Here is a 47,968-nt window from a genome sequence, read left to right on the forward strand (position 1 = left end):
CTTTCCGGTTCCCGCTCCTGCCTTTCGGCTTTCGCGTTTCCCTTTCCGGCGGCTCCGACTTTATCAGAGATTCTGAGTCGGAATTCCCCGCCCCGTTCGGGTTGCTCCGGGCACGTGAGTGCCGGGTGCTTCCCTCTGCGGCGGAGACGTAAACGTACTGGAGCGGGGCGCCCCGATGCAAATCGAGGCGCCCCGCTCCGGAGTTCACGCGGTGTCAGGTCAGACCTCGACGACCACCGGGAGGATCATCGGGCGTCGGCGGTAGTTGTCCGAGACCCACTTGCCCAGCGTGCGGCGGATGAGTTGCTGCAGCTGGTGGGGTTCCACGACGCCGTCCTGGGCCGACTTCTCGAGGACCTCCTGGACCCTCGGCATGACCGCGGAGAACGCCGAGTCGTCGATGCCGGAGCCGCGGGCCTGGATGTGCGGGCCCCCGGTGATCTTGCCGGTGCTGGAGTCCACCACCACGAAGACCGAGATGATGCCCTCGTCCCCGAGGATCCTGCGGTCCTTGAGGGACGACTCGGTGACGTCGCCGACCGAGAGGCCGTCCACGTACACGTATCCCGCCTGGACCTTGCCGACGATCTTCGCCTTGCCCTCGACGAGGTCGACGACGACGCCGTCCTCGGCGATCACGATGCGGTCGTGCGGGACGCCGGTGAGGGCGCCCAGCTCGGCGTTGGCGCGCAGGTGGCGCCATTCGCCGTGCACCGGCATCAGGTTCTTGGGCTTGCAGATGTTGTAGAAGTACAGGAGCTCGCCCGCCGACGCGTGGCCGGAGACGTGCACCTTCGCGTTGCCCTTGTGGACGACGTTCGCTCCCCAGCGGGTCAGGCCGTTGATCACGCGGTAGACCGCGTTCTCGTTGCCGGGGATGAGCGACGACGCCAGGATCACCGTGTCGCCCTGGACGATGCGGATCTGGTGGTCGCGGTTGGCCATCCGGGACAGGGCCGCCATGGGCTCGCCCTGGGAACCCGTACAGACGAGCACCACCTGGCTGTCGGGCAGGTCGTCCAGGGTCTTGACGTCCACCACGAGGCCCGGCGGGACCTTGAGGTAGCCGAGGTCCCGGGCGATGCCCATGTTGCGGACCATGGAGCGGCCGACGAAGGCGACCCTGCGGCCGTACTCGTGGGCGGCGTCCAGGATCTGCTGGATGCGGTGGACGTGGCTGGCGAAGCTCGCGACGATGATCCGCTTCTGGGCGCCGGCGAAGACGCCCCGGATCACGTTCGAGATGTCGCGCTCCGGCGGGACGAAGCCCGGGACCTCGGCGTTCGTCGAGTCGGAGAGAAGGAGGTCGATGCCCTCCTCGCTCAGCCGCGCGAACGCGTGCAGGTCCGTGAGGCGGCCGTCCATCGGCAGCTGGTCCATCTTGAAGTCGCCGGTGGCGACGACCATGCCCGCGGGGGTGCGGACGGCGACGGCCAGGGCGTCGGGGATGGAGTGGTTGACCGCGATGAACTCGCAGTCGAACGGGCCGAGCCGCTCGCGGTCGCCCTCGACGACCTCGAGCGTGTACGGACGGATCCGGTGCTCCTGGAGCTTCGCCTCGATGAGCGCGAGGGTCAGCTTGGAGCCGATCAGCGGGATGTCCGCCTTCTCGCGGAGGAGATAGGGGACACCGCCGATGTGGTCCTCGTGGCCGTGCGTGAGCACGATGCCGTCGATGTCGTCGAGACGGTCCCTGATGGACGTGAAGTCCGGCAGGATCAGGTCGATTCCGGGCTGCTCCTCCTCGGGGAAGAGCACTCCGCAGTCGACGATCAGCAGGCGACCGTTGTACTCGAAGACGGTCATGTTGCGACCGATCTCGCCGAGGCCGCCGAGCGGGGTGACCCGCAGGCCGCCCTTCGGGAGCTTCGGCGGGGCGCCGAGTTCAGGATGCGGATGACTCAAAAGACTCTCCTCACCACACGCGCCACGTACCTCTAGGGCACGTGGCGCGCATGACGTTCGTGCAGTAGCAGTTGTTTGGTGTAGGTGCAGGACCCTGTCCTGCGGTGTTTCGCGTATTCAGTTGTGAAGTCAGTGGTCAGAGCTGTACCCCGCCCGCGGCGAGATCGATCTTGAGCTGGGCCGTCTCGTCGGGCGACAGTTCGACGAGGGGCAGCCGCAGCGGTCCCGCGGGGCGGCCCTGCAGGGTGAGCGCCGCCTTCGTGGTGATCACACCCTGCGTACGGAACATGCCCGTGAAGACCGGGAGCAGCTTCTGGTGGATCTCGGTGGCCTTGCGCACGTCACCCGTGGCGTACGAGTCGATCATCGCGCGCAGCTCCGGGGTGACCACGTGGCTGACGACGGAGACGAAGCCGCAGGCGCCGACGGAGAGCAGCGGGAGGTTCAGCATGTCGTCGCCGGAGTACCAGGCGAGGCCGGAGCGGGCGATGGCCCAGCTGGCGCGGCCGAGGTCACCCTTGGCGTCCTTGTTGGCGACGATCCGGGGGTGCTCCGCGAGGCGGACGATCGTCTCCGTGTTGATCGGTACGCCACTGCGTCCGGGGATGTCGTAGAGCATGACCGGCAGCTCGGTGCTGTCGGCGATCGCGGTGAAGTGCCGGAGCAGGCCCTCTTGCGGGGGCTTGTTGTAGTACGGCGTGACCGTCAGGAGGCCGTGGGCACCGACGCGCTCGGCGTCGCGCGCGAGCTCGATGCTGTGGCGGGTGTCGTTCGTGCCGACGCCCGCGACGACGTGGGCGCGGTCTCCGACTGCTTCCACTACGGCTCGTACGAGCTCGGCTTTCTCCGCGTTGCTGGTGGTCGGGGACTCGCCGGTGGTCCCGTTGATGACGAGGCCGTCATTGCCTGCGTCCACCAGGTGGACGGCGAGTCGCTGCGCGCCGTCGAGGTCGAGTGCGCCGTCCGCCGTAAAGGGCGTGACCATAGCGGTGAGGACCCTGCCGAAGGGGGTCTGCGGAGTGGAGGTCGGAGCCATGGGTAACACGCTACTCGCTGCTCAGCGCGTGGTCCCCCCTCGGGGGATGTGTGCGGACCTGACAAGTGAGGAGCCCGGCACTGCCTGCTCGGGGGTTCAAGCAGTGCCGGGTCCGTTTGATCAGGCTAGATGAACTTCTCGAAATGCCGCAATACGGACACCTCGCTCAGCCCACCCGTACATCAGTGCCTTACGGAGCCACACGTCCGTTGCCGTTGAACGCGGCGTGCGTGAGAGGCATGAGCTTGGCCCACTGCTCCTCCATCTTTTCGCCGACCATCTCGATCTCCCGCTGCGGGAAGGACGGGACCTTGGCGAGCTCGTGCTGCGTACGCAGGCCGAGGAAGTGCATCAGCGAACGGGCGTTGCACGTCGCGTACATGGACGAGAAGAGGCCGACGGGCAGGACCGCGCGGGCGACTTCGCGGGCGACGCCGGCGGCGAGCATCTCCTGATAGGCCTCGTACGCCTGGCGGTACGAGTCCTCCATGACGCGGCCCGTGAGCTCCTGCTGCGCCTGGGTGCCTTCCACGAAGACGTACTTCCCGGGGCGGCCTTCCTGGACCAGCTTGCGGGACTCGTCAGGGACGTAGAACGTCGGCTGGAGCTCCCTGTAGCGGCCCGACTCTTCGTTGTACGACCAGCCCACGCGGTGCCGCATGAACTCGCGGAAGACGAAGATCGGGGCGCTGATGAAGAACGTCATCGAGTTGTGCTCGAAGGGGCTGCCGTGGCGGTCCCGCATCAGGTAGTTGATCAGGCCCTTGGAGCGCTCGGGGTCCTTCTGGAGCTCCTCCAGGGACTGCTCCCCGGCAGTGGAGACACGGGCGGCCCACAGGACGTCGGAGTCGGTCGCGGCATGCTTCACCAACTCGACGGTGACCTCGCTGCGGAAGCTGGGCTTGAGGTCTTCGGTGGGGGTCTCGCTCACTGGCGGGGTCCTTCCATGTGCATCACTCGGGCGGCGCCCACTCTATGGCCCGGCACTGACAATCGGCCGTTCGGTGGCTCGCCACGACAATCTTCGGCGAATTTGGCGAAACCGGGCACCATTTGGGCGTTTCGAGCGTCTGACTGGACAACAGAGTTTCGTTCGAGTCGCGTGAGGAGAAACGCACCCCATGTTCCGTCGGCGCGAGCCCGTTCCGTTCGCCTTCATCGCCGAAGCCGACAAGTTCCGCAGCAATGTCACTCCCCCACCCCGAGAGCGCGCTTCGGCCGCTCAGGTCGTGGGCCGCACGCTGGTCGGCCTGGTCGTGGTCGCCGGACTCGCAGGTTCCCTGCTGTTCGGCATGCCCGCCCTTTCGCCCGATCAGTCACCCGCGCAGAACCAGCAGTCCGAGGCCTCGGACGGTCGATGACGACGGTCTCGACCCCCTGACTCGTCCGGACCCCCAAGGGTGGTAGCAGGAGGCAGGGCTCGGTAGCCTCACCGGGCACAGCCCGTGCGTGGATTGAGTGAGGATTCAGTCGTGCCCCTGCCCTTCCTGACGGCGGACCGCGCCTTTGACGAGGCAGCGGACGACGCCGCGCTGCCGTTCGACGATCGCGACCACTGGCGGCGGCCCTACCGGCCGGGTCCGTGGCGGGTGGGGGCGGCCGCGCTGCTTCTGCTGCTCGCCTCGTACATCCTCGTCGCCGCCGTGATCATCGCGTTCGCGGACTCACTGGCGGGTGCCGCGATCTGCGCGGGACTCGCGGTGGTCATCATCGTGAGCGCGCTGCGGCTGCTGCGGATGGGCACCTGGGTCAGCGCGCACGGACTGCGTCGTGTCGCCTTCCTGACGACGCAGACAGTGCCGTGGGCCCAGGTCGTGACGGTGCGTACGACGCAGCAGCCCGTGCGGTGGCTCGGGCTGCCCCGCACCGTGCAGGGGCAGGCACTCGTCCTCGTACGACGGGATGATCAGCAGGCGGAGGGGCAGCGGCCGTTGCTCACCGACCGCAATGCCGACTTCATGGCCCGGCACGAGGCCTTCAACCGGGCGGCCGACTCCATCGAGGTGTGGGCCGACGAGTACCGCCGCACCGCCTGATCCCGAACGCTAGACGTTCACCGGCCTGCCGGCGTGCAGCGCGATCGCGCGCTGCATGGCCTTCCGCGCGCGCGGGGTGTCCCGGGCGTCGTGATAGGCGACGGCGAGGCGGAACCAGCAGCGCCAGTCGTCCGGTGCGTCCTCGGTCTCGGCCTTGCGCCTCGCGAAGACCTCGTCGGCCGAGTCGCGGTCGATGCGGCCGCCGGGCGTGCGCTTCAACTCGTCGACGGGCAGGCCGCCTTCGGCCTCAAGCTCGGCGGCGAGGCGGTTGGCGCGCCGGACGAACTGGGTGTTCTTCCAGAGGAACCAGACGCCGATGAACGGCAGGATCAGCACCGCGACACCGAAGGTGACGGTGAGCGCGGTGCCGTGCTGTATCAGGAGCACGCCGCGGCTGCCGACCAGGACGAAGTAGACGACCAGGACGGCAGCCGTGACGGCGTAAGTGATCTTTGCTCGCATGAGGGTCAGTCAGCCCGCGTCAGTTCAGGTCCAGGAAGTGTTCCAGGCCGAACGTCAGGCCCGGAGTGCTCACCACACGGCGTACGCCGAGCAGGATGCCCGGCATGAAGCTGCTGTGGTGCAGCGAGTCGTGCCGCACGGTGAGGGTCTCGCCCTCGCCGCCGAGCAGCACCTCCTGGTGGGCCAGGAGGCCGCGCAGCCGCACGGAGTGCACCGGCACACCGTCGACGTCCGCGCCACGGGCGCCGTCCAGGGCCGTCGACGTGGCGTCGGGCTGCGGGGCGCTGCCCGCCTCCCTGCGTGCCGCGGCGATGAGCTGGGCGGTGCGCTGAGCGGTGCCGCTGGGGGCGTCGGCCTTGTTCGGGTGGTGCAGCTCGACGACCTCGACGGACTCGAAGTACGGCGCCGCGATCTGCGCGAACTTCATGGTGAGAACCGCGCCGATGGAGAAGTTCGGGGCGATCAGGACGCCCGTCTCCGGCGATGCGGCCAGCGAGGCCTCCAGCTGCGCGATGCGCTCGTCGGTCCAGCCCGTCGTACCGACCACGGCGTGGATGCCGTGCCGTACGCAGAAGTCCAGATTGCCCATCACCGAGTCGGGGTTGGTCAGTTCGACCGCGACCTGGGCGCCGGTCTCCACCAGCGTGTCCAGCTTGTCGCCCCGGCCGAGCGCGGCGACCAGTTCCAGGTCGTCGGCGGCTTCGACGGCTCGCACGGCCTCGGAGCCGATCCGGCCCTTGGCTCCGATGACCGCCACGCGCAGCTTGCTCATGTGCCTGATTCCTTAAGGGAGTTGAGCGAGTTTAGGAGACCGCTTCGTGCAGGCGGGCGGCCTGCTTGTCCTTGAGCGGACCGATGGCCGACAGCGACGGACGGTGGCCGAGCACGTCGCGGGCGACCTCACGGACCTCGTCCGGGGTGACCGCCGCGATCTTGGCCAGCATGTCGTCGACCGACATCTGCTCGCCCCAGCACAGCTCGCTCTTGCCGATGCGGTTCATCAGCGCGCCGGTGTCCTCGAGGCCGAGGACGGTGGAGCCCGCGAGCTGGCCGATCGCACGGCCGATCTCGTCGTCGCTCAGGCCGTTCTGCGCGACGTCGTCGAGTTCGTCGCGGCAGATCTTCAGTACGTCGTGCACCTGGCTCGGGCGGCAGCCCGCGTACACGCCGAAGAGGCCGGTGTCGGCGAAGCCCGACGTGTACGAGTACACGCTGTAGGCCAGGCCGCGCTTCTCCCGGACCTCCTGGAAGAGCCGGGACGACATGCCGCCGCCGAGGGCGGTGTTCAGGACGCCCATGGCCCAGCGGCGCTCGTCCGTGCGGGACAGGCCCGGCATGCCGAGGATGACGTGGGCCTGCTCGGTCTTGCGGTTGATGACCTCGACCTGGCCCGCCGTGCGCAGGGCGCGGGAGCCCTGGCGCGGGACGACCGGCGTCGCGTCGGTGCGGTGGAGGGCGCCCGCCTTCTCGAAGGCGGCACGGACCTGACGTACGACCTTGTTGTGGTCGACGTTGCCCGCGGCCGCGACCACCAGACGGGTCGGGTCGTAGTGCTTCTTGTAGAAGCGGCGGATCCGGTCCGCGGTGAGGGCGTTGACCGTCTCCTCCGTGCCGAGGACGGGGCGGCCGAGGGGGGTGTCGCCGAGCATCGTGTGCGCGAACAGGTCGTGCACGCAGTCGCCCGGGTCGTCCTCGGTCATCGCGATCTCTTCGAGGATGACGCCGCGCTCGGCGTCCACGTCCTCCTGGAGGATCAGTGAGCCCGTCAGCATGTCGCACACGACGTCGATGGCCAGCGGCAGGTCGGTGTCGAGCACGCGTGCGTAGTAGCACGTGTACTCCTTCGCCGTGAAGGCGTTCATCTCGCCGCCGACCGCGTCGAGCGCGGCCGAGATGTCCAGGGCGCTGCGCTTCTTGGTGCCTTTGAAGAGCAGGTGTTCCAAGTAGTGCGTGGCGCCGTTCAGGGACGGGGTCTCGTCTCGGGATCCGACGTTCGCCCAGATCCCGAAGGTCGCGGAACGTACGGAGGGCAAGGTCTCGGTGACGACGCGGAGGCCGCCCGGCAGCGTCGTACGGCGGACCGTGCCGATGCCGTCCTTGCCCTTCAGGAGGGTTTGGGTACGGGCGACGGCCCGCCCCTCCGAAGAGGGGCGGGCCGTCGTCGTGGTGCTACGCGACGTCACTTGTCGGTGTCGTCCTTCGAGTCGTCGTCGCCCTCTTCGCCCTCGACCACGGGGATGAGGGAGAGCTTGCCGCGGGAGTCGATCTCGGCGATCTCGACCTGGACCTTCTGGCCCACGCCGACAACGTCCTCGACGTTCTCCACGCGCTTGCCGCCGGCGAGCTTACGGATCTGCGAGATGTGCAGCAGACCGTCCTTGCCCGGCATCAGGGACACGAACGCACCGAAGGTGGTGGTCTTGACGACCGTACCCAGGTAGCGCTCGCCGACCTCCGGCATGGTCGGGTTGGCGATGCCGTTGATCGTGGCGCGGGCGGCCTCGGCCTGCGAGCCCTGCTGGGCACCGATGTAGATGGTGCCGTCGTCCTCGATCGTGATGTCGGCGCCGGTGTCCTCCTGGATCTGGTTGATCATCTTGCCCTTCGGGCCGATGACCTCACCGATCTTGTCCACCGGGATCTTGACCGTGATGATGCGCGGCGCGTTCGGGGACATCTCGTCCGGAACGTCGATCGCCTCGTTCATGACGTCCAGGATGTGCAGACGCGCGTCACGGGCCTGCTTCAGCGCGGCGGCCAGGACCGAGGCGGGGATGCCGTCGAGCTTGGTGTCGAGCTGGAGCGCGGTCACGAACTGCTTCGTACCGGCGACCTTGAAGTCCATGTCACCGAACGCGTCCTCCGCACCGAGGATGTCGGTGAGGGCGACGTAGTGCGTCTGGCCGTCGATCTCCTGGGAGATCAGACCCATGGCGATACCGGCGACGGCGGCCTTCAGCGGCACACCGGCGTTCAGCAGCGACATCGTGGAGGCGCAGACCGAGCCCATGGACGTCGAGCCGTTGGAACCGAGGGCCTCGGAGACCTGACGGATCGCGTACGGGAAGTCCTCGCGCGACGGGAGCACCGGCACGATCGCGCGCTCGGCGAGCGCGCCGTGGCCGATCTCGCGGCGCTTGGGCGAACCGACGCGGCCGGTCTCGCCGACCGAGTACGGCGGGAAGTTGTAGTTGTGCATGTAGCGCTTGCGCGTCACCGGGGAAAGGGTGTCGAGCTGCTGCTCCATGCGGAGCATGTTGAGGGTGGTGACGCCCAGGATCTGGGTCTCGCCACGCTCGAACAGCGCCGAGCCGTGCACGCGCGGGATGGCCTCGACCTCGGCGGCGAGCGTACGGATGTCCGTGACGCCACGGCCGTCGATGCGGACCTTGTCCTTGATGACGCGCTCGCGGACCAGCTTCTTGGTCAGCGCGCGGTACGCACCGGAGATCTCCTTCTCGCGGCCCTCGAACTGCGGGAGCAGCTTCTCGGAGGCGATCTCCTTGATGCGGTCGAGCTCGGACTCGCGCTCCTGCTTGCCGGCGATGGTCAGGGCCTGGGAGAGCTCCGACTTCACGGCGGCGGTCAGGGCCTCCAGGACGTCGTCCTGGTAGTCCAGGAAGACCGGGAACTCGCCGGTGGGCTTGGCAGCCTTGGCGGCGAGGTCCGACTGGGCCTTGCAGAGCGCCTTGATGAAGGGCTTCGCGGCTTCCAGACCGGCGGCGACGATCTCCTCGGTCGGCGCCTCGGCGCCGTCCGCGACGAGCTGGATGGTCTTCTCGGTGGCCTCGGCCTCGACCATCATGATCGCGACGTCGCCGTCCTCGAGGACGCGACCGGCGACGACCATGTCGAAGACGGCGTCCTCGAGCTCGGTGTGCGTCGGGAAGGCGACCCACTGGCCCTTGATCAGCGCGACACGCGTGCCACCGATCGGGCCCGAGAAGGGCAGGCCGGCCAGCTGCGTGGAGCAGGAGGCGGCGTTGATCGCGACCACGTCGTACAGGTGGTCGGGGTTGAGCGCCATGATCGTCTCGACGATCTGGATCTCGTTACGCAGGCCCTTCTTGAAAGAAGGACGCAGCGGGCGGTCGATCAGGCGGCAGGTCAGGATCGCGTCCTCGGAGGGGCGACCCTCACGACGGAAGAACGAACCGGGGATCTTGCCGGCGGCGTACTGCCGCTCCTCGACGTCCACCGTGAGGGGGAAGAAGTCGAGCTGGTCCTTGGGCCGCTTGGAAGCGGTGGTGGCCGACAGCACCATGGTGTCGTCGTCCAGGTACGCGACGGCGGAGCCTGCGGCCTGCTTGGCCAGGCGGCCCGTCTCGAAGCGGATGGTGCGGGTACCGAAAGTGCCGTTGTCGATAACAGCCTCGGCGTAGTGGGTCTCGTTCTCCACTAGCGTATTCTCCTCGTCTTCGTCCCCTGGCCCGTGTGGCGCGGGGACGGTGGCGGAGAAGCGCTCCTACTGGTGCGGGCCGGTCTTCGATCGAAGCACCCGGGGGTCTCGCGACGTCTCTGCGACATCGCGCTGACCCCGGGGGCCACTACCGAGGACCGGCGGCGGCTTTCCTTGAGGCGCGCTTCTCCTCGTTCGGTTGACGTCGTCTCGTCGCCATGTGCGACGCCGTTACGTCTCCGAACCGTGCAGTCCGATTCTGCCCAGTCCGGTATGGGGTGTGCGTATGACGTTGTCTATGACGTTGTGCGACCAGACTACAAAGGGCCGGTGACACTTCGCACGTAGAGCATGCGTACATCACGTACGGCACGCTTGTGTACTGCGATTCCGTGCCGAGCGGTCTTGTGCCCGGCGATGCCGCCGCGCATGCCGCTGTCGGCGCGAATCGCGCGTACAGCAAAGGGAGCGGTCCCCTCTTGCGTGGGAACCGCTCCCTTCACGATGTCTTACTTCGCGCCCGCCGCACCGCGACGGATGCCCAGACGGTCCACCAGCGCACGGAAGCGCTTGATGTCCTTCTTGGCCAGGTACTGCAGCAGACGGCGACGCTGACCGACCAGGATCAGCAGACCACGACGGGAGTGGTGGTCGTGCTTGTGGGTCTTGAGGTGCTCGGTCAGGTCCGAGATGCGGCGGGAGAGCATGGCGACCTGGACCTCGGGGGAGCCGGTGTCGCCCTCCTTCTGGCCGAACTCGGTCATGATCTGCTTCTTCGTAGCGGCGTCGAGCGACACGCTTACTCCTCGTAGTCTTTTCGTGGCCACCGAGTGCCCCTGGTCTAAATCGCAGGGGAGCTTCCATAACTCGGGAGGCGAGGTCCGCTGGGCGCTGCCTCCAGGTCCTCGATGAGGGGGTCCGGGGGCGCGTACACATACGGCCGCTACACAGGGTACCAGTCGACTTGTGGAGGCTTGACCGGGGCCACAGGGCCTGGCTCGCTTCGGCCGGACCCAGCCGGGGTCAGCTGGTCATGGCCCGCGCTGCCGCGTAGACGTCGAAGACTGCCAGCGTAAGCGGAACCAGCGTCAGCAGGACGAAGCCTTCCGCGATCTCCGTGAAGCGGCCCCAGAAGGGGGTGACCCCCCGGCGCGATGTGATCAGGCCTACGGCGGTGACCAGTGCGGAGGCGGCCGCGATCGCAGCGACGAGCCACAGCGTCCGGACGTTGAGAGCCGCGCTGTCGCCGAGCAGGGCATCGCGCATCAGCGCGCGCGGCGGGTTGATACAGAGGCCGAGACCGAGCAGCACCAGCGCCCCCAGGCCCGCGGCCAGTGTCGCCGCGACCTGCGCCGTGTAGCGGAAGAGCTGGGCGCGCATCAGCATCGCGACGCCGGTGGCGAAGGCAAGCAGCTGCCCCCATACGTCGTCGGAGAAGCCGAGTACCGCCGCGGCCCCGACGGAGACAAAGGCGCAGCCGCCCACCAGGCCGACGAGCAGTTCGTGACCGCGGCGTGCCTGGGCGGCGATCCGTTCGGCGTCGATCGGTTCCTGCGGCTCGGGCTCCGCGCCGTACTCGCTGCGCGCGGCGTGCGGGGACTCGAAGCCCATGGGAAGACGGGCGAACCGCATGGAAAGACCCGGCAGGAACGCGAGGGCCCCCACGGCCAGCGGGGCGCAGAGCGCCGCGGTCTCGATCGGCTCCAGGTTCCTGAGCGTCGCGATGAACACCGTGAGCAGGCCGACGGCCGAGGCGAGGACGAAGGCGACGAACGGGCCGTCCCCGCGCGGTGACACCAGGGTGAGGATCACCGAGGCGACGAGCACGGCCGCGCAGGCGAGCAGGAACTGGAGCCTGCCGATGCCCTGGCTCTCGGTCAGGGGCAGCAGGCCGGAGCCGGCCACAGCCACGTTCGGCAGAGCGCCGAGGCCGAGTGCGATGGCCGAGGCCCGGTCGTCGTAGATCCGCGCGCGCACGCAGCCGAGAGTGAGCAGCAGCAGGCCGGCGACGGCGGCGAGGATCCCCGGGAGGCTGTGCATGTCGTGACGGGGCTCAGCGGTCCAGGCCACGAAAGCGATGAGGGCCGGCAGGACGGCGCCGCCGATGAGCCCCGCCACCCGCGTCAGGTCGCCGTTCCACAGCGTGCGGTCACGCGTCACCGCGGAGGCGATGGCCTCGGAGACGTCGTCGAAGACGGCGGGCGGCAGGGACTCCGAGAACGGACGCAGGGTGAGGAGTTCGCCGTCGAGGATGCGCTGCGCCGCGAAGGAGCGGGCACTGTCGAGCACGGCGCCGTCACGGCGTACGAGGTGGTAGCCGACGGGGGCGCCTTCGGCGGGGCTCTGCCGGGAGAGGCGCAGGATCTCCGGGTAGATGTCGGCGACCGGGATGTCGTCGGGCAGCGCCACGTCGATCCGGCTGTCGGGCGCGACGATCGTGACCCGGCAGAAGCCGAATCCCGTGCCGGCACCGGAGGGGGGTGGCCCCGTCGGCGTTCCCTGGCCGGGTCGGCCCGATCCGGTGGCCGTCGCGGAGGCCGTCATGCTCACCTTGTTGCTCCCCCTCAATGCTGGTGGTCCTGATGGCGATGTCATCAGTGATGCTGGTGTTGCGTAATCGGCGTGTTCGCCGACTGTGCCGCATCGGACGGTGCATCGCGGCGCAATCAGCTCCGGCTGGCTGGTTGTTGGGGTCGGCCCCCACCACATACCGCCAAATGCCCCGATTCATCGGCCGGTTGCTTGGACGCTTCCGCGGCCGGATTAGCACGTGCTCACGCGCACATCGGCACCCTACCGCCGACCGGTCACCACCCGTATCAGTAGGATTACACAGCGGCCTGCGTCCGCCTGAAACGGGGCGGCGGACGGAACACCTCGGCCCTGTAGGGGAATTGGTGCGTAGTGAGCCACATCGTCGTGAAGCGCCCACCTCGGGCTCTGCCGTCCCAGGTGCCCACCGAAGAGGTCGTGCTGCAGCCTCCGCCCGAGCTGCCGCGTGGGCAGCAGGAGGGCGCGATGATGCAGCTCCTCCCCATGCTGGGCATGGGCGGCTCCGTGGTGTTCTTCTTCATGCCCAATTCGCATCCGTTCATGAAGATCATGGGCATGGTGATGGTCGTGTCGACCGTGGCGATGTCTGTCGCCATGCTGATCCGCTACCGGCGCGGAACGCAGGGCCAGTTGGCCGACATGCGCCGCGACTACCTCCGCTACCTGAAGCAGACCCGGCGGCAGGCCCTGGACACCGCCAGAGCCCAGCGTGACGCGCAGTATTACCTCCACCCGTCCCCGGAGCAGTTGTGGGCCCTGGTCGCCGAGGGCAGCCGGGTCTGGGAACGCCGCACGGGGGACGAGGACTTCGGGCAGGTGCGCGTCGGGCTCGGCCCGCAGGCTCTCGCCACTGCGCTCGTACCGCCGCAGACCGCGGCCGTGGACGAACTGGAGCCGCTCACCGCGGGTGCGATGCAGCGCTTCCTCGCCGCGCACAGCACGCTGGAGGACCTGCCGATGGCGGTCTCCCTGCGGGCCTTTTACCACGTGACGGTCAGCGGTGACCCCCGTACGGTGCGGGCAGCGGCTCGCGCGCTGACCGGCTCGCTCGCTTCGCTGCACTCCCCCCAGGACTTGGTGATCGCTGTTGCGGTCGGCCGGACGGCCGCCCCGGAGTGGGAGTGGTCCAAGTGGCTCCCGCACTGCCAGACGCAGGGCACCGCGGACGGTGCGGGCAGCCGCCGCCTGATCACCGGCGACCCGACAGAGCTCGAGGCGATGCTCTCCGCCCGCTTGCAGGGCCGCCCCCGCTTCCACCCCGGCGGGGCTCATGTGCCGGACGAGCCGCACATCGTCGTCGTACTCGATGGCCTGTCACTGCCTCCCATGTCGGTCCTCGCCTCCCCTGAAGGGCTGCAAGGCGTGACGGTCCTTGAGGTCGTGCCCGGAGAACTGAGCGACGGACGGGGTGGGTTGTCCCTCGTCGTGCAGCCAAGGTCGCTGCGCATCGAATCCGGGCACGGTCTGGTGTACGAGGGCACGCCCGACCTCCTCTCCTACGAGGGCGCCGAGGCGCTGGCCCGACAGCTGGCCCCACTGCGGGTGGCATCGGGCGGGGACGACGACGAACCGCTCCTGGCCAATCTCGAGTTCACGGACCTGCTGAGCCTGGGTGACGCGAACTCGGTCGACACGGCCCGGACGTGGCGCCCGCGCGCTCAGGCCGAGCGGTTGCGCGTTCCGATCGGTGTCGGTGAGGACGGCCGCCCCGTAATGCTGGACCTCAAAGAGGCGGCGCAGGAGGGTATGGGTCCGCACGGGCTGTGCGTGGGAGCCACCGGTTCCGGCAAGTCCGAGCTGCTGCGCACTCTGGTACTCGGCCTCGCCGTCACCCACTCCTCCGAGAGCCTGAACTTCGTGCTTGCGGACTTCAAGGGCGGTGCGACCTTCGCGGGCATGGCGCAGATGCCGCATGTCGCCGCCGTGATCACCAACCTGGCGGACGACCTGACGCTGGTCGACCGCATGGGCGACTCCATCCGAGGCGAGCTCAACCGGCGTCAGGAGCTGCTGCGCGACTCGGGCAACTACGCCAACATCCATGACTACGAGAAGGCGCGTGCGGCCGGCGCCCCGCTCCAGCCGATCCCGTCCCTGGTTCTGGTCATCGACGAGTTCAGCGAACTGCTCACCTCCAAGCCGGACTTCATCGAGATGTTCGTGCAGATCGGCCGCATCGGCCGATCGCTCGGCGTGCATCTGCTCCTTGCGTCGCAGCGCCTGGAGGAGGGCCGACTGCGCGGCCTGGAGACCTACCTCTCCTACCGGGTCGGCCTGCGCACGTTCTCCGCCGCGGAATCGCGCGCGGCGCTCGGTGTGCCGGACGCGTACCAGCTGCCGAACGTGCCCGGCTCCGGCTATCTGAAGTTCGGCACGGACGAGATGGTCCGCTTCAAAGCGGCCTACGTCTCTGGGGTGTACCGCTCGGGCTCCGCGCAGGCCGCGGCTCTGGGTGGCCCGCTGCCCGTGGACCGCCGTCCGGTGCTGTTCACGGCGGCCGAGGTCCCCGTGCGCTATGCCGCCGCGCCGGCCGTCCCGGAGCCGCGCACGCAGTCGGCGACGGACCCGGACGACGCGCTGGCAGACACCGTCCTCGACGTCATCGTGCGCCGCCTGGAGGCGCAGGGCCCGGCGGCCCACCAGGTGTGGCTGCCGCCGCTGGACAGTCCACCGTCCCTGGACCAGCTGCTTCCGGGGCTCGCGGCCGTGCCGGGGCGCGGGCTCACGCAGCCCGGGTACGAGGGAGCGGGGAAGCTCGTCGTCCCCCTCGGCCTGGTCGACAAGCCGTACGAGCAGCGCCGTGACGCACTGCGGTGCGACTTCTCGGGCGCGGCGGGTCACATGCAGATCGTCGGTGGCCCGCAGTCCGGCAAGTCGACCTTGCTGCGCTCCCTGATGGCGTCCTTCGCCCTCACCCACACTCCGTACGAGGTGCAGCTTTACGGCCTTGACTTCGGCGGCGGCGCAATGGCGTCCGTGGCAGGGCTCCCCCACGTCGGCGGAGTCGCCTCGCGTCTCGACCCCGAGCGGGTGCGGCGCACGGTCGCCGAGGTGTACGGCGTGATGACGCGCCGCGAGGAGTTCTTCCGTACGTCCGGCGTCCCGTCGATCGCCGACTTCCGGGCGCGCAGGGCGCGGGGCGACATCACGGTGGCAGACCAGCCGTGGGGTGACGTTTTCCTGATCATCGACGGGTGGGGCAACTTCCGCACTGAGTACGAGGGGTTGGAGCCGGCGGTCCTGGACATCGCGGCACGGGGCCTCGGCTACGGGGTCCACCTGATCCTCACGGCATCGAGGTCGATGGAGGTCCGTGCGAACCTCAAGGACCACCTCATGAACCGCCTCGAACTGCGCCTCGGCGACACCATGGATTCGGAGTTCGACCGCAAGGTCGCCGCCAACGTCCCCGCAGGGGTGCCCGGCCGGGGCCAGTCCCCTCAGAAGCAGCACTTCATGGCGGCGGTCCCGCGCATCGACGGCCTGTCGTCCGACACGGACCTCGCCGATGCCACGTCGATCCTGACCGCCGAGGTGTCCCGCCACTGGACGGGGCCCGGCGCACCGGAGGTCCGCCTGCTGCCGAGGGAGCTGCCCTCCGAACAGCTCCCGCCCGGAAACGTCTTCCCGAATCGGGGTGTGTCCTTCGCCCTCGACGAGACCAACCTCGAACCGGTCTTCGTGGACTTCGAGCAGGACCCGTTCTTCTTCGTCTTCGGCGAGAGCGAGTCGGGCAAGTCGAACCTGCTGCGGCTGCTGATCACCCGCCTCACGGAGCGCTACAGCGGCGACGACTGCAAACTCTTCGTGGTCGACAACCGCCGCTCCCTCCTGGACGTGACCCCGGCCTCGCACTTGGCGGAGTACATCCCCATGTCCAACGCCATGGACCACCACATGACGGCCCTGGCCGACCTGATGAACCGCCGCACGCCCACTGCCGACGTCACCGCCCAACAGCTGCGAGAGCGCAGCTGGTGGCGGGGCCCGACGGTGTACGTGATCGTCGACGACTACGACCTGGTGTCCACCTCCAGCGGCAATCCGCTGGGCCGGCTCACCGAGCTGCTCCCCTTCGCCCGCGATGTGGGCGTCCGCTTCATCATCGCGCGGTCGACGGCCGGCGCGGGGCGAGCTCTGTACGAACCCTTCATGCAGCGGATGAAGGAACTGGGCGCGCAGGGTGTGGTGCTCGCCGGCGATCCGGGCGAGGGCGACCTTCTCGGCGGGGTGCGACCGCGGCCGATGCCGGTGGGGCGGGGGACCTTCGTCTCGCGTCGGAGGGGGAAGCCGTTGGTGCAGACGGGGTTGGTGGCCGGGGAGTTCTGAGGACCGCTGCCTGATCCGGACCGCATGAGGATTTGAACCATGATCGACAACGGGGAAGGGACTCGACCGGGACACGGTCGACGGTCCCGCCTCGCGGACCTGGCCGACATGACCGTGCCTGTGGCTGCCGGGCCCGACACGCGGGACGACAGCCTCCGCATACGCCGGGAGTTCGCCGCCTTGCTCGGTGAATTCCGGCGCACTGCGGTCCTGCTGCCGCTCGGTGAGGACGCGTGCCCGCTCACTGCGGATCTCAACGGCGTCCGATGGGTCTACGCCTTCTCGGACGAGGCAGCGCTGGCTCGATTCGCGGTCACGCGAGGGGACGGGGCTCGCGAGTGGGACTACCAATGCCTGCTGGGTGCCCGACTGCTGGACGGAGTCGTTCCGGCGGTCGGTGTGCCGTGTGGCGTGGCCTTGGACATAGGGAGCAAGGGCGACGAGGTGCTGCTTCCGCCGGTGCTGGGGATCGTCCCTGACGCGGTGGCGGTCGACGCCCACGAACACGGGGAGGACAGGCAGTGAGTGACGACGCGTCCGATCTGGCGACAGGCGGCCTGGACCTGATCGCCCAGGGGATCAACCTGACGCTGGAGGAGCTCAAGGAGCTCGGACCGATCGGTGCGGCCAGCGCTGGTCGCGGCTTTGAGGACATCGCTCTGACGGGCCTCGAGCTGGGGCACGGCGGCCTGACGTCCGCCTTTGGTTCGTTCTGCGAGCGCTGGGAGTGGGGTGTGCGGACCCTGGTCAAGGAAGGGAACGACTTCGCGCAGGGAGTGGGCCTTTCGGCCGGGACGATGTACGAGACCGAGCAGTACGTGGGCGGGTCCTTCAAGGTCCTGTCGAACTCCCTGGGCGGCAATCCGTACGCGACCGAGGACGAGGTCACCGGGATGAGCTGGGACGAGCTGGCCGAGAACCATGCCTTCGCCAACCCGGACTACAGCGAGGAGTCGTTCGAGAAGGCGGGGGACAACATCCGGCAGGGCTATGCCGACGCCGGCCGGGATGCGATGACCTCGACCTTGCTCGGGCCTGGGGCCGCCCAACGAGCCTCCGGTATGAGCGATGAGCAGTACGAGGCCCTGCTGGACGAGGGCTTCGGCCCCTCCCCCGAGGAGCGTGCCCAGGGTGACGCACGGCAGAGGGCCCAGCAGGTCCGCCACGTGAACGACGGAGAGAAATTCATCAGGCATAACGGGGATTACCAGATACCCCCGCCTTGGGGGGCGTCGCTAAGATGCAGGTAGCCCATTGATTGACAATACGCGGCGCGACAGGATCAAACGAGTACTGAACAATTTCGGCTCGGTGGTCTGGCTGAGGTCCCCTGTCGAACGGCACCCCACATATGGATATCTCCAAGTATCCTTTATCTCGTGGCGCTTCGAAGAGCCTCGCGACAACCTTAGGGAGATTTTCGAGGCGGTTATCCGAGAGACGCCCACAAGTCTTGAATGGACGTTCAAGGCCACAAGGAATTGGATGATCGCACCTACTCACCTCATCCAGCAGGCCGGCCCCGATGGAAGTAAATTCAATGAGGCCATGGTCTACATCACGGAAGAGGATCAAGAATTCTGCGCAGCAGCGAGAGAAGATCTCTCCAGCATTCTCGACGCTCTTGAATCGGCGTCATCCTAGTCAGCCCTGCGCCTGGGACGGAGCCCGATGTTCGACTGGACAGACACGGAGACCCTCGCGCGATGTACAAACCAGGTCATTGCGAAGCAGCCACCGAAGGCTCCAAGTAGGCTGAGCCAACCGTTCGTTGGCACGTCAGGAAGGGGCCGCTTCATCATGGCCGAGGCAGAGGACCACGAGTCGGAGCAGGACATCAAGGCGCGCAAGGAGCGGGAGAAGGACGAGCTCTACGCTCTCGACATCTCCGGCGTCGAGTGGCACAGCGCGCCGGGGGCGGAGGCACACGAGGAGCGCGTCGAGATCGCGTACCTCCCCGCGGGAGCCGTCGCCATGCGGTCGTCCGTCGAGCCGGAGACCGTCCTGCGGTACACCGAGGCGGAGTGGCGGGCGTTTGTACTCGGGGCGCGGGACGGGGAGTTCGACCTGGAGCCTTCGCCTCAGAATGGTGGCGTAGGGGCGGAGTAGATCCACCTCTATGGGCTGATCCTCGGAAACCGCGAGCCCGCATCCCACACCCTCACAGCCGGACCACCCACAGCTGCCGCGCTCACCACTTCGACGAGCCGGGGTGGACACCTCCCGCGCGTGTCCACCCCGGTATTGCATTCCGCTCGGCCTCACTGAAAGTAGCTGGCACCCTTCAGGTCGCCGCCGCGGTAGTCACCGCCGGCCTGGCCGACCTTCTGGCCGATTTCGACGAGAGCCCGGTGGATGGCCTCGGCGTTGTTGTCCCACTCCTTCTGCTTCAGGACGTACGCCTCGTGGGCCTTGCCCTCCCAGCCCTCGGCCACCTTCGCCACCGCCCGCTTGATGTCCGCGAGGTCAGCTTCCAACTGCTTGGCTTGGTTGCCGAGTTCGGTCGTGATGGCGTCAAGGCCACCATATTTGACCGCCATTTCACCATAGTGAACGTTTGCCATGCCTACCCCGTCTCTCAGTTGCTATGGAGGGTCGTTCCCCAGGGACCGACGTGCTTCAGTAGCTGTTGATGGCCGACTGCTTGCCGCCGTACTGCACGTCGATGCTGTCCATCGTCGACCGGACCTGGTCCTCAAGGCCGTCCGTGAGCTTCTCGTTGCCGCTGATGCCCTCCAGGAAGTCCACCAGGATCCGCCCGATCGCCTGCATGCGCTCGTTGAGCTCAGTCTGCTTCTTGTCGAACGCATGAGCTCCGACGCCCCGCCAGTTGACCTCCATCGTGTCGAGGGTGCCCTGGAGACGCTTGAGCTGCTGCTGGACCGATTCGTACTTGCCCACGATCTCTTTCTTCAGCAGCGCCACTTGCTCGTTGTTCAACTTCTGGCCGTCAGCCACGGCTGGGCTCCCTTCTTGAACCTTTGTTGGTATGGGTCGGGTGATGCTGCGCCGCGTTCAGGCTCTGCGCCTGGCCCGCATCGCCGCGAAGGCACCGCCACCGATCACCGCGGCTGCGGCGATGGAACCGAGGATCAACCACAACTGGTTATCGCTGTCAGTGGACTTCGAGCTTGACGTCGCTGCAGCGGCCCCGCCGTCTGCGGGGCCCTTCGGGGGGTGCGACTCAGCTGGTGCGGAAGCGGATGGGGAAGCCTCCTTGCCGGAACCGACGCCGGGGGTCTTCTCGTTGGTGAGGGGGTCGACGTCCGCAGGGCCAGGGTTCCCCTTGCCCTCCAGCAAGTTGGGAGCGGGCCGGACGAGTCCGTAGCCGAGGTAGACACTCGGATCGTCCTTCGGCCAGTCGCGGCCTGCTGTATCGATGAGGACGCGGAGGACCTGGTTGGCGGTCCAGTTGGGGTGCTTGGACCAGATCAGGGCGGCGGAGGCGGAGGCGATGGCTGCGGCCGCGCTAGTCCCGCCTTCCCCGTCGCAGTACGAGCGGAAGGTCGCATCGCACCACGTGGGGAGATTCCGCCCCGGCGCCGCCAGATCCACATAGTCACCGTGCTCCGAATACTTGGCAACCTTGCCGGACTTGTCGGCAGCGGAGACTCCGGTGACGGATGGGTACGCAGCGGGATACCCGATGAAGTTCTTCTTCTCAGCGTCATTTCCGACACTGGCGAACATCAGTTTCCCCTTGGAGGCCGCGTACTTCACGGCCTCTTTCTGATCTGGGTACATGAGGTCGCCACCGAAGGACATGCTGATGATCTGAACGTCGCTGTCTGCCGCTGCTCGAATGGCCTCGGCGCTTCGGTCTTCCTTCTTCCCAAATTTGTTTCCCAGTCCGGTACGGAAGGAGACGACCTCAGCACCGGGTGCCAATCCCTTGATACCCCCAGCACGTCCGGATCCCACGATCAGTTCTGCCATCGAGGTCCCATGTCCGTCGTAGTCATCCAGCGGACCGCCAGGCACGTCCGTCACGTCTTTGCCCGCCTGCACGCGGCCAGCGAGGGAAGGTGTCTCCGAGACGCCCGTGTCGATGACTGCGACTTTGATTCCCTTGCCAGTGCTGACTTTCCACAGGTCATCGGCGCCCATAGCATCCAAGTGCCACTGCTTCGACCGAACATCGTCGGCAACGGCACTCGGAACCAACCCGACTGACACGAGGGCCAACGCGCCGACCGCTGAGCCCGCGAGAGCGACAAATCTCCGTGCTGACCCCGTAAACGGTGCAACCCTTCCGCCATGTCGGCTGAACTTTGGCTTCATGACCTGCACGTCCTCGCTCGCGATCAGTCGATTACCGGCGGCACATGCCGCCGACTACTAGGCAGATATGTTTCCTCGTCCTCGACCAGGTGGGCCGGCCGCTGCGCGCCCTCGTCCTCGTCCTGATCAGGGCGCTGCCTATCGCCCCCAGAGCCACGCACCAAGCCTGTTCCACCAGTGGTGAACCCGTCTCCGCGACCCCCGCGCGTCGGCATACGCCTGTTGGGGGTCCCAACAACTCCGTCAGCGTTGCTGATGGATCGGCGAGGCAACCGGCCCCCACCAACGGTGCCGTGGGGTGTCGATCCCACTACCCCGCGCTGTTTTCCACCTCCGTCTGTGGACCTCGAACCACCTGTACCCTCTGTGCCGATGACCGGGCCACGCGGCACCCGGGAAGCACCAGAACCCGACACCGGACCGGGGGCGGGCCGCCCTCCGACAACGCCGTTGGCTCGCCCTGCACCAGTCCCAGAGATTCCAGAACGCGGACCCTTCGCATCGCCCGGTCGTGGTGTTCCCCCGGTTACAGCACGCCCCATTGGCGGCTGTCCGGTGACGGTCGGGCCACTGATGCTTCTTCCTTGGGCTGTCGGGCCTGTACGCCCAATCGGACCCGACGGACTACGTCCAGGACCCGCGGTTGGTCCTGGTGGGCCCATCGTTCGACCTGGAGGCGGTAGCGACGTCTTCGGACCTCCTGCAGGAACCGAGGTACGGGCCACAGGACCACTGATCCCAGGGTTCCGAGGGCCACCAACGAGCGGGGGAACAGGCTCCCCGCCAATACCCGTTGGGCCGGGTCCCGGAGGTAACGAACCAGGTGCCGGGTTCACGGTTTGCGGCGGCAAGGTACCGACGCTGTCAATTTCCGTACCTACAGGCCGGTCCGGGGAGACGATCGAGTCCGGAGCGACGATCGGTCCATGTTCACCGATACGAGGCGATGAGGAGTCATCTGGGCGCGCGTCGCTTGCCATCGGGGCGTCGACAGAGCGGCGGGGCTCCACCTGACCGTCGCCGACGGCAGTGGCGGAATAGGCCGGGCCCTGGCCCTCGGGCTTATAGCCGTCCTGCTCCACAGGCCTCGGTACTCCGACATTCGGCATGGTCGAAAACGTAGGCGGCTCCTGCCCAGCCATCGAGTGCTGCGACACCTGGTAGAACGACGACAACCGATTCATCTGGTTGATCGCCTCTTGACGATGGGTCTCCGCCTTGGCCGCAGCGTCGTACTCCGCATTACCGTCGACCCTTTTGGGGGTCGGGATGTCCTCGACCGTCTTTGGGTCGGTGCGCTGGTCCCGGGGCGGCATGGAGCTACGGACAGACGCCAGCCCCGCGCCGGCCGAGGCGATTTGAACGCTGGCGGTGTCCGCGAAGTCGGAGAGCTGGTGCGTGTCCTTGACGAGGTTCTTGCCCCACTTGCGGAACGCCTCCCCCGACGCCCCTTCCCAGTCGACTCGATCGATGTGCTCGCCGAGCTCCTTGGCGGCCACGGCAATCGCGTTGCGCGCCTTCTTGAGGGCCTCGCCAGCGCTCTCCAGGTCTGCGGGGTTCGCTTGTTCGACCAAGTCGATCATGTCGTTGAGGCGGTGACCTTCGAAACTCATCAGCGCCACCCGGAGTCAGAGCCGGCGTCGCCATTGCTACGGGGCGAATCAGGCATGCCGTCCTTCTCGCGCTGAGCGGCAGCCTCGTCGCGGTCAACCCTGGTCTGGATCGCCCAAAAACGCTGCCGCAGATCCTCTTCAAGGTTGTCGAAGCCAACGTCCGCACCATGTACCGCGATGCCCATGGCGTCGATCTGGTCGCCGAGCATCTTGGAGAGCGAGGTCAGCCGCTCGTGCACCTGGTCGTACTGCGAATACAGGCCATCGGCCGCGGGAAACGCGCTGCCCCCACCGCTGAAGGAACCCCGGGAGAGTTTGCATCCCCCGACCTCGCTCGAACCGCCCGCCGAACCCTCGAACTCCGTGAGCAGCGTGTTGACGCGCCGACGAAAGGTCTTCAGCGCCTCCAGTCCGCGCTTGAGGTCGGCGCCCGATGACGGCGCCGCACCCCCGCGCCCATCTGTAGCAAGCACGATGCCTACCCTCCCCGTTACCTGCCTGCCCCGACCATCACGATCGCGGTGGCTAGGTGGTCACTTATCGCGCCCGCGTCACTCTAGTCACACTAATCGTGACTGCCAACTGAACTGTGCGTTAGGGAAGCTGGAAATCAGCCATCCAAAGCGCCCACCGCGCCGCCAAACCCTGCCACGAGCCCCCACCTCCTCTCAGCGAGGGCCATCTACCAGCCAACAGGGGTGCCCGCCTCCGCTCCAGCATCATCGGGCCAGCCACCTGGCCACCGCTGAACCAGCAAGACGAATCCCGACGCGAGCACACGTGCAAAGCCTTCTCGATCCCGCAAACCTGGCAGTAGGACTCGGCACTGGGGATCTGGACTCCGTCGCCCTACCAAGCAACGGGAGGAACCTCATGTCAGGGGACGAGTGACAACGGTGAGGGCCAAGGCAGACGATCAACACCACGAGAACTCAGCTGAATGAACTCCTTCCACCAGGAACACAGATGGGGCGAAGAATGCGATCTGGCAGTACGCAACGATGAGTTGGGGAAGGCCGACCCCAAGGCATTCATGCTCACGACCTCTTGCACAAGCAGGCCGACAGGGCGGTGGGAGGGGCCGACAGGAGCAGGGCCGAGTCCACCCATGCAGGCGGCCGTGACACTGAGCTGTTTCAGCTTGCCCCCTGCTCAGGCGACAGTCGGGGGGTGCGCGACGGACGAGGCTGTCTTGTCATTGGGGGAGGTATTCGACGTCTCAACACGTCGAACACAGCGGCCTCGTCGGCTTCCGAATCTGCCGCATTCGACCTCCCTCGCTCTCCGGCCGAGTGGGTCACGATACGCAGCGCTACCCGCGCGAGTATCCGCGCTGCAACCTGCCCTTGCGTCAGCGCGCGATGGTCCGCCCTGGTGTATCTGCGCAGGCACGACAACCCCACCCAGATCTCCGCCCAATGCAACGTTTCGGTCGCCACAGCCCACGCCGACACCCGCGTCCCCGGACCGCAGCGGGGCCGCGAACGGCTCCCCGCTCTAGCCGCTGCTGTGGTCGACGAAGTCCATCAACGTCCCGACCTCCTGGCGGACTTGGGTCTGTGCGAAGCGGATCGCCGTCAGGGCCTTCGGCCCAGCTGATGAGGGACAGGGTCGCCGATGTTGCGTGATCCAGCCCGTTCTTGCGGACGATCTCCATCGCCAGGACACCACCCGCTTACAAGACCACCGACCGCCCAATCACCCCGACGCAGACACTGGTCAGAGGCACTTTTCGTCTGACCGAACGCCTTTTGGACACCTGGCTTCACGAAAGCGCGAGGCTCAAGAGCCCGACCAGGACGCGATTCCCAACCTGAATGAACCCACAACAAGCGAACACATTACAGTCAATGGGAGCGATATCGTGCAAATGTCCCGAGACCTAATGAGATGCATGTCATCCAGTCCGGGCGAGACCAAAAGCGCAGCGACTGATAATCTTGCTCGTCGAACTACATCAGGGAGACGCATGTACGCCATGACTAGGATCGCGGCACTCGCAGCAATCGGTGCCCTAACACTTACCGCTTGTAGCGTCACAACCAAGTCATCTTCCGACTCGGTGGGAACCGAAGAACTGGAAAAGCAGGTCGCGGATTCCCTGACAGAACAGGTTGGACAGGCGCCGAAAACCGTCGACTGCCCCAGCAAGCTGGAGGCGAAAGAGGGGGCAAATACTAGGTGTACGCTTACGACCCCCGATGGTACCAAGTACGGGCTCACGGTCACTGCCGACCGCAAATCCAGCGAAGAGGCAGTTCAAATCGATATCAAGGTTGACCAGAAGCCAAAGTAGTCGAGCTCTTCAACAAAGGCCGCCAGCTCGAGCCGTTAACGAATGACACGCGTTACGAGTCGATTCCTTCGCGGGACCTTCACAGAGAACCAGTCACGAACGCTATCGCGATTCCGACCACCATGGCGAGCGCAATGGCTGCACCCAAGATGAGAGACGATCGGGCCGAGTACACGGAAGCAGGCATCAATTCCTCCCAGCCCGATTCCTCTGCGGCATCCCTGATCAGACGGTGGCCATCGGCCGAGGAGAAGGAGTAGTGAGCCGAGCCGTCCAGAGCCCGGCGAGAGATACGGGTCACTTTTCGGCCCGCTACGGTCTCACTCATCAGCAGCCGCCCGTCGACCGACCGGCGCTCAGTACGAACGACATCGTTGATCGTAAATGTCATGGTTTCCGAATTCAACGCGACATCGTACGTCCATAGCTGCGTAGACTGACTCCATCGCCGATGTGGCACGCGAACGTCGACGCTCAGCTCAAACCCCTGCTCCGTCCGGGTCAACTGGTACTCCGTACCTGCGATGACAGCCTCGACCCGGGCGTACATCTCTGCTGCTTCTTCTGTGTCGTTACCGCTGTTCACGATGTAGCCGTTCCCTTACTTCGATCCGCTGTCAGGGCGGACGGTACTCACAAAATCTTGGAAGTCGCCCAAGACACTGTCGATCTGGTTCGCGGCGGCGGTCAGGGCCAGCCGGATCACCGCCCGCTTACTGGCGTCATGGACGTCCAACATCACCAAGTAGACCTGAATCTGTACGAGATCGCGGTGTACGCCGCCTGTGACGGTCGAGAAACGAAGGGTCTGTGTCAGAGCGGGAGCTTCGCCGGACCCGGCTTCCTTGCGATGAAGGACGACCAGCGACCCATCAAGTTCGCGCATCCGGAGTACCGACTCCTCAGCGATCTCGGTCAGAGTCGCTTCGTCCAGCCGATACTCGCCGTCGATGGTGATGTTGGCCGCGAACCCGTTGTCCGGCTCCGGGTGCACCGCGGCGAAGGCCACTCCGGGAGTATCGACCTGGTCCAGATTTGCTGGACTCCAGGCCTCCGGTAGCCGGAATTCGAGGGGCACCGGCAGCGTCGCAGGTATCACTGGTCTCTCCATAGTCACGTCACAGAACAGCTTTTCAGAAGATGCTGACTACACCATCCTTGATGGCGCCTCCGGCATCGCCCAACGCGCCCCCTACCTCGCCCAATGCGTCTCCGGCATCCTTCACGGTGTCGACCACCTTGGCCGGATCAACAGTGATCTCAGCGCCTGCACCCCCGCCAACGGCGGCAGCGAGGCCTGCGTTAGCGCCAATATGCCACTTGCCGTCGTCATCCTTCTCCCAGCCCGCAAACGCCTCCGCGCCCACGCCCTCCCATGTCTCGAGCGTACCGCCAATACCAATACCGCCAATTTCCACACCAGCAGCGCCAGACTGTTTCGTTCCGGCAAATGCCTCCGCGCCAAGACCAGTCTTCTCCAGGCCAACTGCCGCCTTAGCCTTTGCCTCAGCGCCAGCGAAATAGTTTCCTCTTGCGTATGCGCCCGAGTGATTTCCCTCGACACGCCCCTCGACCATTCCCCGTACACCTGCGGAAGCTCCCCCGTCCGCAGATATTCCCGTATCGGTGATCCCGTAAGTACCCATGGCTCTGGCATCTGCCGTAAGGTCAGCGATTCCAGAAAGTTTGAAATTGCCATTGGTCACCTCGCCCTGCCCGGTCAGATGGGCGAGCTGGACCCACGCTTTGGCCATTCCCTCCTTTCCGTACCCGACACCAGTGGCAGTGGCATCGGCATACGGGCCAGTTACCTCCCCCTTGCGATCCGCGCTCCAGCCGTTGCTCTGAGTGGCAGATTCCTCACGAGCTCCCGCCTTCTTCAAATCACCGACGGCACTTGCGTTGAACCCATTTCGACCACCGCCGTCCGGTGAAGTGTCCGTCACTGCACGGTCAAGCGCCCGCCGGATGCTTTGGTCGGACTCGTCAATGGCCTTCACCGCTTTGGCTATCTCATCGGTCCACCCCTGGGCACGCTCCCGGGCTTGCGCCTCCAACCGGGTGCGATCTGGATCATGTATGAAGGATTCCCACTGCTCAGCGGTGAGTTTGTCGAATCCGACGTAGGTGGCCTTGCCAGATCCGTCGACTTTGTAGTCCTTCGCCTCCGCATCCGCGACGAGATCCTTGAGCACCTTCTGCAGCCGGGTCAGCTCCGTGTGCGCATCCTTCAGCAGGCTGGCAATGGCCTGCGCCTCCTTCTTGGCGGCCGCGTATTCGAAGGACGTGACCTTGGCGGCGTCCTGCTGCACACCGAAGGCTTCCCCCTGCCATTTGCCGTTCGCCAAAGCACGCGGCACATGCTTCTTGTACTCACCCTTCAACTCGCCGAAGCGGTCGCCCATCTTGCGCCAAGCTCCGGCAACGTCTGAGAGGGGTGAGAGGTCAGCCTCGATCACGTCCTCGTACTTCAGTGGCACGATCAGTCCCCCCGGTTACATGCTGTCGAGCGAGCTACGAGGCCGCTGCGGGTCCACGTCAATTGAGTTCAACTGCCCCCAGGTGGCTGAATCCTGGCTATGGAGTACTGAGGAGGTGCCTCGCAACGCCTTCAGTTCCTTGTTCAGTCGATCCGTCAGCCGACTCACCTGTCCTTGCCAGGCCACTATCGCCTCTGACAAGCCGGCCTCGACAGCCCAGTTCGACAGCCCCTTCAGGCCGGTGTCTGGTTTCATCACACTCACCCCCGGCTGCGGCAGCGGCATCAACAGGGGAGGACTCACTTGGCCGCCGCCCTCCGCCATACGCCCAGCTGCCTGAGTTTGCCCCAGGAGGTAGTCGTTCAGGAGCGTCACGGCCCGTTGCTTGTCGCTCGCGGAGCTGGCCAGGATGCCAGGGCCTCCTGCACCATCTTCCCCGGCTAGGTCCATCTGCGGATTTATGTCTTGAGAACTCACGCTCAATCCCCCGTTCCCATACGGCACCCAGGGTGTACTCGGGTATCTGACATATACACTAGCCTCGATCTTTCGTGACGGCTCGCTCGTTCAACGGGGAGGCCGTTTCAGCTTGTTGGGGGCTTCCGGGGACAGGCCGTGGGCCCGGCTGTCCGTCGCCTGGGCGCCGGATTCCACGTCTCCGGCGGTGCGGTTCGGGTTCGTCGGGGTGGCTGAAATGGCTGACCAGCCGGGTTCGTGAGGGTGTCGAGCCGATGGAACGCACCGGTGACGCCGTCGCTCCAGGACCAGTGACGAGCGGATCCCAGATGCCCGCGGCGGGGGGCCAATCTGCGCTCCGGTGGACAACAGGCGAAGTCGCAGCCTCTGCGGCTTTCAGAGCCGGACCGTGGCGGTCAGCGCGGACATCGGCATCAAGGCAAGCAGGCATGTCCTTCTGTCATCCTTTGAGGCAGTCGCCACTGATCTCGGCGACTCAGGGTGCCGTCGCGGATCTGCCTGCTCGGCTCGACGGCAGCCACCCAGACCGAGTTGGGCTCCTTCAGATGTGGTCGGCGGCAACGTTGCTGCCCGCGGTTGGCGCCGCAACTTCTCATAGGCGGGGATGGTGAATCGGCACCCGCCGTATCCATAGCGGCCGGGCTCCGTGTCCGCCTCTGCCACGAACCAGCGTCGCGGCTTACCTGACTCCCACACCCCTCCGCCTCCGCGCATCCCTCACTGCTACCCCAGCCCCACCAAGCCCCGTCACCACAACCGCCGCCCCCACAGCCACGTACGTGGCGATCCGGGCCGTCCGTTCCTCCGCCGTCTCACCGAGCTGGAGTTCAGCGGGAGTTGGGGCCTTCGCTCGGGTGATGCCCTCCTCGGCCCTCGGGGTCTCGATCGGGTGGTCGTCTTCCGTCAGGGCTCGGACCGGGTCCACCACTCCCCAGCCGACCAGGCGGTCGTGGCCCGCCACCGAGCGTTCCGCTGTCTGCTTGATCTGGGCCGTGATCTGACGGGATGTCCAGTTGCTGTGCTTGGACTTGATCAGGGCCGCCACCCCCGCCACGTACGGGGCCGAGAAGCTTGTGCCGTTGTCCGAGCAGTGGCCGCCGTCAGGGACGGTGGAGATCATGTCCACGCCCGGGGCAGCCACGCCCACGAACTGGCCTGACTGGGAGAACGAGGCCCGTTCGTTGTTGCGATCCGATGCCGCTACCGCCAGCACACCCTCGTAGGACGCCGGGTAGGTCCGCTTGTCGTTGCCTCCCAGGCCGTCGTTGCCGGCGGAGGCCACGATCACCTTGTCTCGCGCGAGTGCCCTGTCCACCGCCTGTTCCAGGATCGGGTCCGGCCGCACTGCGTTGGCCGTGTCCTGGGAGATGTTGATGACGTCCGCGTCCGCGGCGACCGCGTGGTCGATCGCCTTCGCGAGGGTCTCTGTGTTGCCGTGGCCCTCCGCGTCGTTCTGCTGGATGGGGATCAGCATCGCGTCGGGGGCCAGGCCCACGAAGCCGGTGTCCTTGGCCGGGCGGGCCGCGATGATGCCCGCCACGCGCGTGCCGTGACCGACCTCGTCCGTCGTGCCGTTCTCCTTGCCGCGCTTGATCTTGTCGCCGTTGTCGTCCTTGAGGTTCTTGGGGAGCAGGTTGCGGCCCTTTGACACGTCCACCGCGCTCTTGAGCTGAGGGTTCTTGACGTCCACTCCCGTGTCGATCACCGCCACCCGTACGTCCTTTCCGGTGGACTGGCGCCACAGTTCGTCCAGAAGTACGCGTTGCAGCGCCCAGGGGCGGCCCTCGTACTTCTTGGACGGGAACGTGCACTGGTCGCCCGCCGCGGTGGCGGTGGGCGCGGCGAGCACCGTTGTCGTCGCGATCACCGTCAGGGTCGCCGCCATGGCCGCTGCAACGTGCGGCCAGCGCCGTGCGTACGTCATCGTCAGACCCCCTATGGCCTAGGAGCCCTGCGGCTGGCGTGCCGCCGAGGTCGAGAGACGCGGGCCCGTGGGAAGGAACTTGGACCAAGGGGCAGGTACTGGAGTCACGTCCGTATTCGCGTAGCCCAGGCGGGTCTGCGCCTGTCGTGCCTCTGCCTGCTGCTCCTTGCGCTGCTTGGCCGTGGTGCCGATCCCCGCGTCGTCCGTCGCGCTGTCGCTGTTGGACTGCATCGCGTAGCGCAGGCCCGTGTCCGTGGCCAGGAAGACGCCGCCCGCCTTCGTTTCCGAACCGGTGAACTGCCGGTAGAGCAGGCCCGATCCGGCCGTCACGTACGCACTGGACGAGCCCGTGGGCAGCGGCGCCGGGAAGTCCGTTCCCACCCAGGTGCTGAGCGTGGTGTCGCCGTTGCCGCCATCCACCTTGCGCAGGACATTGCAGACGGTGTTACGGCTCCCTGCGTCGGCGGAGGCTTCGTTGGTGGCCTTCGGCGTCTGGCTCGGCCACTTGTACGACGCGTCGAATGCATCGGGGTCGGGGGTGAAGGCGGCGGTGCTCAAGGCACGGGCCCCGCCGTTCTGGCCCACCTTGAGCAAGTCGCGGCTGCTGAGGAGCAGTTTCGCGGTGAAGTCGGAGACCGGGGCGACCCGTCCGGGCTCAACGACGTAGTGCTGCATCCCTGCCCCGTCGGACGCCTTGAGGACCATGCCGACCCTGTTCGCCTGTTGGTCCTGGAGGCCCTCCACATTGGCCGGCGCTCCGGGAGTGCCCTCCACCTTCGGGTAGGAGATCGGGTCGCCGTAGTGCAGCGTGTCCAGCCACTCCTTGGATACCCGCTGCGGTTGACGGCCTGAATCGACGATTGTGCGCAGGAGGTATTCGAGCCGTTCCCGCTCCGCGATCCGGTACGCCATCCCTTGCGCGTCGACTACGTAGCGGACCTTGTCGGGGCCGATGACGTACAACAACTCACCGCCGCGCAGCCGTTCGCTGCCCTCGGTCTTGTTCTGGTCGCGCTCCGCCAGGATGAACGCGGCCTTCTGGATGGCCTTGCCGCCCTCGACCGGGCGCTCGCACACCGCCCAGCGCTTGGCGGAGCCTGCCTCGGTCTCCGAGGGCAGGCGGTCGGGAGCGTACGGAATGCCGATGGTGGCGCCGTGCGGGATCTTGCCCTTGTCGAGCACCGACTCGTCGACGTTGATGACGTCGCCCTTGTCGGCGTCGAGGAGGAGCTTCGCCGAGGCCATGTTGAGGACCGGGTGGAGTTGGCGCTTGCCGTCCGTCTTCAGGACCACGTATCGCGTCGTTGACTTGCTCGCGATGATCACGTGCTCGTTCGGCTTGTCCCAGCCGGGCTTGGCCGCCGGTTTGAACATGCCCCACGCGCCGAAGACGGCCAGGACGATCACTCCGACGATGACGCCGGGGACTACACCACGCAGCGGGCGTGGTGCGCCTTCCTCCGAACCCGAAGGCGACGGCTGGATGAAGGACGCCAGCGTGCGGCGCTTCGCGAAGGTGTAGGCGTTGAGTTCGTCCCGCCGTGATGCCATGAGTGTCTGCTTCTCCCCCGTGCAGCGCCGGGGGCATGCGACCCCCACCCTCCGTTGTCAGACCCGGCCCCTACTATGCCTGTTGAGTAATCGCGCGTGTGGGGTGGGTAAGGTTCCCGGGCACTCCTGGGGTGCGTATGTGCCGTGACCACCAGGGGGATTCGGGATGTTTACGGGGGGTTGGACTGATGGCTTCCGCAGCGCGGACCGGGGCTCGGGGACCATCAGGGCCCGGGACTCAGGGGCAGGCAGCGCCCGTTGGGGTCGGCGTGTCGCCGCCCCGAGGGGCGGTCACTTTCCATCTCCGGGCCCGTTCCGCGCAGTTCGGATCATTTCGCTTGCAACGACTTGTGCTGATCGAGGTCGCCGCAGCCCTCCTGCTGGCCGCGTGGGTGGTGGATCCGCTGGCCGTCGTGCCGACCGCTGTCGTTTCCGCTGCGCTGGTGCTGCTCGCTTTTGTACGCCGTCGTGGCCGCGCCTGGCACGAATGGCTGGGCACCGCACAGGCATTGCGGGCACGCAAACGTCGGGCAGCGAGCACTCCGATACCGCCGGGTACGGAGCCTGCGTTCGCCCCGGCCGTCGAGTGCGACCCTGCCCTGCGCACGTATGCCTACGGAGACCGGGACCGGCGGCAGGTCGGGATGGTCGGCGACGGGACGTTCGTGACCGCTGTGCTCCAAGTCGAGTCGGATGCCACCGCGTTGCGGGCCGAGCGCGGGCGGCAGCCGCTGCCGGTGGGGCTCGTGAGGGACGCCCTGGAGGTGGACGGGATCCGGCTGGAGTCGGCGCAGATCGTGCAGCACACCCAGCCCGCTCCCGCGCTGCATCTCCCCCAGCAGTCCGTGGCCGTCAGTAACTACGCCCCCCTGCAGGCCCAGACCGGAGCACCCGCCGTACGGATTACGTGGGTCGCTCTGAAGCTTGACCCTGAGCTCTGTCCCGAGGCTGTGGCGGCGCGTGGGGGCGGGTTCGTGGGTGCTCAGAAGTGCGTGGTGCGTGCCATGGACCAGCTGGCCAGTCGGCTGACGGGGGCCGGTTTCCGGGCCACGGCGCTGACCGAGGAGCAGCTGGCCGCCGCCATCGCCACGTCGGCAGGCGCCAATCCGCTGGTCACGGCGGAAGCCGGGCGGACCGAGCTGCCGGAGCGCAGGACGGAGGAGTCCGCTCGCGCGTGGCGTTGCGACAACCGCCGTCACACGACCTACTGGGTGCGGCGCTGGCCGCAGTTGGGGAACGCGGGCGGTCCGTCGCTGCCGCAGCTCGTCGCGCTGCTCACCGCCGTCCCGACGCTTGCCACGACGTTCAGCCTCACCTTGCGCCACGGCGAGCGGCAGGAAGTGTCGCTGTGCGGGCATGTGCGCGTGACCGGGCGCAGTGACGCCGAGCTCGAAACGGCTCGGCGCGCGTTGGAGCGAGGGGCCCGGCAGGTCGGCACAGGTCTGGTCCGGCTTGATCGCGAGCAGCTGCCCGCGATGCTCGCCACTCTGCCGCTCGGGGGTGCCCGCTGATGACCGTCACGAATCCGACCACGCCGGCCGTGCCGCCCACCCCGGGCGAAGGGTTCCGCACGGCGCTGCGCAGTGGGTTCGGGCTGCTCGGGCCACGGCACCGTCGCCACGCGCTCTCCGCCGAGCAGGTGGACACGCTGGCCCTGCCCATCGGTGACGACGGCGTCGTGATCGGCGTGGACGCACAGGGGCAGCCCTCGGTTCTGGGCGTCAACCGGCCCACGCCGTACGACGTGCTGCTGATCGGAGGGCTGTGGACGGCGCAGGTCATCGCGTTGCGGGCCGCCGCGACGGGAGCACGGGTGGCCGTGGAGACCGGGCGGGCCGCGGCCTGGGCCCAGCTCGTGGAAGCCCTCGGTGTCGGGCCGAGCGGGATGTCGGTGCATGACGTGGGACGGGTGCCCCCGCAGGGTGCGTCGGCGGGGAGCCCGGTCCTTGTGGTGCGGGACTGCGGGATGCGGCCGCCCCGGGGGCGCGTGGTCTCCGGGCCCTGGCAATCGGTGCTGACCCTGCTGCCCTACTTGAGTCCGGTCGCGCCTCGGCTCATACGGCAGGCCCGGCTTGTCGGCGTGCAGCGGGTCTCACCGGACGAGGCGGTTCAGATAGGACGGTCCGTGGGGCTGCCGCGCGGTGACGTCGAGGCACTGCCGACGCTTGCCGACGGGGTGACGTTGTGGTGTGCCGATCGTGACCGGCAGTACGTGATGACGCAGGCCACAGACGCCGAGACCGGATTGTTGGGTACGGCGCGGAGGATGGATTGACCGAGGGGTCGGTGTCGGTCGACGAAGCGAATTGGCGGGCATTGGGCGCTTGTTGGTTGATTTGTCCCTCACTGTTTCCGATAGGTGGATCACTCCCGTGGGAAGCGTGACGCAAAGGACAGCATTCGTGGGGTGGGCTGCCCTGCCGTGCTGGTGCTTTTGGTGATTAGGCTGGGACGTGGCGCGACGCCAGAACCCGCGAGTGGGTGGTTCGCGTCCACAACGGGGAGAGCCAAGGCGGATCGGACGACATGAACGGTCGCCCCCCACCACGGCACGAGGGTGCTCGACCACACCAGGAGGCATTGTGAACAGCGATCGGGACGAGATCCGCGGGGGCTGGGACACACCCGTCGATGATCAGTCCGACGCGGAGTCCGCTGCCGAGACGACGGGCGAGTTCACCATCGACTACGCCCCTCCTGCCTGGTACACGCAGAATGCGTCAGGCAGTGCGGGGGAGACTCCTTCGGCCTCGCCTGCGTCACCTTCCTCGCCTGCGTCCCCGCCGGTTTCTTCGCCTGGGGCTTCGGATTCGGCTTCGGATTCGGCTTCGGCTTCGGCTTCGGCGGAGCCCGCCGCTCCTCCCGTTGCTCCTGAGCCTCCGGCTCAGCCGGTCGGGCTGCCCAGCGCTGTGCCGAAGCTGCCTGTGGGGAGTGGGTTCCAGCCGCAGGCTCGGCCGGGGGCAGATTGGGCTGCTCCGGCTGCTCCGACTCCTGCCCCGTCTCCGGCTCCGGCTCCGTCTCCGGCTCCGGCTCCGGCCGCTTCTGAGGATGAGTCTCCTTCGGGAGGTGCTGCCGACTGGAGTGGTGCCGTTGCTGGTGTCGCCTCTTCCGTGCATGTGACTGGTGTCGTTCCTAAGCCTGAGGTTCCGTCGGAGCCGGAGCCTGAGGCTGAGCCGGTGCATGAGGCTGAGCCCGAGGTTGCTGCCGCGCCTGCTGCTGTGCCCGAGCCCGTTGTTGAGCCTGTTGCCGAGAGCAGTGGCGATCTTGAGAGTGGCGCCACCATGCGGTTCTCCTCTGCCGCCCTGAAGCGGGAGATCGAGGAGCGCGCCGCTGCGGAGGCTCCGCAGGACGACGTCGATCACGTCGATCACGTCGATCACGTCGCCGCTGACGTCGAACAGGTTGAGCTTGTCTCCTCGTCGCCCTCGGATTCGGATTCGGATTCGGACGAGGCTGGTGACGACGAAGTAGCGGGCGAAGCTGACGTCGCCTCCGATGCCGGCTTCGACGACGTCGCGCCTTCTGTTGAGCCTGCCGAAGCGTCTGAATCGGACGCGGACGTCGATGAGGCCGATGGCTCCGATGTCGCGGACGAGATCCGTGATGCTGTTCCGCAGGATGCCGCTCCTGACGACGCAGTTCCTGACGACGCCGCCCCTCAGGACGCTGTGCCTGCTTCGCCCGGCGAAGAAGTGCAGGACTCCGTGCCGCCCTCCTGGACTCCGCCGCCCGCGCCGCACGGTGGGCTTCCGCCGTTGCCGCCCGCCTTCCAGCCCGCAGCGCCCACCTCGGCACCGCAGTGGCCCGTTCCCGTCCAGGCCTCGACGCCGCAGCCGCAGCCGCACCCCGCGGAGCCGACGCCTGTCGCCGAGCCCGTACAGCCGCCTGTGCCGCAGCAGGCCGAGCCCGCCCCCGCGCCTGTTCAGCCGCAGGCCCCTCAGACCGCGCCTCCGGCTTGGCCCTCGCCCACCGGGCCCGTTGCTCCGTCACCGGTCGCGCCCGCGCCGCCGGTTGCCGATACGACGGCTCCTCCTGGTGGTGGGTACGGGTTCCCGCAGGCCGGTGCGCCCGCTCCGGCGCCTGTGACGCCGGCTCCGGCTCCGGCTCCGGCTCCGGCTCCGGCTCCGGCTCCGGCTCCGGCTCCGGCTCCGGCTCCGGCTCCGGCTCCCCAAGCGCCCGTTCCGCCCACCGGTTACGGGTTCCCGCAGGCCGGTCCTCCGGCGGCTGCTCCTGCCAACCCTTCGCAGCAGGGCAGTTATGGGTTCCCGCAGCAGGGCGGCGCGCCTGTCCCGCCGAGTGGTTACGGGTTCCCGCAGCCGCCCGCGCCCCAGGCCCAGCAGCCGCTCCCGCCCGCCGTCGCGCAGCAGCAGCCGGCGCCCCCGGCGCAGGCGCAGCCCCCTGCCCCCGTACAGCCGCCGCAGCAGCAGCAGCAGCAGCAACCACAACATCCCCAGCAGCCGCTTCCGGCTCAGCAGCAGCCGCAGCCACAGGCGCAGCCCCCGGCTCAGCCGCAGCCGCCCATCGACCCCCGCACCGGCGCCGCTTGGCCGCAGGCCGTGCAGCACGATCAGCGGGAGCGGACCAACCCCGGGGCGCCGCTCGGTTACACCGCTGCTGTCGAGCTCTCCTCCGACCGGCTGCTTCGCAACACCAAGCCGAAGGCCAAGAGCAGTCGGCCCGCTGCCGGTGGGTCCCGGTTCAAGATCGGCGGCAAGAAGGAAGAGGCCGAGCGGCAGCGGAAGTTGGAGCTGATCCGGACTCCGGTTCTGTCCTGCTATCGCATCGCCGTCATCAGCTTGAAGGGTGGTGTCGGCAAGACGACGACCACCACCGCGCTCGGGTCGACGCTCGCCACCGAGCGGCAGGACAAGATCCTCGCGATCGACGCCAACCCCGACGCGGGCACGCTGGGGCGCAGGGTGCGGCGCGAGACCGGGGCCACCATCCGTGACCTCGTCCAGGCGATCCCGTACCTCAACTCGTACATGGACATCCGGCGCTTCACCTCGCAGGCCGCGTCCGGGCTCGAGATCATCGCCAATGATGTCGATCCGGCCGTCTCGACGACCTTCAATGACGAGGACTATCGGCGCGCCATCGACGTACTGGGGAAGCAGTACCCGATCATCCTGACCGACTCCGGTACGGGGCTGCTCTACAGCGCCATGCGGGGTGTTCTCGATCTCGCCGACCAGCTGATCATTATTTCGACGCCGTCCGTGGATGGCGCCAGCAGTGCGTCGACGACGCTGGACTGGTTGTCCGCGCATGGGTACGCCGACCTTGTCTCGCGTTCCATCACGGTCATCTCGGGGGTGCGTGAGACCGGGAAGATGATCAAGGTTGACGACATCGTGTCGCACTTCGAGACGCGGTGCCGGGGTGTTGTCGTCATTCCGTTCGACGAGCATCTTGCTGCTGGTGCCGAGGTCGATCTCGACATGATGCGGCCGAAGGTGCGGGAGGCGTACTTCAATCTCTCTGCGATGGTGGCGGAGGACTTTGTGCGGGCTCAGCAGCAGCAGGGGCTCTGGACTTCCGACGGGAATCCGCCTCCGGTCGTGGCTCCGCCCCTGCCGGGGCAGGGGGGGTATCCGGGGCAGGGGGGTTATCCGGGGCAGCAGGCTCCTGCTCCTGGTCAGCAGGCGCCGCAGCCTGGGCAGGCCCCATATCCGGGGCAGGGGGCTCAGCCTGGGCAGGCGCCCCAGCAGCCGTACGCTCCTCAGCAGCCGCAGCCGCAGCCGCCTCAGCCGCAGCCCGGTGGGCAGCCCTATCCGCAGCAGCCGGGGGCTCCGCAGGGGTGGCAGAACGCGGCGCCTCCGCAGGGGCCTGCTGCCCCGGCGCCGGGGCAGCCGTTCCAGGCGCCTCAGGGTCAGCCGCAGCCGCAGCCGGGGCAGTTGCCGCCTGGTCAGCCTCAGGGTGGGCAGGCGCCGCCGCCCGTTCAGCCTGGGCAGCCGTTCCAGCCTGGAGCGCCTTATCAGCCGCAGCCTCCGGCGCCGGAAGCGCCCCAGCAGTAGCCTCCGCCGTTCTCAACTGGGCCCGCATCGATCCCTGATGCGGGCCCAGTCCGTTGTCCCCGCACCCGCAGCCTCCGCTGACGAACAGACTTTCCCGCCCACCCACCCGATTACCCCGCAGCGTTGCCCAAGCACCGAAGGGAACGGGCGGGTGGGCGGGTGGGTTAGCGCGCAGTCCAGCCGGAGTGCCGGAACGAGAGGGCGGGGAGGCGGGCTAGCGCACAGCCCTAGCCGGAACGACGGGGTGGGCGGGCGGGTTAGTGCACAGCCCCAGCCTGACTGCCGTCACGAAGGGGTGGGAGGCGGGCTAACGCACAGCCCCAGCCGGAACGAGGGGCGGGTGGGCGGGGTTAGCGCACAGCCCCATCCGGAACGACGGGGTGGACGGGCGGCTAACGCACAGCCCTAGCCGGATCGAGGGGGCGGGTGGGCGAGTTCGCGCGCAGCCCAGCCGGAGGCCGAACGAGGGGGTGGGGGGGGCGGGCTGACGCACAGCCCCAGTCGGAACGAGAGGGTGGGCGGCGGGCTAGCGCCAGTCCCCCGGTCCAGCCCCCGGCCCAACCCCCGGCCCAGCCCTCCCCCCGCCCCTCCCCCCACCTGCCCCTCCCCCCACCATCACCCCCCGACCAGCCACGCTTCACAGGTCTTGACCAATGCGGATGAAATCCGGGTCAACTCGTTATTTCCGCAGGCCACATGGGGTTCACCTGCCGTTGACTGACGCAGACTGGCGCTGGTAGACACACACATCAACCAGCTGGCGTTCCTTGATCAACTAGCCATCTCTGCGCGAGCGATGACGCGAGGTCACCGACCCATGGATACACAAGATCAGTACGGCAGAACACGGTCTCACCCCACCACCGAGGGGCCCCCGAAGTCACCACCACGGGCCCGCAGCCGCGGCCGCACCCGCCTCCGTCTGCTCCTGGCATCCGGAGCCGCCGCCTTCACCCTCACCGCAGGCCTTGCCACCCCCCTCAACCCGGCCCCGGACCAGGCCGAGGCCAAGGCGGACGGCAAGAAGACCCTCACCGTCGCGGTGGCCCAGAGCGTCGACTCGCTCAGCCCCTTCCTCGCCCAGCGGCTGCTCAGCACCAGCATCCTCCGCCTCACCAACGAGTACCTCACCAACTACGACGCCAAGGACAACCACGCCATCGATGGCTTCGCCACCGACTGGAAACCGTCCGCCGACAAGCTGACCTGGACGTACACCATCCGGGACAACTCCAAGTGGTCCGACGGCAAGCCGGCCACCGCCGAGGACGCGGCCTGGACGTTCAACAAACTGATGTCCAAGCAGGGCACCGCCACCGCCAACTCCGGCTTCGTCGCCAACTTCAAGAAGGTGACCGCCCCCAGCCCCACCCAACTGGTCGTCGAACTGAAGAAGCCGCAGGCCACCATGGCCGCCCTCGACGTGCCGATCGTTCCCAAGCACGTCTGGGAGAAGGTCGGGGACATCTCCAAGTTCAACAACGACAAGACCTTCCCCGTCGTCGGCAACGGCCCCTTCGTCCTCACCGACTACAAGACCGACCAGTACGTGAAGCTGAAGGCCAACAAGAACTTCTGGCGCGGCGCGCCCAAGTTCGACGAGGTGGTCTTCAAGACGTACAAGGACCAGGACGCCGCCGTCGCCGCGCTGAAGAAGGGTGAGGTCTCCTTCGTGGCCGGCCAGCCCGCCCTCACCCCGGCGCAGGCCTCCGAGCTCAAGGGCACCGAGAACGTGAAGGTGAATGAAGGGCCTGGGCGGCGCTTCTTCGCCATCGCCACCAACCCCGGTGCCAAGACCCGCGACGGCAAGAAGTTCGGTGACGGGCATCCGGCGCTCCTGGACAAGAAGGTGCGCCAGGCGCTCTTCCTCTCCGTGGACCGCGAGGCGCTGGTCGACAAGGTCTTCCAGGGCCAGGCCGTCGAGGGCGAGGGATACATTCCGCCTCGCTTCTCCGACTACGCGTGGAAGCCCTCCGCCGACCAGAAGCTGTCGTACGACCCCAAGAAGGCCGCCCAACTCCTCGACGACGCGGGCTACAAGAAGAACGGCGACGGCAAGCGCGTCGGCAAGGACGGGAAGCCGCTCGACTTCCGCATCCTGTGTCACGCCACCGACCCGAACGACAAGGCCGTGGGCAAGTATCTGAAGGAGTGGTGGGGGGATCTTGGTATTGGGCTCAAGGTCAACTGCCTCGATGACGTGTCCGTGCCCTGGTACGCGGGTGAGTACGATCTCGCGTTCGACGGCTGGTCCGTCAATCCCGACCCGGACTTCGTCCTCGGCATCCACGCCTGCGCCGCGCTCCCGGTGAAGGCCAAGGAGAGCGCCGCGACCGACAACTTCATCTGCGACAAGAAGTACGACGAGCTCTACAACAAGCAGCTGGCCGAGTACGACCCGGCCAAGCGCGCGGAGACCGTCAAGGAGATGCAGTCCTGGCTCTACGACTCCGGGTACATGAACATCCTGGCGTACCCGAACGCCGTCGAGGCCTACCGCACCGACCAGATCAAGTCCATCACCACCATGCCGACCGCCGCGGGCAACATCTACGGCCAGGACGGATATTGGAGCTGGTGGTCCGCCGTGCCCGCGGATGGGAAGAGTTCCTCCAAGGATGGAAGCTCGACCGGTGTCATCATCGGTATCGCCGCCGCCGCGGTGGTGCTCGTCGGCGGTGGAGTCCTGTTCGCCCTGCGCCGCCGTTCGACCGCAGAGGACCGCGAGTAACGCATGACCGCTGACAGCAATCCCGCACTGCTCGACACCGAGGGCGCCGCGGCGACCGACGATCCGGTATTCGCCGGGCCGTCGGCCCGCGGCCCCCGGGCCCGCAACACCCGCGCCTATCTCCAGTACGTGGCGGGCAAGCTGGGCGGCGCCGCCGTCTCGCTGTTCGCCGTCCTCGTCACCAGCTTCTTCCTGTTCCGGCTGATCCCGGGTGACCCGGTGAAGCAGATGACGGGCGGAAAACGCGTATCGGCCGAACAGCTGGACGCGATGCGCAAGGAGTTCGGCCTCGACCAGCCGGTCATGACGCAGTTCTTCGAGTACTGCGGCAACGCGCTGACCGGCGACTTCGGCACCTCCTACCAGTTCCACACCCCGGTGATGGAGAAGATCACCGACGCGCTGCCCGCGACGCTCCTGCTCACCGGCACCGCGTTCGTCCTCTACACCCTCATCGGCATCTGGCTCGGCACCCGCACGGCCTGGCGCAACGGCGGGCTCGGGGACCGTGTCCACACCGGCCTCGCGCTGACCCTCTACTCCGTGCCGTCCTTCTGGCTCGGGCTTCTTCTCATCATCACCTTCTCGGTGGGGGTCGGTCCGATTCCCGGGCTCTTCCCGACCGGCGGGCTCGAATCCGGTGGCGAGACCGGCATCGCGTACATCCTCGACGTCGCGCACCACATGGTGCTCCCCGTCATCACCCTGGTGGCCGTGGGATACGCGCAGACGCTCCTCGTGATGCGGTCGTCCCTCCTTGACGAGATGGGCAGCGACTATCTGACGACCGCACGCGCCAAGGGGCTGCGGGACGATCTCGTACGCCGTCGTCATGCCGTCCCGAACGCGATGCTGCCCACCGTCACGCTGATGTTCGTGAACCTCGGCACGGTGGTGGCGGGCGCGATCCTCGTCGAGACCGTCTTCTCCTGGCCGGGGCTCGGCGGGCTCTTCTACGCCGCGCTCAGCGTGCCCGACCTGCCCCTCGTGCAGGGTCTGTTCTTCGTGTTCGCCGCCGCGGTCATCTTGATGAACACCCTGGCCGACGTGATCTATCCGCTGCTCGACCCGAGGGTGGGCCGATGACGACCGAAGCCACAAAGCCCGAGGTCCCGGAGACCGAGGTCCCGGCCGCGAAGAGCCCCCGGGCCCTCGCCTGGACCCGCAGGCGCCACTCCGTGGCTCGCTTCTGGCGCGAGTACCGCACCCACCGGGCCGGTCTCTTCGGCCTGGCCGCGCTCGTCGTCATCGCGCTCGTCGCCGTCTTCGCGCCGCTCCTGGTCGGCTCGGACGCGCAGAGCGTGACCGACGCACCGGGCAAGCCGATGGAGTCGCCGAGCGGTGAATTCCCGCTGGGCACCGACCAGTTCGGGCGCGATCTGCTCGGCCTCCTCGTGTGGGGCGCGCGGATCTCGCTCACCGTCGGGCTGCTCGCCGCCGTGCTCTCGGTGGCCATCGGCACGATCGTGGGGATCACCGCGGGGCACTTCAAGGGCTGGTACTCCACCGTCATCATGCGCGTCACCGACTGGTTCCTTGTGATGCCGACGCTGGTGCTCGCCATCGCGCTCGCCTCGGTGATGTCCAAGTCCATCTGGACGATCATCCTGGCGATCGGCGTGACCACCTGGCCGACGACCGCGCGGCTCGTGCGCGCCCAGACGCTGGCCGTGGAGTCACGCCCGTACATCGAACGCGCGCAGGCGCTCGGCGGCGGCCACGGCCACGTCATGGGCCGGCACGTCCTGCCCAACGTCATGCCGCTGGTGCTCGCGCAGACCACCCTCGTCATCTCGAACGCCATCCTCACCGAGGCCACGCTCGCCTTCCTGGGCCTCGGCGACCCGACCGTCGTCTCCTGGGGCGGACTGCTCCAGGACGCGCGCGAGGCGGGCGCGGTCAGCGCGGGCAACTGGTGGTATCTCGCTCCGCCCGGACTCGCCATCGCCGTCGTGGCACTCGCGTTCACGCTGTGCGGGCGCGCCGTGGAGTCCGTGCTCAACCCCAGGCTGGGGGTCTCCCGTTGAGTGGCTCGGACAAGGTGACGGAGACCGACGTGGCGGAGACCGACGTGACGGGGACCGAAGTGGCGGAACAGCGCCTGCTCGACGTACGAAATCTCGAAGTGACGTACGCGTCCGGGGCGGCCGCCGTGCGCGGTGTGAACCTCTCGGTCGACGCGGGCCAGAAGCTCGGCGTCGCGGGCGAGTCCGGCTGCGGCAAGTCGACGCTCGCGCTCGCGCTGCTGCGGCTGCTGCCCGCGGGCACGAAGGTGACCGGCGAGGTCCTGCTCGACGGCGAGGACGTCCTCACCATGAAGTGGGGCCAGGTCCGCGCGGTCCGCTGGGCGGGCGCGTCGATCGTCTTCCAGGGCGCGATGCACTCGCTCAACGCCGTGCACCGCATCGGCGACCAGATCGCCGAGCCGATCCTGCTGCACAAGAAGGCGACCCAGGCGGGCGCGAAGAGGAAGGCCGGGGAGCTGCTCGAACAGGTGGGGCTTCCGGCCGCCCGCGCGGAGGCCTATCCGCACGAGCTTTCGGGCGGGCAGCGCCAGCGCGTGATGATCGCGATGGCGCTCGCCTGCGATCCGCGTCTGATCATCGCCGACGAGCCGACGACGGCCCTCGACGTGATGATCCAGGCCCAGATCCTGCGTCTGATCGAGCAGTTGGTGGCCGAGCAGGACCTGGGCCTGATCATGATCAGCCATGACCTCGCGGTGCTCTCCGACACCTGCGACCGGCTCGCGGTGATGTACGCGGGCCGCGTCGTCGAGGAGGGCCCGGCCTCGGAGGTCTACGAGAACGCCCGGCACCCGTACGGAAAAGCCCTCTCCGCGGCCTTCCCGCGCATCGGCGACGCGGCGTCCCGTTTCGCGCCGCGCGGTCTGCCCGGCGACCCGCCGGACCCGTCCCTGCTCCCCACGGGCTGCACGTTCCACCCGCGCTGCCCGGTCGCCCTGGACTCCTGCACCACGGAGGACCAGGCGCTGCGGGACGCGGGCCCCCGGCACCGCGCGGCGTGCGTGCACGCGGGCGCGCAGCTTCCGGCGCAGCCGACTTCGGCACCGGCGACGGCGGAGCGGACGCCGTGAGCCCCGACGAGCCCCGTGAGCCCCGTGAGCCCCGTGAGCCCCGACAGATCACGCACCGAGGAGCAGGAGCAGCGACGCATGACCACCGATGATCCCCAGCTGCCGACTGATCCGCTGCTGTCGGCGGGCGACCTGCACATCACGTTCCCCGGCCGCCGTGGCGCGCCGCCCGCGCGGGCCGTGGACGGCGTCGACCTCGACATCAAGCCGGGCGAGATCGTGGCCCTGGTCGGCGAGTCGGGCTGCGGCAAGACGACCCTGGCCCGTTCCCTGCTCGGTCTGGTGGCGCCCACGTCCGGCAAGGTGACCTTCGGCGGCAAGCCGCTCGACTACTCGGGGCGTGCCCTGAAGGCGTACCGCAAGCGCGTCCAGCTGGTGCTCCAGGACCCGAGCGGGTCCCTGAATCCCCGTCACACGGTGTACGAGGCCGTGGCGGAGGGTCTGCGCATCCACGGGTACGGGGGCGACGAGCAGGCCACGGTCGCCGGCGCCCTGTCACGGGCGGGGCTCCGGCCGCCCGAGCGGTTCTTCCTGCGCTATCCGCACGAGCTGTCGGGCGGCCAGCGCCAGCGCGTCGTCATCGCGGGCGCGCTGGTCCTCGAGCCCGAACTGATCGTCGCCGACGAGCCGGTGGCCTCACTCGACGCTTCCGTACGCGGTGAGATCCTCGCCCTGCTGCTCAAGCTCCGCGCCGAACTCGGCCTGTCCGCACTGGTGGTGACGCACGACCTGGGTCTCGCGTGGAACATCGCCGACCGTGTCGCGGTGATGTACCTCGGCCGGATCGTCGAGACGGGGACGGTGGAGGAGGTCCTGACGTCACCTCAGCATCCGTACACGCAAGCCCTGTTGTCCGTGCTCCCGGAGGCCCCGGGCGACCCGGTGGTCCTCACGGGCGAGCCGCCGGACCCCTCGCGCATCCCGGGCGGCTGCCGCTTCCACGCGCGCTGTCAGGTGCTCGCATCGGGCGAGGCGGAGAGGGCGGGGGTGGCGGACCGCTGCCGGACGGAGGATCTGCCCTTGCTGTCCGGCGGTGGCGAGACGCAGGTGGCGTGCCACTGGGCGGCGGTCAACGTCAGCGCGTCCGGCGTCTGACCGGGGGTTGTGTGCTGCTCCAGGCGGGGTTGAGCGACGTCCCGAGGCGGCGGATCGTTACCTCTTCCACGTACGGGTGATACGGGGCCTATTGGGCGTGAGCGCTGGGGAGTCACAGAGCGAATCGGTCACATCACGGACCGTGAGCAACTCCACCGAAGTGAAGGAGATCTTTCCATGCGCCGTTCCGCCGCCGTCATCCTCGGGGCCGTCGCACTGCTGGGGGCCATCGCCGTGCCCGCCAGTGCCGTCCCGGACCCCGTCGGGACCGTCGACTGCCTGGCACAGTCGGCCGGTGACGTCACCTCGCTCATCGATCCGGCAAGCCCCGGTGTCCCCTCCGAGGTGCCGGGCGCGGCGTGCCTCGCCCCGTGACCTGAACACCCCCGCATCGTGACGTACTTGCGCGGCTGCCCGGGACCCCGCGCAAGTACGGTACGACCACGAGCGGTTCAGCCCGTCAGTCCCACCTGTATCCGTCCCCGAAGTTGAGGGTGTGCTCGAGCACGTCCTCCAGGGGGTCGTCGATCTGGCCGGTGTTGATCAGAGCGACCTTGGGCGCGTTGTGCGAGTTCTTGTGCGTCTCATCGGCTTGCGCCGTGCCGGAGCACAGGACGGACGGCACTGCCGCCATCGCCGCGACCAGCGCCCAACGGGACGTTGCCTGCACCCAACTGCTGTTCACTGCAGCCTCCTTGGACCGTGCACGTGCGGGCCGCCGATCGCGGCCCGCTCGCCGTGCGTAACCGTGGCACGACCAAGAAGTCACTGACGATCATACGAAAGGGTCGTCGGACGCCGGGGCACGTGTGCAGCCCCCCCCTGAAACAACTGAAACAGACCGGAAGAAAGCAGAGATCGCATGCGTCATCGCCGCGTCCTGGCCCGCACGCTGCTCGCAGCCCTCGCCCTGTCCGTCACCGGGGTCACGGCTCCCGCCTCGGCGGCACCGCACGCGGCGGCGAATCCCGCCCCGCCGCTGCCGCTGCCGCCCGTCGAGTCGCTGATCACCGAAGGAGTCACCGTGGAAGGCCCGCTGATCAACAACGTCGTCCTTCCGCACCTCCGGTAGGCGCCGCCTATTCCAGGACGCCGCCGTCCGAATCGGCTTCGATGAGCTCCCGGGCCTTCTTCACGTCGTCCGCGATGGCGACGAGCAGCGAGTCGATCGAGTCGAACTTCGCCTGCCCGCGCACGAAGGCGAGGAAATCGACGGCGACGTGCAGGCCGTACAGGTCGAGCCCCACGCGGTCGATCGCGTACGCCTCGACCGTCCGCTCCGTCCCGTCGAACTGCGGGTTCGTCCCGACGGAGATCGCCGCGGGCATCGCCTCGCCCTGGGCGTGCAGCCACCCCGCGTAGACACCGTCGGCGGGGATGGCGGTGTGCGGCAGCGTCTCCACGTTGGCGGTGGGGAAGCCGAGTTCACGCCCGCGCTGCGCGCCGCGTACGACGACGCCCTCGACGCGGTGCGGGCGGCCGAGGATCTCGGAGGCGCCCTCCACGTCGCCCTCGGCTACCAGGCGCCGGGTGAGGGTGGAGGAGAAGGGCTCGCCGCCACCGGCCTCGCCGCTCACGAACAGGTCGATGACATCGACTTCGTAGTCGTACGTGGCGCCGAGCTCGGTCAGGAGGGCGACGTTGCCCGCGGCCTTGTGGCCGAAGCGGAAGTTGGGGCCCTCGACGACCACGCGCGCGTGCAGCTTGTCGACCAGGACCTTGACGACGAAGTCGGCGGGCGACAGCTTCGAGAACTCCGTGGTGAACGGCAGGATGAGGAGCGCGTCCACGCCAAGATCCGCCATGAGTTCGGCGCGCCGGTGGTGCGGGGCGAGCAGCGGCGGGTGGCTGCCGGGGCGCACGACCTCGGAGGGGTGCGGGTCGAAGGTGACGACCACGGCGGGTACGCCGAGCTCACGGGCGCGTGCCACCGCACGGCCGATGATCAGCTGGTGTCCGCGGTGTACGCCGTCGTAGGAACCGATGGTGACGACGCTGCGCCCCCAGTCCTGGGGGATGTCCTCCAAGCCACGCCAGCGCTGCACTGTCTTTGCTCCTCGCCGAACCTGTGTACGTGTGTGTACGTCTGCGTACGTCCCATTGCCGATTGCGCAGGTCTAAGACTGCCATGCCCGTGCGATCCGGCTCGCATCGGAGGGGGTGGCGGGGGTCACGCCGGAACGCGTGCTCCGGCGAGGTTCTCGATCATGCGGCGGGCGCTGGGACCGACGAGGGCGGACCAGTCCTGCGGGGCCGCGCAGATCCACCGGGCGACCAGGCTGGAGAAGCCCGGCACGGAACGGGCGAGCTCGACCAGGCGCCGGTCGAAGCAGGTCGCGCCTTCCGGGGTGCGGACGAGCAGCACGCCGGTGCGGTGCACGAGGTCGCGCACCCGGTCCTTGTCATCGCCGCCCGCCACGGCGCAGAGCACGGCGTCCAGGACCTCGGGCTCCCGCTCCTGGGCGAGCAGCACTTCCAGGAGCTCGGCGCGCAGGGCGCGCGAGGCGTCGGTGCCGGGGGCGGCGACGGCTGCGGCGAGCGCGGCGCGCACCGGGGGCGGGCGGTGCCGCATGAAGCCGGTGACCAGCGGGAAGAGGACGGCGCGGACGCCGGGCCCTTGCTCGAACCGCAGGTCGAGGTAGGCGGCCACGTGCCCCGCCAGGTCGGGGCGCAGCTCCAGCACGTCGCGTACGAGATCGGCCACCCGCCGCGCGAGCACGGGCGCCGTCACGTCGGCCAGGCCGCGCAGGACGTCCCCCGGCGCGGGGCCCGGACCGTACAGCCGGGTCCGGAAGGCGGCGATGACCTGCTCCGGGTGGGTGTCCAGGGCGGCGACCAGCGCGCTCGCCTGCAGCTGCGGGTCGCCGGCGGTGAAGCGCTTCAGGGCGGGCGGCAGGTGGCGTGCGCGGGTCTGCGGGTCGCGCACGAGGAGGGCGAGGGCGGCGCCGTGCAGGGTGTCGTCGGCGGTGCGGGCGAGGAGGGCGAAGGCCGCGTACCGCAGGAGCCTGCGGTCGGCGTCCGTGGTGGCGTGCGGGGCGGCGCGCAGGCCGTAGGCGACGGCTGCGACATGGCGTGCGGGCCGCTCATCGTGGACCCAGCGGTCTACGGCCCGGCAGACGGCCGAGGGCTCCTCTTCCGCGAGCGCGGCGAGCAGTTCGTCGGCGCGGGGGTGGGCGCAGTCGACCAGGAGCTCGGTGAGGTCGTCGATGGCGCGGTGACGGTGGGTGTGGAGGAGGGCCTGGGCCGCTGATGCGACGGTGGCGTGGGGGGTGGCTTCGAGGGGGCGCTCGTCGGTGAACCATCGGGTCAGCTGTGGCTGCGCTGTTGCGGGGTCCGCGGCCAGGAGTTCGGCTACCGCGTCGAGGCAACGCCCCTGCGGGGGGCCGGGCGGGGGGTCGTGGATCACTGCCTCCCGCAGCAGGTCGAAACGGTCGGCTACGGGTAGGGGCAGGCCCAGCCAGAAGGCTGCCGGGAAGCGGGGCTGCTCTGCCAGTTGCTGGAGCAAGGGTCGGTAGGGGCGCGCGTCCTGCACCCTCGAGAGGGTCTCCCCCAGCAGGTGTTCGGCCCACCACCGGGCGTCGCCTTGCGCGGCGGCCGACGCGTTGCCCAGGCCGTCGGCCCCATCGGCACCCTGCGGTACGCCGCCCGCATCCCCCGCCACATCGGCACCCGGCGGCTGGGGGTCC

General features: G+C 68.0%; 39 protein-coding genes and 1 pseudogene. 18 read left to right on the forward strand and 22 right to left on the reverse strand.

Annotation, left to right across the window (positions count from 1 at the left end; translation table 11 throughout):
- Positions 1-219: 219 nt before the first annotated feature.
- The 3 genes from ABD378_RS23020 to thyX all read right to left on the reverse strand — a co-directional run bounded on the left by ABD378_RS23020 (position 220) and on the right by thyX (position 3,872).
- Positions 220-1,905 carry a ribonuclease J gene (locus ABD378_RS23020; protein ID WP_344523186.1) on the reverse strand — a complete coding sequence of 562 codons (1,686 nt, stop codon included), beginning with the start codon at positions 1,903-1,905 and terminating at the stop codon, positions 220-222.
- A gap of 136 nt (positions 1,906-2,041) precedes the next feature.
- Positions 2,042-2,941, reverse strand: a complete 900-nt coding sequence (dapA, locus tag ABD378_RS23025) for a 4-hydroxy-tetrahydrodipicolinate synthase (protein ID WP_344523188.1) — start codon at positions 2,939-2,941, stop codon at positions 2,042-2,044.
- Between the two features lie 190 nt (positions 2,942-3,131).
- Positions 3,132-3,872 carry an FAD-dependent thymidylate synthase gene (gene thyX / locus ABD378_RS23030; RefSeq protein WP_344523190.1) on the reverse strand — a complete coding sequence of 247 codons (741 nt, stop codon included), beginning with the start codon at positions 3,870-3,872 and terminating at the stop codon, positions 3,132-3,134.
- A 190-nt stretch (positions 3,873-4,062) separates the two neighbouring features.
- On the opposite strand from thyX, the gene ABD378_RS23035 reads away from it, so the two are divergent.
- Together ABD378_RS23035 and ABD378_RS23040 are read left to right on the forward strand one after the other, a co-directional pair.
- Positions 4,063-4,302: a hypothetical protein gene (locus tag ABD378_RS23035; protein ID WP_160507559.1), complete on the forward strand. Its 240-nt coding sequence runs from the start codon at positions 4,063-4,065 to the stop codon at positions 4,300-4,302.
- Positions 4,303-4,413: 111 nt separating this feature from the next.
- Positions 4,414-4,977 carry a hypothetical protein gene (locus tag ABD378_RS23040; protein WP_344523193.1) on the forward strand — a complete coding sequence of 188 codons (564 nt, stop codon included), beginning with the start codon at positions 4,414-4,416 and terminating at the stop codon, positions 4,975-4,977.
- Positions 4,978-4,986: 9 nt separating this feature from the next.
- On the opposite strand, the gene ABD378_RS23045 is transcribed toward ABD378_RS23040, so the two are convergent.
- From ABD378_RS23045 to eccD, 6 genes are all read right to left on the reverse strand, one after another.
- Positions 4,987-5,439 carry a hypothetical protein gene (locus tag ABD378_RS23045; RefSeq protein WP_344523195.1) on the reverse strand — a complete coding sequence of 151 codons (453 nt, stop codon included), beginning with the start codon at positions 5,437-5,439 and terminating at the stop codon, positions 4,987-4,989.
- Positions 5,440-5,458: 19 nt separating this feature from the next.
- A complete protein-coding gene (gene dapB, locus ABD378_RS23050) occupies positions 5,459-6,211 on the reverse strand; it encodes a 4-hydroxy-tetrahydrodipicolinate reductase (RefSeq protein WP_344523197.1) in 753 nt (250 codons plus the stop codon).
- 31 nt (positions 6,212-6,242) lie between these two features.
- Positions 6,243-7,622 carry a M16 family metallopeptidase gene (locus ABD378_RS23055; protein ID WP_344523199.1) on the reverse strand — a complete coding sequence of 460 codons (1,380 nt, stop codon included), beginning with the start codon at positions 7,620-7,622 and terminating at the stop codon, positions 6,243-6,245.
- Positions 7,619-9,838 carry a polyribonucleotide nucleotidyltransferase gene (locus ABD378_RS23060; protein WP_344523201.1) on the reverse strand — a complete coding sequence of 740 codons (2,220 nt, stop codon included), beginning with the start codon at positions 9,836-9,838 and terminating at the stop codon, positions 7,619-7,621. Before ABD378_RS23060 ends, ABD378_RS23055 begins: the two co-directional genes overlap by 4 nt.
- A gap of 509 nt (positions 9,839-10,347) precedes the next feature.
- The gene (gene rpsO, locus ABD378_RS23065) at positions 10,348-10,635 is read right to left on the reverse strand and encodes a 30S ribosomal protein S15 (RefSeq protein WP_160507553.1); all 288 of its coding nucleotides are present in this window, start codon (positions 10,633-10,635) and stop codon (positions 10,348-10,350) included.
- Between the two features lie 226 nt (positions 10,636-10,861).
- Entirely contained in the window at positions 10,862-12,382 is a 1,521-nt protein-coding gene (gene eccD / locus ABD378_RS23070) for a type VII secretion integral membrane protein EccD (RefSeq protein ID WP_425583861.1), read from the reverse strand.
- 360 nt (positions 12,383-12,742) lie between these two features.
- Between eccD and eccCa the strand changes: the two genes are divergently transcribed.
- The 5 genes from eccCa (at position 12,743) to ABD378_RS23095 (ending at position 18,829) form a co-directional block, all read left to right on the forward strand.
- Positions 12,743-16,720, forward strand: a complete 3,978-nt coding sequence (gene eccCa / locus ABD378_RS23075) for a type VII secretion protein EccCa (RefSeq protein ID WP_344523206.1) — start codon at positions 12,743-12,745, stop codon at positions 16,718-16,720.
- Positions 16,721-16,759: 39 nt separating this feature from the next.
- Positions 16,760-17,245: a hypothetical protein gene (locus ABD378_RS23080; RefSeq protein WP_344523208.1), complete on the forward strand. Its 486-nt coding sequence runs from the start codon at positions 16,760-16,762 to the stop codon at positions 17,243-17,245.
- The gene (locus tag ABD378_RS23085) at positions 17,242-17,970 is read left to right on the forward strand and encodes a hypothetical protein (protein ID WP_344523210.1); all 729 of its coding nucleotides are present in this window, start codon (positions 17,242-17,244) and stop codon (positions 17,968-17,970) included. Before ABD378_RS23080 ends, ABD378_RS23085 begins: the two co-directional genes overlap by 4 nt.
- 235 nt (positions 17,971-18,205) lie before the next feature.
- Entirely contained in the window at positions 18,206-18,364 is a 159-nt protein-coding gene (locus ABD378_RS23090) for a hypothetical protein (RefSeq protein ID WP_344523212.1), read from the forward strand.
- Between the two features lie 156 nt (positions 18,365-18,520).
- Positions 18,521-18,829, forward strand: coding sequence for a DUF397 domain-containing protein (locus ABD378_RS23095; RefSeq protein WP_344523214.1), 309 nt, complete (start codon positions 18,521-18,523; stop codon positions 18,827-18,829).
- A gap of 152 nt (positions 18,830-18,981) precedes the next feature.
- On the opposite strand, the gene ABD378_RS23100 is transcribed toward ABD378_RS23095, so the two are convergent.
- From ABD378_RS23100 to ABD378_RS23115, 4 genes are all read right to left on the reverse strand, one after another.
- On the reverse strand, positions 18,982-19,260 hold the full coding sequence (locus tag ABD378_RS23100) for a WXG100 family type VII secretion target (RefSeq protein ID WP_386543714.1): 279 nt from the start codon (positions 19,258-19,260) through the stop codon (positions 18,982-18,984).
- 79 nt (positions 19,261-19,339) lie between these two features.
- The gene (locus ABD378_RS23105) at positions 19,340-19,678 is read right to left on the reverse strand and encodes a WXG100 family type VII secretion target (RefSeq protein ID WP_344523218.1); all 339 of its coding nucleotides are present in this window, start codon (positions 19,676-19,678) and stop codon (positions 19,340-19,342) included.
- Positions 19,679-19,735: 57 nt separating this feature from the next.
- A complete protein-coding gene (locus tag ABD378_RS23110) occupies positions 19,736-20,827 on the reverse strand; it encodes a S8 family serine peptidase (protein ID WP_344523220.1) in 1,092 nt (363 codons plus the stop codon).
- A 1,786-nt stretch (positions 20,828-22,613) separates the two neighbouring features.
- Positions 22,614-23,087: a hypothetical protein gene (locus tag ABD378_RS23115; RefSeq protein ID WP_344523222.1), complete on the reverse strand. Its 474-nt coding sequence runs from the start codon at positions 23,085-23,087 to the stop codon at positions 22,614-22,616.
- Positions 23,088-24,583: 1,496 nt separating this feature from the next.
- On the opposite strand from ABD378_RS23115, the gene ABD378_RS23120 reads away from it, so the two are divergent.
- Entirely contained in the window at positions 24,584-24,910 is a 327-nt protein-coding gene (locus tag ABD378_RS23120) for a DUF4333 domain-containing protein (protein WP_344523224.1), read from the forward strand.
- A gap of 79 nt (positions 24,911-24,989) precedes the next feature.
- On the opposite strand, the gene ABD378_RS23125 is transcribed toward ABD378_RS23120, so the two are convergent.
- From ABD378_RS23125 to eccB, 6 genes are all read right to left on the reverse strand, one after another.
- Positions 24,990-25,496: a hypothetical protein gene (locus ABD378_RS23125; protein WP_344523226.1), complete on the reverse strand. Its 507-nt coding sequence runs from the start codon at positions 25,494-25,496 to the stop codon at positions 24,990-24,992.
- A 15-nt stretch (positions 25,497-25,511) separates the two neighbouring features.
- On the reverse strand, positions 25,512-25,919 hold the full coding sequence (locus tag ABD378_RS23130) for a hypothetical protein (RefSeq protein ID WP_344523228.1): 408 nt from the start codon (positions 25,917-25,919) through the stop codon (positions 25,512-25,514).
- Between the two features lie 124 nt (positions 25,920-26,043).
- On the reverse strand, positions 26,044-27,390 hold the full coding sequence (locus ABD378_RS23135; RefSeq protein WP_344523230.1) for a hypothetical protein: 1,347 nt from the start codon (positions 27,388-27,390) through the stop codon (positions 26,044-26,046).
- Between the two features lie 15 nt (positions 27,391-27,405).
- Positions 27,406-27,765 carry a hypothetical protein gene (locus tag ABD378_RS23140; RefSeq protein ID WP_344523232.1) on the reverse strand — a complete coding sequence of 120 codons (360 nt, stop codon included), beginning with the start codon at positions 27,763-27,765 and terminating at the stop codon, positions 27,406-27,408.
- 781 nt (positions 27,766-28,546) lie between these two features.
- The gene (gene mycP / locus ABD378_RS23145; RefSeq protein ID WP_344523234.1) at positions 28,547-29,791 is read right to left on the reverse strand and encodes a type VII secretion-associated serine protease mycosin; all 1,245 of its coding nucleotides are present in this window, start codon (positions 29,789-29,791) and stop codon (positions 28,547-28,549) included.
- A gap of 18 nt (positions 29,792-29,809) precedes the next feature.
- Positions 29,810-31,342 (reverse strand): type VII secretion protein EccB, encoded by a 1,533-nt coding sequence (gene eccB / locus ABD378_RS23150; protein WP_344523236.1) that lies wholly within the window; start codon positions 31,340-31,342, stop codon positions 29,810-29,812.
- 188 nt (positions 31,343-31,530) lie between these two features.
- Here eccB and eccE point away from each other — a divergent pair, with 188 nt between their 5' ends.
- The 9 genes from eccE (at position 31,531) to ABD378_RS23195 (ending at position 44,657) form a co-directional block, all read left to right on the forward strand.
- Positions 31,531-32,853 carry a type VII secretion protein EccE gene (gene eccE, locus ABD378_RS23155; RefSeq protein ID WP_344523238.1) on the forward strand — a complete coding sequence of 441 codons (1,323 nt, stop codon included), beginning with the start codon at positions 31,531-31,533 and terminating at the stop codon, positions 32,851-32,853.
- On the forward strand, positions 32,853-33,617 hold the full coding sequence (locus tag ABD378_RS23160) for a hypothetical protein (RefSeq protein WP_344523240.1): 765 nt from the start codon (positions 32,853-32,855) through the stop codon (positions 33,615-33,617). The genes eccE and ABD378_RS23160 overlap by 1 nt, the downstream gene beginning before the upstream one ends.
- Before the next feature lie 307 nt (positions 33,618-33,924).
- Entirely contained in the window at positions 33,925-37,359 is a 3,435-nt protein-coding gene (locus ABD378_RS23165) for an SCO5717 family growth-regulating ATPase (protein WP_344523242.1), read from the forward strand.
- A gap of 817 nt (positions 37,360-38,176) precedes the next feature.
- Entirely contained in the window at positions 38,177-40,090 is a 1,914-nt protein-coding gene (locus tag ABD378_RS23170) for an ABC transporter substrate-binding protein (RefSeq protein WP_344523244.1), read from the forward strand.
- A gap of 3 nt (positions 40,091-40,093) precedes the next feature.
- Positions 40,094-41,176: an ABC transporter permease gene (locus ABD378_RS23175; protein WP_344523246.1), complete on the forward strand. Its 1,083-nt coding sequence runs from the start codon at positions 40,094-40,096 to the stop codon at positions 41,174-41,176.
- Positions 41,173-42,117 (forward strand): ABC transporter permease, encoded by a 945-nt coding sequence (locus ABD378_RS23180; protein WP_344523248.1) that lies wholly within the window; start codon positions 41,173-41,175, stop codon positions 42,115-42,117. Before ABD378_RS23175 ends, ABD378_RS23180 begins: the two co-directional genes overlap by 4 nt.
- Positions 42,006-43,187: an ABC transporter ATP-binding protein gene (locus ABD378_RS23185; RefSeq protein WP_386543724.1), complete on the forward strand. Its 1,182-nt coding sequence runs from the start codon at positions 42,006-42,008 to the stop codon at positions 43,185-43,187. The genes ABD378_RS23180 and ABD378_RS23185 overlap by 112 nt, the downstream gene beginning before the upstream one ends.
- Before the next feature lie 78 nt (positions 43,188-43,265).
- Positions 43,266-44,282 carry an ABC transporter ATP-binding protein gene (locus ABD378_RS23190; RefSeq protein WP_344523250.1) on the forward strand — a complete coding sequence of 339 codons (1,017 nt, stop codon included), beginning with the start codon at positions 43,266-43,268 and terminating at the stop codon, positions 44,280-44,282.
- Positions 44,283-44,459: 177 nt separating this feature from the next.
- Complete coding sequence (locus ABD378_RS23195) at positions 44,460-44,657, forward strand: hypothetical protein (RefSeq protein WP_344523252.1); 198 nt, start codon at positions 44,460-44,462, stop codon at positions 44,655-44,657.
- A gap of 85 nt (positions 44,658-44,742) precedes the next feature.
- On the opposite strand, the gene ABD378_RS23200 is transcribed toward ABD378_RS23195, so the two are convergent.
- Positions 44,743-44,967: a hypothetical protein gene (locus tag ABD378_RS23200; protein WP_344523267.1), complete on the reverse strand. Its 225-nt coding sequence runs from the start codon at positions 44,965-44,967 to the stop codon at positions 44,743-44,745.
- A gap of 177 nt (positions 44,968-45,144) precedes the next feature.
- Here ABD378_RS23200 and ABD378_RS23205 point away from each other — a divergent pair, with 177 nt between their 5' ends.
- The gene (locus ABD378_RS23205) at positions 45,145-45,354 is read left to right on the forward strand and encodes a hypothetical protein (RefSeq protein ID WP_344523254.1); all 210 of its coding nucleotides are present in this window, start codon (positions 45,145-45,147) and stop codon (positions 45,352-45,354) included.
- 7 nt (positions 45,355-45,361) lie between these two features.
- Here the strand turns inward: ABD378_RS23205 and ABD378_RS23210 are convergent, their stop codons facing one another.
- Together ABD378_RS23210 and ABD378_RS23215 are read right to left on the reverse strand one after the other, a co-directional pair.
- Entirely contained in the window at positions 45,362-46,327 is a 966-nt protein-coding gene (locus ABD378_RS23210) for a bifunctional riboflavin kinase/FAD synthetase (RefSeq protein WP_344523256.1), read from the reverse strand.
- Positions 46,328-46,452: 125 nt separating this feature from the next.
- Positions 46,453-47,968, reverse strand: a pseudogene (locus ABD378_RS23215) (serine protease); the annotation flags it as partial.

Origin of the sequence: Streptomyces rectiviolaceus, from assembly GCF_039533825.1 — a bacterium.
GTDB classification, from domain to species: domain Bacteria; phylum Actinomycetota; class Actinomycetes; order Streptomycetales; family Streptomycetaceae; genus Streptomyces; species Streptomyces rectiviolaceus.

Bases quoted from the DNA above. Each gene is read 5' to 3' on its own strand.
- ABD378_RS23090 (WP_344523212.1), top strand. From the start codon at position 18,206: ATGATCGCACCTACTCACCTCATCCAGCAGGCCGGCCCCGATGGAAGT.
- ABD378_RS23110 (WP_344523220.1), bottom strand. From the start codon at position 20,827: ATGGGCGCCGATGACCTGTGGAAAGTCAGCACTGGCAAGGGAATCAAA.
- dapB (WP_344523197.1), bottom strand. From the start codon at position 6,211: ATGAGCAAGCTGCGCGTGGCGGTCATCGGAGCCAAGGGCCGGATCGGC.
- ABD378_RS23160 (WP_344523240.1), top strand. From the start codon at position 32,853: ATGACCGTCACGAATCCGACCACGCCGGCCGTGCCGCCCACCCCGGGC.
- mycP (WP_344523234.1), bottom strand. From the start codon at position 29,791: ATGACGTACGCACGGCGCTGGCCGCACGTTGCAGCGGCCATGGCGGCG.
- ABD378_RS23080 (WP_344523208.1), top strand. From the start codon at position 16,760: ATGATCGACAACGGGGAAGGGACTCGACCGGGACACGGTCGACGGTCC.
- eccE (WP_344523238.1), top strand. From the start codon at position 31,531: ATGGCTTCCGCAGCGCGGACCGGGGCTCGGGGACCATCAGGGCCCGGG.
- ABD378_RS23190 (WP_344523250.1), top strand. From the start codon at position 43,266: ATGACCACCGATGATCCCCAGCTGCCGACTGATCCGCTGCTGTCGGCG.
- ABD378_RS23120 (WP_344523224.1), top strand. From the start codon at position 24,584: ATGTACGCCATGACTAGGATCGCGGCACTCGCAGCAATCGGTGCCCTA.
- ABD378_RS23045 (WP_344523195.1), bottom strand. From the start codon at position 5,439: ATGCGAGCAAAGATCACTTACGCCGTCACGGCTGCCGTCCTGGTCGTC.
- dapA (WP_344523188.1), bottom strand. From the start codon at position 2,941: ATGGCTCCGACCTCCACTCCGCAGACCCCCTTCGGCAGGGTCCTCACC.
- ABD378_RS23035 (WP_160507559.1), top strand. From the start codon at position 4,063: ATGTTCCGTCGGCGCGAGCCCGTTCCGTTCGCCTTCATCGCCGAAGCC.
- ABD378_RS23170 (WP_344523244.1), top strand. From the start codon at position 38,177: ATGGATACACAAGATCAGTACGGCAGAACACGGTCTCACCCCACCACC.
- eccB (WP_344523236.1), bottom strand. From the start codon at position 31,342: ATGGCATCACGGCGGGACGAACTCAACGCCTACACCTTCGCGAAGCGC.
- ABD378_RS23195 (WP_344523252.1), top strand. From the start codon at position 44,460: ATGCGCCGTTCCGCCGCCGTCATCCTCGGGGCCGTCGCACTGCTGGGG.
- ABD378_RS23175 (WP_344523246.1), top strand. From the start codon at position 40,094: ATGACCGCTGACAGCAATCCCGCACTGCTCGACACCGAGGGCGCCGCG.
- ABD378_RS23180 (WP_344523248.1), top strand. From the start codon at position 41,173: ATGACGACCGAAGCCACAAAGCCCGAGGTCCCGGAGACCGAGGTCCCG.
- ABD378_RS23100 (WP_386543714.1), bottom strand. From the start codon at position 19,260: ATGGCGGTCAAATATGGTGGCCTTGACGCCATCACGACCGAACTCGGC.
- eccD (WP_425583861.1), bottom strand. From the start codon at position 12,382: ATGACGGCCTCCGCGACGGCCACCGGATCGGGCCGACCCGGCCAGGGA.
- ABD378_RS23095 (WP_344523214.1), top strand. From the start codon at position 18,521: ATGGCCGAGGCAGAGGACCACGAGTCGGAGCAGGACATCAAGGCGCGC.
- ABD378_RS23205 (WP_344523254.1), top strand. From the start codon at position 45,145: ATGCGTCATCGCCGCGTCCTGGCCCGCACGCTGCTCGCAGCCCTCGCC.